The sequence below is a fragment of the Oceanobacillus neutriphilus genome (assembly GCF_014645515.1).
In the GTDB taxonomy this organism is placed as follows: Bacteria; Bacillota; Bacilli; order Bacillales; family Amphibacillaceae; genus Oceanobacillus; species Oceanobacillus neutriphilus.
The window spans coordinates 57,672-99,232 of the sequence record NZ_BMLW01000018.1; the positions used below are offsets into that span (position 1 = coordinate 57,672).

53 protein-coding genes, 4 tRNA genes and 2 pseudogenes (1 of these 59 only partly in view) are annotated in these 41,561 nt (G+C 39.6%); 5 read left to right on the forward strand and 54 right to left on the reverse strand.

Going from position 1 to position 41,561, the window contains the following annotated elements:
• The 3 genes from cdaA to sigW all read right to left on the reverse strand — a co-directional run.
• Nucleotides 1–197: the beginning of a diadenylate cyclase CdaA gene (cdaA, locus tag IEX29_RS23340; RefSeq protein ID WP_077605003.1), read on the reverse strand. It extends 625 nt beyond the left edge of the window; 197 of the gene's 822 nt are visible here — the first part of the coding sequence; the start codon lies at nucleotides 195–197; its stop codon lies beyond the left edge, outside the window.
• A gap of 271 nt (nucleotides 198–468) precedes the next feature.
• On the reverse strand, nucleotides 469–1,110 hold the full coding sequence (gene rsiW, locus IEX29_RS23345) for an anti-sigma-W factor RsiW (RefSeq protein ID WP_188737754.1): 642 nt from the start codon (nucleotides 1,108–1,110) through the stop codon (nucleotides 469–471).
• Between the two features lie 15 nt (nucleotides 1,111–1,125).
• The gene (sigW, locus tag IEX29_RS23350) at nucleotides 1,126–1,689 is read right to left on the reverse strand and encodes an RNA polymerase sigma factor SigW (protein ID WP_188737756.1); all 564 of its coding nucleotides are present in this window, start codon (nucleotides 1,687–1,689) and stop codon (nucleotides 1,126–1,128) included.
• Nucleotides 1,690–1,825: 136 nt separating this feature from the next.
• On the opposite strand from sigW, the gene IEX29_RS23355 reads away from it, so the two are divergent.
• A complete protein-coding gene (locus IEX29_RS23355) occupies nucleotides 1,826–1,978 on the forward strand; it encodes an aspartyl-phosphate phosphatase Spo0E family protein (protein WP_188737758.1) in 153 nt (50 codons plus the stop codon).
• 277 nt (nucleotides 1,979–2,255) lie between these two features.
• On the opposite strand, the gene IEX29_RS23360 is transcribed toward IEX29_RS23355, so the two are convergent.
• The 8 genes from IEX29_RS23360 to IEX29_RS23395 all read right to left on the reverse strand — a co-directional run bounded on the left by IEX29_RS23360 (nucleotide 2,256) and on the right by IEX29_RS23395 (nucleotide 7,594).
• Nucleotides 2,256–3,371 carry a phosphomevalonate kinase gene (locus IEX29_RS23360; RefSeq protein WP_188737760.1) on the reverse strand — a complete coding sequence of 372 codons (1,116 nt, stop codon included), beginning with the start codon at nucleotides 3,369–3,371 and terminating at the stop codon, nucleotides 2,256–2,258.
• A gap of 9 nt (nucleotides 3,372–3,380) precedes the next feature.
• On the reverse strand, nucleotides 3,381–4,355 hold the full coding sequence (mvaD, locus tag IEX29_RS23365) for a diphosphomevalonate decarboxylase (RefSeq protein WP_188737762.1): 975 nt from the start codon (nucleotides 4,353–4,355) through the stop codon (nucleotides 3,381–3,383).
• Between the two features lie 82 nt (nucleotides 4,356–4,437).
• Complete coding sequence (mvk, locus tag IEX29_RS23370) at nucleotides 4,438–5,394, reverse strand: mevalonate kinase (RefSeq protein ID WP_188737764.1); 957 nt, start codon at nucleotides 5,392–5,394, stop codon at nucleotides 4,438–4,440.
• A complete protein-coding gene (locus IEX29_RS23375) occupies nucleotides 5,391–6,680 on the reverse strand; it encodes a hydroxymethylglutaryl-CoA reductase, degradative (RefSeq protein ID WP_188737766.1) in 1,290 nt (429 codons plus the stop codon). The genes mvk and IEX29_RS23375 overlap by 4 nt, the downstream gene beginning before the upstream one ends.
• Nucleotides 6,681–7,106: 426 nt before the next feature.
• Nucleotides 7,107–7,179, reverse strand: a tRNA-Lys gene (locus IEX29_RS23380).
• A gap of 131 nt (nucleotides 7,180–7,310) precedes the next feature.
• Nucleotides 7,311–7,382: transfer RNA gene (locus tag IEX29_RS23385), tRNA-Gln, on the reverse strand.
• 10 nt (nucleotides 7,383–7,392) lie between these two features.
• A tRNA-Tyr gene (locus IEX29_RS23390) sits at nucleotides 7,393–7,477 on the reverse strand.
• 41 nt (nucleotides 7,478–7,518) lie between these two features.
• Nucleotides 7,519–7,594: transfer RNA gene (locus IEX29_RS23395), tRNA-Thr, on the reverse strand.
• Between the two features lie 1,575 nt (nucleotides 7,595–9,169).
• Here IEX29_RS23395 and fabI point away from each other — a divergent pair.
• Nucleotides 9,170–9,946 (forward strand): enoyl-ACP reductase FabI, encoded by a 777-nt coding sequence (gene fabI / locus IEX29_RS23400; RefSeq protein ID WP_188737768.1) that lies wholly within the window; start codon nucleotides 9,170–9,172, stop codon nucleotides 9,944–9,946.
• Nucleotides 9,947–10,135: 189 nt separating this feature from the next.
• Nucleotides 10,136–10,807, forward strand: a pseudogene (locus IEX29_RS23405) (aldehyde dehydrogenase family protein); the annotation flags it as partial.
• A gap of 73 nt (nucleotides 10,808–10,880) precedes the next feature.
• On the opposite strand, the pseudogene IEX29_RS23410 reads toward IEX29_RS23405, so the two are convergent.
• Nucleotides 10,881–11,153, reverse strand: a pseudogene (locus IEX29_RS23410) (YolD-like family protein); the annotation flags it as partial.
• 85 nt (nucleotides 11,154–11,238) lie between these two features.
• On the opposite strand from IEX29_RS23410, the gene IEX29_RS23415 reads away from it, so the two are divergent.
• A complete protein-coding gene (locus IEX29_RS23415) occupies nucleotides 11,239–11,637 on the forward strand; it encodes a hypothetical protein (RefSeq protein ID WP_188737776.1) in 399 nt (132 codons plus the stop codon).
• A gap of 30 nt (nucleotides 11,638–11,667) precedes the next feature.
• On the opposite strand, the gene IEX29_RS23420 is transcribed toward IEX29_RS23415, so the two are convergent.
• From IEX29_RS23420 to IEX29_RS23440, 5 genes are all read right to left on the reverse strand, one after another.
• Nucleotides 11,668–12,648: an N-acetylmuramoyl-L-alanine amidase gene (locus tag IEX29_RS23420; RefSeq protein WP_188737778.1), complete on the reverse strand. Its 981-nt coding sequence runs from the start codon at nucleotides 12,646–12,648 to the stop codon at nucleotides 11,668–11,670.
• Nucleotides 12,649–12,696: 48 nt separating this feature from the next.
• On the reverse strand, nucleotides 12,697–12,921 hold the full coding sequence (locus tag IEX29_RS23425) for a phage holin (protein WP_229720353.1): 225 nt from the start codon (nucleotides 12,919–12,921) through the stop codon (nucleotides 12,697–12,699).
• Between the two features lie 15 nt (nucleotides 12,922–12,936).
• The gene (locus IEX29_RS23430) at nucleotides 12,937–13,278 is read right to left on the reverse strand and encodes a hypothetical protein (protein WP_188737781.1); all 342 of its coding nucleotides are present in this window, start codon (nucleotides 13,276–13,278) and stop codon (nucleotides 12,937–12,939) included.
• Nucleotides 13,279–13,336: 58 nt separating this feature from the next.
• The gene (locus tag IEX29_RS23435; RefSeq protein WP_188737784.1) at nucleotides 13,337–13,570 is read right to left on the reverse strand and encodes a hypothetical protein; all 234 of its coding nucleotides are present in this window, start codon (nucleotides 13,568–13,570) and stop codon (nucleotides 13,337–13,339) included.
• A gap of 87 nt (nucleotides 13,571–13,657) precedes the next feature.
• Complete coding sequence (locus tag IEX29_RS23440; RefSeq protein WP_188737786.1) at nucleotides 13,658–13,960, reverse strand: hypothetical protein; 303 nt, start codon at nucleotides 13,958–13,960, stop codon at nucleotides 13,658–13,660.
• A gap of 132 nt (nucleotides 13,961–14,092) precedes the next feature.
• Between IEX29_RS23440 and IEX29_RS23445 the strand changes: the two genes are divergently transcribed.
• The gene (locus IEX29_RS23445) at nucleotides 14,093–14,296 is read left to right on the forward strand and encodes a hypothetical protein (protein ID WP_188737788.1); all 204 of its coding nucleotides are present in this window, start codon (nucleotides 14,093–14,095) and stop codon (nucleotides 14,294–14,296) included.
• Here the strand turns inward: IEX29_RS23445 and IEX29_RS23450 are convergent.
• From IEX29_RS23450 to IEX29_RS23630, 37 genes are all read right to left on the reverse strand, one after another.
• Nucleotides 14,283–14,636 carry a hypothetical protein gene (locus IEX29_RS23450; RefSeq protein ID WP_188737790.1) on the reverse strand — a complete coding sequence of 118 codons (354 nt, stop codon included), beginning with the start codon at nucleotides 14,634–14,636 and terminating at the stop codon, nucleotides 14,283–14,285. The two genes, IEX29_RS23445 and IEX29_RS23450, sit on opposite strands and share 14 nt — an antisense overlap.
• A gap of 101 nt (nucleotides 14,637–14,737) precedes the next feature.
• Nucleotides 14,738–17,458 (reverse strand): phage tail protein, encoded by a 2,721-nt coding sequence (locus IEX29_RS23455; protein ID WP_188737792.1) that lies wholly within the window; start codon nucleotides 17,456–17,458, stop codon nucleotides 14,738–14,740.
• A 38-nt stretch (nucleotides 17,459–17,496) separates the two neighbouring features.
• Complete coding sequence (locus IEX29_RS23460; protein WP_188737794.1) at nucleotides 17,497–18,246, reverse strand: hypothetical protein; 750 nt, start codon at nucleotides 18,244–18,246, stop codon at nucleotides 17,497–17,499.
• Entirely contained in the window at nucleotides 18,246–19,382 is a 1,137-nt protein-coding gene (locus tag IEX29_RS23465; RefSeq protein WP_188737796.1) for a glycerophosphodiester phosphodiesterase, read from the reverse strand. The genes IEX29_RS23460 and IEX29_RS23465 overlap by 1 nt, the downstream gene beginning before the upstream one ends.
• An 11-nt stretch (nucleotides 19,383–19,393) precedes the next feature.
• Complete coding sequence (locus tag IEX29_RS23470) at nucleotides 19,394–20,236, reverse strand: phage tail family protein (RefSeq protein WP_188737798.1); 843 nt, start codon at nucleotides 20,234–20,236, stop codon at nucleotides 19,394–19,396.
• A gap of 11 nt (nucleotides 20,237–20,247) precedes the next feature.
• On the reverse strand, nucleotides 20,248–24,486 hold the full coding sequence (locus IEX29_RS23475) for a tape measure protein (RefSeq protein WP_188737800.1): 4,239 nt from the start codon (nucleotides 24,484–24,486) through the stop codon (nucleotides 20,248–20,250).
• Entirely contained in the window at nucleotides 24,487–25,071 is a 585-nt protein-coding gene (locus tag IEX29_RS23480) for a Gp15 family bacteriophage protein (RefSeq protein ID WP_188737803.1), read from the reverse strand.
• 8 nt (nucleotides 25,072–25,079) lie between these two features.
• Entirely contained in the window at nucleotides 25,080–25,544 is a 465-nt protein-coding gene (locus IEX29_RS23485) for a hypothetical protein (RefSeq protein WP_188737804.1), read from the reverse strand.
• Between the two features lie 105 nt (nucleotides 25,545–25,649).
• Nucleotides 25,650–26,129: a phage tail tube protein gene (locus IEX29_RS23490; protein ID WP_188737806.1), complete on the reverse strand. Its 480-nt coding sequence runs from the start codon at nucleotides 26,127–26,129 to the stop codon at nucleotides 25,650–25,652.
• The gene (locus IEX29_RS23495) at nucleotides 26,122–26,532 is read right to left on the reverse strand and encodes a phage tail terminator protein (RefSeq protein WP_188737808.1); all 411 of its coding nucleotides are present in this window, start codon (nucleotides 26,530–26,532) and stop codon (nucleotides 26,122–26,124) included. The genes IEX29_RS23490 and IEX29_RS23495 overlap by 8 nt, the downstream gene beginning before the upstream one ends.
• Nucleotides 26,532–26,855: a minor capsid protein gene (locus IEX29_RS23500; RefSeq protein WP_204799067.1), complete on the reverse strand. Its 324-nt coding sequence runs from the start codon at nucleotides 26,853–26,855 to the stop codon at nucleotides 26,532–26,534. The genes IEX29_RS23495 and IEX29_RS23500 overlap by 1 nt, the downstream gene beginning before the upstream one ends.
• Nucleotides 26,855–27,190, reverse strand: a complete 336-nt coding sequence (locus IEX29_RS23505) for a putative minor capsid protein (RefSeq protein ID WP_229720354.1) — start codon at nucleotides 27,188–27,190, stop codon at nucleotides 26,855–26,857. Before IEX29_RS23505 ends, IEX29_RS23500 begins: the two co-directional genes overlap by 1 nt.
• Entirely contained in the window at nucleotides 27,190–27,579 is a 390-nt protein-coding gene (locus IEX29_RS23510) for a head-tail connector protein (protein ID WP_444544101.1), read from the reverse strand. Before IEX29_RS23510 ends, IEX29_RS23505 begins: the two co-directional genes overlap by 1 nt.
• A gap of 11 nt (nucleotides 27,580–27,590) precedes the next feature.
• Nucleotides 27,591–28,088, reverse strand: coding sequence for a phage tail protein (locus IEX29_RS23515; protein ID WP_204799068.1), 498 nt, complete (start codon nucleotides 28,086–28,088; stop codon nucleotides 27,591–27,593).
• A 78-nt stretch (nucleotides 28,089–28,166) separates the two neighbouring features.
• Nucleotides 28,167–29,003, reverse strand: a complete 837-nt coding sequence (locus IEX29_RS23520) for a N4-gp56 family major capsid protein (protein WP_188737814.1) — start codon at nucleotides 29,001–29,003, stop codon at nucleotides 28,167–28,169.
• A gap of 16 nt (nucleotides 29,004–29,019) precedes the next feature.
• Nucleotides 29,020–29,640 (reverse strand): phage scaffolding protein, encoded by a 621-nt coding sequence (locus IEX29_RS23525; RefSeq protein ID WP_188737816.1) that lies wholly within the window; start codon nucleotides 29,638–29,640, stop codon nucleotides 29,020–29,022.
• Nucleotides 29,641–30,531: 891 nt separating this feature from the next.
• Nucleotides 30,532–30,684, reverse strand: coding sequence for a hypothetical protein (locus IEX29_RS23530; RefSeq protein WP_188737818.1), 153 nt, complete (start codon nucleotides 30,682–30,684; stop codon nucleotides 30,532–30,534).
• 54 nt (nucleotides 30,685–30,738) lie between these two features.
• Nucleotides 30,739–31,083, reverse strand: coding sequence for an ImmA/IrrE family metallo-endopeptidase (locus IEX29_RS23535; protein WP_188737819.1), 345 nt, complete (start codon nucleotides 31,081–31,083; stop codon nucleotides 30,739–30,741).
• Between the two features lie 13 nt (nucleotides 31,084–31,096).
• Complete coding sequence (locus IEX29_RS23540) at nucleotides 31,097–31,441, reverse strand: phage minor capsid protein (protein ID WP_188737821.1); 345 nt, start codon at nucleotides 31,439–31,441, stop codon at nucleotides 31,097–31,099.
• Nucleotides 31,442–31,574: 133 nt separating this feature from the next.
• The gene (locus IEX29_RS23545) at nucleotides 31,575–32,255 is read right to left on the reverse strand and encodes a GIY-YIG nuclease family protein (RefSeq protein ID WP_188737823.1); all 681 of its coding nucleotides are present in this window, start codon (nucleotides 32,253–32,255) and stop codon (nucleotides 31,575–31,577) included.
• An 87-nt stretch (nucleotides 32,256–32,342) separates the two neighbouring features.
• Entirely contained in the window at nucleotides 32,343–33,248 is a 906-nt protein-coding gene (locus tag IEX29_RS23550; protein WP_188737825.1) for a phage minor capsid protein, read from the reverse strand.
• 4 nt (nucleotides 33,249–33,252) lie between these two features.
• The gene (locus IEX29_RS23555) at nucleotides 33,253–33,519 is read right to left on the reverse strand and encodes a hypothetical protein (protein ID WP_188737826.1); all 267 of its coding nucleotides are present in this window, start codon (nucleotides 33,517–33,519) and stop codon (nucleotides 33,253–33,255) included.
• A 4-nt stretch (nucleotides 33,520–33,523) separates the two neighbouring features.
• A complete protein-coding gene (locus tag IEX29_RS23560; RefSeq protein ID WP_188737829.1) occupies nucleotides 33,524–35,065 on the reverse strand; it encodes a phage portal protein in 1,542 nt (513 codons plus the stop codon).
• Between the two features lie 39 nt (nucleotides 35,066–35,104).
• Nucleotides 35,105–35,314: a hypothetical protein gene (locus IEX29_RS23565; protein WP_188737831.1), complete on the reverse strand. Its 210-nt coding sequence runs from the start codon at nucleotides 35,312–35,314 to the stop codon at nucleotides 35,105–35,107.
• A gap of 28 nt (nucleotides 35,315–35,342) precedes the next feature.
• Nucleotides 35,343–36,692: a PBSX family phage terminase large subunit gene (locus IEX29_RS23570; protein ID WP_188737833.1), complete on the reverse strand. Its 1,350-nt coding sequence runs from the start codon at nucleotides 36,690–36,692 to the stop codon at nucleotides 35,343–35,345.
• Nucleotides 36,685–37,428, reverse strand: coding sequence for a phage terminase small subunit (gene terS, locus IEX29_RS23575; protein WP_188737835.1), 744 nt, complete (start codon nucleotides 37,426–37,428; stop codon nucleotides 36,685–36,687). Before terS ends, IEX29_RS23570 begins: the two co-directional genes overlap by 8 nt.
• 86 nt (nucleotides 37,429–37,514) lie before the next feature.
• Nucleotides 37,515–38,075, reverse strand: coding sequence for a sigma-70 family RNA polymerase sigma factor (locus IEX29_RS23580; protein WP_229720356.1), 561 nt, complete (start codon nucleotides 38,073–38,075; stop codon nucleotides 37,515–37,517).
• A 96-nt stretch (nucleotides 38,076–38,171) separates the two neighbouring features.
• Nucleotides 38,172–38,369, reverse strand: coding sequence for a hypothetical protein (locus IEX29_RS23585; protein ID WP_188737837.1), 198 nt, complete (start codon nucleotides 38,367–38,369; stop codon nucleotides 38,172–38,174).
• A gap of 8 nt (nucleotides 38,370–38,377) precedes the next feature.
• Nucleotides 38,378–38,545 carry a DUF3954 domain-containing protein gene (locus tag IEX29_RS23590; RefSeq protein ID WP_188737839.1) on the reverse strand — a complete coding sequence of 56 codons (168 nt, stop codon included), beginning with the start codon at nucleotides 38,543–38,545 and terminating at the stop codon, nucleotides 38,378–38,380.
• An 8-nt stretch (nucleotides 38,546–38,553) separates the two neighbouring features.
• The gene (locus IEX29_RS23595) at nucleotides 38,554–38,775 is read right to left on the reverse strand and encodes a hypothetical protein (RefSeq protein WP_188737870.1); all 222 of its coding nucleotides are present in this window, start codon (nucleotides 38,773–38,775) and stop codon (nucleotides 38,554–38,556) included.
• Complete coding sequence (gene recU, locus IEX29_RS23600; RefSeq protein WP_229720357.1) at nucleotides 38,775–39,311, reverse strand: Holliday junction resolvase RecU; 537 nt, start codon at nucleotides 39,309–39,311, stop codon at nucleotides 38,775–38,777. The genes IEX29_RS23595 and recU overlap by 1 nt, the downstream gene beginning before the upstream one ends.
• 189 nt (nucleotides 39,312–39,500) lie before the next feature.
• Nucleotides 39,501–39,671 carry a hypothetical protein gene (locus tag IEX29_RS23605; RefSeq protein WP_188737841.1) on the reverse strand — a complete coding sequence of 57 codons (171 nt, stop codon included), beginning with the start codon at nucleotides 39,669–39,671 and terminating at the stop codon, nucleotides 39,501–39,503.
• A gap of 1 nt (nucleotide 39,672) precedes the next feature.
• Nucleotides 39,673–40,200, reverse strand: a complete 528-nt coding sequence (locus IEX29_RS23610) for a dUTP diphosphatase (RefSeq protein ID WP_188737843.1) — start codon at nucleotides 40,198–40,200, stop codon at nucleotides 39,673–39,675.
• A gap of 21 nt (nucleotides 40,201–40,221) precedes the next feature.
• Nucleotides 40,222–40,362: a hypothetical protein gene (locus IEX29_RS23615; protein ID WP_188737845.1), complete on the reverse strand. Its 141-nt coding sequence runs from the start codon at nucleotides 40,360–40,362 to the stop codon at nucleotides 40,222–40,224.
• A gap of 83 nt (nucleotides 40,363–40,445) precedes the next feature.
• Nucleotides 40,446–40,790: a hypothetical protein gene (locus tag IEX29_RS23620; RefSeq protein ID WP_188737847.1), complete on the reverse strand. Its 345-nt coding sequence runs from the start codon at nucleotides 40,788–40,790 to the stop codon at nucleotides 40,446–40,448.
• Nucleotides 40,783–41,019, reverse strand: a complete 237-nt coding sequence (locus tag IEX29_RS23625) for a hypothetical protein (RefSeq protein WP_188737849.1) — start codon at nucleotides 41,017–41,019, stop codon at nucleotides 40,783–40,785. Before IEX29_RS23625 ends, IEX29_RS23620 begins: the two co-directional genes overlap by 8 nt.
• A gap of 122 nt (nucleotides 41,020–41,141) precedes the next feature.
• The gene (locus tag IEX29_RS23630; protein WP_188737851.1) at nucleotides 41,142–41,477 is read right to left on the reverse strand and encodes a hypothetical protein; all 336 of its coding nucleotides are present in this window, start codon (nucleotides 41,475–41,477) and stop codon (nucleotides 41,142–41,144) included.
• Nucleotides 41,478–41,561: the final 84 nt, after the last annotated feature.

Here is a 41,561-nt window from a genome sequence, read left to right on the forward strand (position 1 = left end):
GTAATAAATTGAATGGTTTGTAAGTTTAACAGTACACTTATTCCCCACACAGCCAATACAACGGCTATCCCTTTTAATAACTGAATAGCCTTTGTTCCTCTAATCAGCATGATTAATTTATATAATACATACCAGACGAGAGCGATATCAACGCCTATCCGCAGCAGATTTAAAATGTCAAATCCCCCATCAAGCATGTGCACACATCCTTTACCCAATAGAATTACTCGTTTATTTTTAAAAATTATCTATATTATCATCGACTATATGAAATTGCAGTCGGTAATTATTATATCATAAATTTGTAAAAACAGACCTATCTGTAGTTTCGTTTATTATCATTTTTCTGTTTCAGATTTTTTATGCTTATAATAACAATGTAAGGATGTTCTTTCTGATACACGGGACATATGTCCCTAAAAAAAGAGAGCGATATGTGCTCTCTTTTTCAATATCTATCTATTTTAATTAGAACGAGAATAGCCCTTTAAAGAAGTTCTTTACATGATACCAAATCCATTCAAACGTTTGATCAACGGTCTCTAAATCTCCATTTACTCCTCCGGCAGATGCCATTAGATTACCTCCATCAAGCTGGGAATCACTATCCAGGAGCTCTCCGTTAAATAAGGTTACATTACCATCAACGGTTCCAAGCACTAATAAATCTCCGTTCTTCACGTAGACATCGCCCGGAACCGTTACGCCTGCCGGTACAATAACTGTATCTCCGTCAATAACAAGCTCTTCCTGCGTTGAAACCACAAGCTGATCTGTTCCCTGATTAAAAGTAGACGACAGACTGCCTATCATCAGCAGGAAAAAGATTGCAGCTGCAACAAGGATTGGATGACGTTTAAACCAGCGCTTGTACTTCACAGATTTCTTCTCTGTCGGCAGTTTACGCATAACATTTTCTGTAAAACCCACCGGCGCCTCCATCCGCTCCGCACTTCGAATTAAAGTAATCGTCCGGTTAAGTTCATGAAAATGCTTCTGACAATCTTCACAATCTTCCAGATGCCTTCTTAGCAAGCTTTCGTCTTCTGCAGAAATATCCCCGTCTAAATAGTCATGCATTCTTTTTATATATTTTTCATTACAACTCACATCAAGCACGCTCCTTTACACATGTCGAAGCCTCTTTCTTAGGGCCTCTCTCCCCCGATGAATCCGCGTCTTTACCGTGCCAAGAGGGACATCAAGAATCTCACTGATTTCTTTTAGAGAAAATTCTTCTAAATATCTGAGCATAATAATACTTCGATATTTAGAAGGCAACTGAGAAATCTCATGATGAATATACCGCTGCAGGTCCCGGCTCTCTACTTCTTCTCCAGGAAGACGTTCTGTGCTGGCAAGCTGGGAATACATATCAAGACCCTCTGTTCCTTTTATTTCTGCATCGAGATGATAGTCCGGCTTGCGCTTGCGCATACGATCAATGGTTAAATTTGTAGCAATCCGGTATAACCATGTAGAAAACTTTCTATTTTCATCGAATGAATCAATATTTACAAAAGCACGTATAAATGCTTCCTGTGCCATATCCTCCGCTTCGTGCCTATTGCCTAGCATGCGGTAGCAATGCTGATATATTTTATCCTGATAAAAGGCTACTACATCTGAAAAAGCAGACTGATCCCCTTTTTTTACTTGTATAATTTTTTTCTTTATAAATTGTTCCATCTAATTACCTCCGCATTATGCGGTACTCTCTATACGAAACAACCGCTTGTAAGGTTTCACTTTTTCAAAAGAATGTTTATTTTTTTTCAGGCAGGGTATACCTAACGATAAGTATACTAAAAAAGGAGTGACATTTGTGGATAAGAAAACATTATTCATCAAAATTGAACAATACAGAGAAGAAATGATGACCTTATCTAAAGAGCATGGGTTAAGCTCCAAAGTCGTCTTAGCCACTAGCGAAAAACTCGATGCTCTAATCTATGCCTATTTAAAAAGGTCCTCTTGAATGCCTGCTCTTCTTTTCAAAGACATGTGTTATGTATGTCTTTTTTTGTGCCTTTTTTCAGTCTGCATATATCCAAATGTATCCTTTGTTAACTAAGTAACATCTCTACGAATAATAATATCTTATTTTTCCCTTCATATCATCACTCTTTTTTTATTTTTATAAAATTCATCAAAGTCAATCTAAAGATAATCATAATTTAAACTCATAAACAAAAGAACCGATTTACAATATATACATTGCAAAACGGCTCTCCTTTTATACTGTTCAGGATTTTTTATATAGAGTCATTCTCTTCAATCATCATTTCTCCACCAACAAAAGGGGATAATGTCAAAGCTTTAATTCCTTCTTTTTCCCAGGAAAGGGCTAGTTTTTTTGCTGTTTCTTCTGAAGGCATAAAAGCAATTCCACAATCTCCACCCCCGGCTCCAGAAGGTTTCCCGGCGCCTCCAAGATCCTCCGCAAGCTTACATAATACTGCAAGGTCAGGTGTTTCAATACTGGTATCAGCTGCTTCTCCTACTTGATTCAAAGCTTTTCGGTTTGCTTTTATTCCCTGAAATAATTGAGTCAGGTCGCTATTCCCCACCCCTGTTAAAAATTGGGAAACGGCATCTTTACTGTCTTGTAAAAATTTATTATAAGCTTCTGCATTATTCACCTTCAATAAACGAACCCGATTCACTAAATCCTTCGTAGAGGCTGCGTTGCCTGTCCAACCCACGCAGAAGTAAACATTTTCAGGTAAGGCGATTGGCTTGGATCTATAGTATTTCCAATCCTTCTTTACCACCTCAGAGATAGAGCCTGCTTCTTTGTATTCCTCGAGAAGCCAATCTGCCTGGAAGGATGAAAATTGCAGCAGTCCACCATATGTGGATGCAGCTACATCTGCACCAGAACCGTTCCCCTGCGTAACTACATGTGATAACGCCGCCAAACGGAAAATGATATCTTTATCTGCCAGTTTTGGAGCTTGGAAATGTAATACTCCCGCTACAATCGAAGTAACAATTGCTGCACTCGAACCCAAACCATATTTTACACCAGAGATATCATCCAATTCACTGCGTGTTGATACATGCATTGGTCGAATAGGTGATCCCTGTTCTTCCAAATAACGATAAGTAACCCGGAGTGCCTCTTTCACAAAGGACAGCCGGGGGTCACCAGATTCAATATGTATGTCAGTTTCTCGCCAGGACCACGGGACTTTATGAAGCGAAAAATCGGATAAAGTCAGCTGGTGACTGTCTGCATCAGAAACGTTAGCATATACAAAACGATTAACAGCCATCACTGCTAAATCCTGATAAGGCTCTAATACGGCAAACTCTCCTGCAATCATTAATTTCCCCGGTACTCTGACTGTAATTGATTTTGCCACCATTTACTCCTCCTATAGATAGCTGATTCCGTTTCCCGGCTTGCTAATAATAATATCATCTACGCCTTCAATGGAATGCAGACGTTTTTTCACTTTATCCTCGTCTTCCGGTAAATATAATACTTTTACATTAGGACCTGCATCAATTGTAAAAAACGCCGGAACCCCTTGTTCTCTTAAGCTTTGCACAGTCTGCATCACCCGCATCGTTGTATCCTGCCAATAAGTAAAGGGCGGGTTAGCGCCTAATGTCGTGGCATGCATCCGCAGACAGTTTGCCTCTGCAATACTCCCCATTTTCTCAAAATCTTTATCAGCAATTGCTTGTTTTATTTCTTGTAAATCCTTGGGTATCTGCTCAAGCCAGCCTGCATAAAAAGGAGAGGTTTCTACCGTGCGGCGCATTCCCTCTCTGCTTGAGACCTTTTTCATTGTTTTCGACAAAACAACAGCGGCAATTCGAATATCCCAATGAGATCTGTCCGCAACCTGTACTGCAAAGGAGTCTGCTCCATCTTCACGTTCTCCCATCTGCCATTCAACAAAACCGCCATAAATAGAACGGCATGCAGAACCGGAGCCTTGGCGGGCTAACTTTGATAATTCTGTATCATCTAAGGAGAGCCCTATTGCTTTCGCACTTGCAGCAGCCAATGCTGCAAGACCGGATGCAGAGGATGCAAATCCGGCAGCAGTAGGCACATGATTTACTGATTGAACCTGTGCATATATTTCATTTCCAGAAAGAGCCCGAACCTTATCTAAAAATACTGCTACCTTTCCCAGATCGTTCCCTTCTACATTCTGTTCATTTAAAAGGAAAATATCTTTCTTTAAGTCCTCTTGAAAATGCACGGTTGTCTCTGTAGAAAAACCATCTAATGTAACGGAAAGATTACTATTGGCAGGGAGAATTAATGATTCATTCCGCTTTCCCCAGTACTTAATTAAAGCGATATTCGTATGTGCTCTTGCTGTTGCCTTCATATTTGAATCCCCTCTTCTACATACCTGTTAAACATTCATTTACTACAGTGAAAAAAACCCTTCCACTGAATGAAGTTTCACTTTATTTCTTTAATACAAATGGCCAGACTGCCGCAGCACCAAATCGGCGTAATTTTTCGGCTAACTGTTTCGAATGCACTTCATTTTGCGCAAGTGCAATAATACAGCCGCCATTTCCGCCGCCTGTCAGTTTTGCTCCCAAAGCACCTTCTTCACGGGCAAAGTGAATTAATTTATTTAAACCGGCATCACTTACACCTAATACTTCCAATTCTTTTTGCGCTTCATTTAACAGCTGCCCAAGAATGTGTTTACTCGCTTTTTCTAACGCTTCTTTCGCATTATGCGTCAGTTCTCCGATCCGTTCTATTTTGGAATGAATACGTTGTGGAGCTGTTTTTAGCAGATTTGCTACAGATTCAACCGATGTACGCGTATCACCAATCCTGCCGGAGTCTGCAACAATAAAATGAAGATCTTCTCCTAATTCGATGTGCTCTACAGGATTTCCCCTTTTATACCAGACTGGCTTATCCGAGGTAATGGTCAATGTATCAAGCCCGCTGGGAGCTCCATGCGCGTAGGTTTCTGCAACATTCGCTAATTGAAGCAACTCCTCTACGGAGCATTCCTTATCACAGTAGTTGAATATAGAACGAATGACAGAAATAGCTACAGATGCACTGGATCCAAGCCCTTTCCCCGGTGGTACAGAAGAATTAATTCGTATTAATAAGTCTTTATAGGGGATCCCAAGATATTCACAGGAACTGGAGACACATTCCACAATTCCTTCCAGCTCTTTCGGAGCATGCTTCAATGGACCGTGATAAAAAGTACTGTCCATTTTCACCGCTCCAGGAACATACTCAATCACTGTCTCTACACCAATTAAAGGAAATGGAATAGCAATTGCCGGCTGTCCGTGTACAACCGCATGCTCTCCAATTAAAATGACCTTACTATGAGCTATGCCAATAGCTGTTTTTTCCGACGCTGTTACTTTTTCTGCACTCATTGTTTATACTGTTCCACCAATTCTTTAGCTTTTCCCACACGGATTTCTTGTTGTTCTACTAATTGTTTTGCTATCACATCAATCATCTCCCCAGTTGCTCCTCCAGCAATCGCAACAGAACGTGAATGAAGTGCCATGTGACCTTTCTGAATACCGTCTGTTGCCAACGCTTTGAGCGCTCCAAGATTTTGAGCGAGACCAACTGCCACAATTACTTGCGCAAGCTCTTCTGCTGATTCAATTTGCATAATGGATAAAGAAAAATCAGCAAGCGGATGTACGCGTGTTGCTCCTCCGACTGTTCCTATAGACATTGGTAATTCAATTTCACCAACAAGATTACCTTCTTCATCCTTGGACCATGTAGTCATAGATCCATAATGGCCATTTCTTGCAGCATAAGCATGTGCTCCAGCTTCTACTGCCCGCCAATCATTTCCTGTCGCTATCACAACAGGATCAATACCGTTCATAATCCCTTTGTTGTGCGTTACAGCACGATACGGGTCAGAAGCAGCAAATTCATAAGCATGAACAACGCCGTCTCTTACCTCTTCCCCAGAGAATGAACCTGTTTTCAGCAAGTTTGGAGGTATAACGCATTTTGCTGATACAAGGCTGCGGTCCGCATAGTTTGATAAAATACGCAAATAGACCTTTCCCTTGGTTATCTCTTCCACGATTGGCGCTATAGATTCTACCATTGTATTAATCATATTAGCACCCATTGCGTCACAGGTATCTACGTAGATATGCATAACCAGCATTTTACTATATGACGAAGAATCCTCTTCATTCAGAATCCGGACATCTAAATCCTTCACACCGCCGCCACGGTTGACAATACTTGGATAAGCATCATCGGCAGCACGCATTAATGTATCTTTTTGTTGCAGGATTTTTTGCTTTGCTTCCTGAAAATCAGGACATCCAACAACTTGAATCTGCCCAATCATCAGTCTTTCCTTTGACTCTGCCTGAAATCCGCCAGTTTCTCTGACTATTTTTGCAATATGGCTTGCAGAAGCAACGACAGAAGCTTCTTCAATAGCCATTGGTACTACATATTCTTTCCCGTTTATCAAAAAATTTAATCCTAATCCAAATGGTAATTGATAGGTACCAATGACATTCTCAATCATATTATCTGCTTTCCCAATAGTAAGCGCGTCTGCGTTAGACAAATTTTGCGTTTCTGCATCCGTTAAAGAAAAGGCTTCACGTAATAATGCGCGCCTGTCTTCTACCGTCATATTATAAAAACCGGGTATTCTTGAAGAGGTCATGCCTAGCTCATCCTTTTTATTTATCATATCTAAATATGTTTTTTATTACTAAGTACTAAATTAAACTATATTTGATTATAACACGAATTCTACCGTTTTTTCATTTAGAAGATACTTATTTCGTTACTGGAATTATGTTAATCATTTTGTCGTAATAAAATAAGAATTTTTAAGTTAAAAAAAGCACAGCACCAGTCTATATACTTACGATGCTTCTCTTATGTTATACTTTCTCCTGATTTATTTCTTATTCGTAATTTCAAAAAGCAAGAGCTTTAATTATTCGTTTCCCACATAATGTATTTTAATCGCCAGTGACCTGAATACATTTGAATAAGGCTAAAACAGTTTACTTATTTATAAAGAAAAAAACGAGATAATATTATCCCGTTTTCCTAAAGCATTTTATACTTGTCACTCTTTTGATGAGCCATGAAGGATTCGAACCTTCGACCCTCTGATTAAAAGTCAGATGCTCTACCGACTGAGCTAATGGCTCCTATGTTAAATGGAGTATTGCTTTATTTAGTGCTTTTCTGCTTGGTGGACCCCTGCATCTGCATGCCTGCGCTTGAAATAAATGCTTCGGGGTTATTCGAAGCTTATTCCAAAAAAGACATAAAAAAAAGGCTGGGCCACTAGGATTCGAACCTAGGGTACACGGGATCAAAACCCGATGCCTTACCGCTTGGCTATGGCCCAACAAAAAACATGGTGGAGGGGGGCAGATTCGAACTGCCGAACCCTGAGGGAGCGGATTTACAGTCCGCCGCGTTTAGCCACTTCGCTACCCCTCCATATTATTGTTAACCATACTATCAAATATATACACAAAAAATGGTGCCGGCCAGAGGACTTGAACCCCCAACCTACTGATTACAAGTCAGTTGCTCTACCAGTTGAGCTAGGCCGGCATAATGGTGGAGGATGCAGGGCTCGAACCTGCGACCCCCTGCTTGTAAGGCAGGTGCTCTCCCAGCTGAGCTAATCCTCNGATGCGTTGTCCGAGAAGCTTTATGTAAGTATCTCTCGCAAACTGACGAATTTTATTATATCGAGTAACCAACCGTTTGTAAAGAGAAAAATGAAAAAAACTTTATTTTATTTTTCAAAAGCTCTTCGATTACCTTCATTTCCTTATTCCAATGCTGTTTTTAGAGACTTTCATTTCATAACACATTTCATTTTTTGAATATTCCCTTCTATATAATATTCAACTTTCGCACTTGAGAATAAACATCTATACCTTACTATTCAAGGATGAATATGTTCTTTATTATCCTGCTTGCATTTTGTTAAATTATCCTTCTATTGAAATAGAGATTGTGTATAGCTCCGCTCCGACCAACCACTACGCTTTCCATGGGGACGGCTTCAGCTAACTTGAAAAGAAAACCGCTTTTCAAGTGGATCTTCAGCTCGCCCTGTCCCCATAGGAGTCTACGTGGTTGGTCTGCGCTCAGTTGGGCTTCTACAGTGAATGAAAGAAGTCATATTCTGATGGAGTTGGATGCAATGCTTTTTGCTTGTTGAAAAGATTATTTTAGTGTTTTAAATGGTTGATTTGGCATTTTAAATGATAACGCAGTATGGATAGTAAATATCGGGAATAGCTTTCATGAATAGAAAGTAATCGTGACCGGACATTTTTATTTATGCCTTGAAAAATATGTTTTTAACTGGTCTAATTTCTATTGGCTCTGTTGTATTAAACAGTATAGAATCCCCTTTCAGCGTAAGCGGACCGTTTTGACTCCTGAAAGAAAAGCGGAAAGCGTCGTTTAAAAAAAGTAACAACTGGACCGAAGCAACTGAGATAAAGGAATCATGCCCCTTTAGGGGTATGCCGACGTTAGGCTTCAGCCTGCTTTTAGTCGGCCTTCCTTTACTTTAACGGATGATGACTTTCACCCGCGGGGCATAAGTGCGGCGGTTTTGATGGGGCGAGTAATCGCAGTCCCAGTCCCAACTTTAGCTCTGTCTGCGCCTGACGGCTTGCCAGCCGCTAAGTCTTCTTTATCGTAGGGCGCTGTCGGGAAGTTGTCTAGTTTTTGACGCTTGTAGCTGGACAGGGATTAGCATCATCTGAAGATCCACTTTTGCCAAGTGCTCTTCTTGGAAAAAGTTAGCTGAAGAGCATGCCCCTCAGGAAAGCAAAACGGTTCGCCGAAGCGGTGGCTTTTACACGTTACCTTCTTTTTAGCTAGAGTTTATGTTTTGTCAAGAAATAGATAGAAGGAATGATTAACTCCTGTCTTTATGATAAGCCAGTTATTTTTTAAGGTGCTTGTAATTCAACTTATACAGTTAAAAAATATACCGATAATCCTCCTGAGAAAGCAAAGTATATTTTCATAACAGTACTGCCCGGGCTGCCTTTTCCGTTTACATATACTATCCTAACTAGAAGAAAAACGGATTATCACTTTATCACCTGGTACTAATCAGTTATAATAGGTGCTAAGTTAAATGTTGAATGGAGGATGAAAATGACAAAACTATTAGAAGGTAAAAATATTGTTGTAATGGGTGTCGCCAATGAAAGAAGTATTGCCTGGGGTATCACAAAATCTCTACATAACGCTGGAGCCAGCCTTATTTTTACGAATAGACAAGAAAGATCCTATAAAAAATTAGTCAAACTTTTAGATAAGCATGAAATTGAACCAAAAGCAGTTGTTTCCTGCGATGTAGCATCAGATGAGAGCGTGCAGGAGGCTTTTAATGAAATAAAGGAAAAAGTCGGTGTGATTCACGGATTGGTTCACTCAGTTGCTTTTGCCAAACGCGAAGAACTGCAAGGCGAGTATGTAAATACTTCCCGTGACGGCTTTTTACTTGCACAAGAAATCAGTGCTTATTCGCTGGTATCTGTTACAAAGGCTGCACAGGAATTAATGACTGAAGGCGGTTCAATTGTCACACAAACTTATATTGGAGCGGAGCAGGTTGTTCCAGGCTACAACGTTATGGGTGTTGCTAAAGCATCTCTGGAAGCAAGCGTCCGCTATTTAGCTGAAGATGTAGGTAAACGCGGGATTCGCGTGAACGCTGTATCAGCCGGCCCAATTCGTACACTTTCTGCAAAGGGAGTGGCTAACTTCAATGAAAAATCACATGTTGTAGAAGAAAGAGCTCCATTGCGCCGTAATATTGATCAGGATGAAGTTGGAGATGCAACTTTATTCTTCCTAAGTGCACTCTCTCGCGGAATTACCGGAGAAGTATTGCATGTCGATGCCGGATTTAACATTATCGGTGGCTGATTTCTTCAAAATATACAAAACTGTCTCTCTCCAAAAAAGAGAAGGCAGTTTTTTTATTGGCAAAAACAAAGTTTTCTTCTACGTTTAATGTTTTTTGTAGCGGGAATTAATATTAATACATGTTCAAATTAGCTGATAAAGTTTTTTGAAACATGCTTTATTGGAATATATATAAAGGGGTGTAATAAAATGTATAACTATATACAGCATTATATTAACGGTCAGTGGGTTGATTCCACTGGAAACGAGAAAATTGATGTGATCAACCCTGCAACGGAAGAAAAAATTGGTGAAATCAGCTCTGGTACGAAAGAGGATCTCGATAAAGCAGTAAAAGCTGCACGAGCTGCATTCCCGGCTTTTTCACAAACAACCAAAGAAGAACGAGCTGCCTTGTTAGACCGCATTGCAGATGAATACGAAAAACGGAAAGATAAGTTTATTGAAATAATTATGGCAGAGCTTGGCTCTCCAATAACTTTCACAACAAATGTGCAATATCAGATGGGATTAAACCATTTCCGCACGGCAGCAAAGCTGGTACGCGATTTTGAGTTTACCGAAAAACGGGAAAACTCCTTTGTCCAAAAAGATGCTATTGGCGTTGCCGGTTTAATTACACCATGGAATTTCCCTACAAACCAGGTTTCTACGAAGCTGGCTTCTGCGTTTGCAGCAGGCAGTACTGTGGTACTAAAACCTTCTGAAGAAACTCCTTTCGCGGCAATGCTGCTTACTGAAGCGATGGAAGCTGCCGGTGTTCCCAAAGGAGTATTCAACCTTGTATCCGGAACAGGCGATACAATTGGTAATGGAATCAGCTCTCATCCGGATATTGATTTCGTATCTTTCACCGGATCCCCTGTAGTTACATAAGCACAAAATATACATATATATAAAGAGGGGTTTCCCCTCTCTTTTTTAGTTCCTTCTATTATACATCCTCAACTTGAATAATCCGGTTAAAAGGAATTTCTATCCTGCCAGACTCATTAGAGCATTTGATAATCATATCCCAGATATTAATCGGTTCATCTATGTTACATACGATTTCTTTAAATTCACCATCATTAAAATATTTTATCCATACTTTTGTACCCTGCTTATGCGCCAGATATATCTCAAATCCGTTATGCTCCAGCTGGTGCTCATCTAATACTGGCTTTTCAATCATGAGTATTCCCTCCCAAAATTGCCGTTTGACGAATGTTTGTTCTGGTTATAATATAAATATATCAAATTAATAAGAACGCGTGTACTGTTATTATTTAGCAATGAAAGGAAGGATAAAAATGGAAGAAGTATCTGTAACCTATGTCACGCCTGAAATGTACGGATATACAGACAGAGGTATACAAAAATGGATGGGATTGATATTAGCTGACCAGACCGATGCGATAAAACAAATAAACAATGAGGTAGACGAAATAGAAGGCAAAGATGAAATGAGCATAGAAGAGATATCACAAGTGCTGCATAGAGCATATGCAATGGATTTTCCGATAGCGATTCAAGCAAATGCCATGCGCAATGGAAGTTATTACAAGGATGTGGAATGTAAGATAGCTGGATATGGAAACGGAAGGATATTTTTGAAGGTGATTGATGGGAGAAAGACTAGTTGCACGATTGACCAAATAAGGAATGTGGAGTATATGAGTCCGCTGGATTGGTACGATAAGAAGAAATAGCCCCCACAAGCGTGAGGGCTTGTTTTATGCCTAAAACGCACCAGCATTTAACCTACGTTGCAATGCCTTGACCATTGCAGATGATGGTCTGCTAATCACTCCATCTTGAGGAGTACCTAAATATTTTTGCAATGCTCGTACAGTACCAGGTCCGAGTTTACCATCTGCACTTGAACCGACTTTACGTTGTAACGCTACAATAACATTACTACCCCCATTACCAAATTGTACTGTATTACCATATAAGGATTGAGTGACAGAGTTTCTAGGTTGTTTGGATATAATTCCGTCCACAGGTGTTTTTAATGCCTGCTGCAATGCTCGTGTCGTGCCATTACCCCATTTACCATCTACAGACAGATTAACTTTTGGGTTTGTCTTTTTAGTGGTGCTGGATCCTGTTTGAGTTTCCTTTTGCTTGGATACTTTTTCAGAGGCACTATTAGTATTCTTTACATTAAGAAACTCCATAATACCATCAGCAATGGCCTCACCCTGCGCTTTAAGTTTTGCATTATCACGCATAGATTTAATATCAATTCTTGAATCCATAAAACCTCCCTCGGTAAGGACGGCAGGCATTTTTGTTTGACGAGTGATAGCGAGGTTAGATTTTTTCATACCTCTATCCTTTAGCCCCATTGCTTTAACGTATTTGGGATGGATACATCTAGCTAATATTTCAGCTTGTGGATGCGATCCGTTTTGAGTAAATGTTTCAATTCCTATTTCGTAATTGAGCCATGATGTACCAAGCGCATTGTGATGGCATGATACATATGCATCTGCACCCCATGCATTTGCTTTATTTGTACGTGCAGTTAACCCGATATCCGTTTTACCAGACGCGTCATCAGTACGCAAGACCTCTACACCATTAGCTTTTAGTTTTGCAATCGCCGCTCTCACTACTGCGTCATTAAAATTCCACTCATATTCGCCAGCTGGCGAACGCTTGCCCGGTGTTGAACCACTTCCGCCATGGCCTGCACACATTGCTACTTTTACCATAATATAAAACCTCCTCTAAAATTTAAAAAGAGCAGCCGCAGCTACTCTTTACTTGGTTAGATAATTTTTCTTTAAAACTTCTTTTTGCTGCTTGCCTTTCCAGGTAATATAATTATTTTTGAACCACGTCCATACACTTACGACAGTGGTTAACCCCAAAGCAATAGCTTCTTCACTAAATACAGGAACGGCATTTAATCCCGCCTGCTCCAGCCATACGTTTACCCAAACAATTACTAATGCTACAGTTCTTATGATTGTTCCTTTATCCATTTTTATCATCCTCCATTAACTATTAATTACATAGTTCAAGACAAATACCGCCAGGCTAATTCCGACGGCTAACCATGTTGGCAAATGAGTCATTAAATTTTCCCGACGCTTTACTTCCCTCTCAACATCATCAATGCTGGCTTTATCTTTCATTTCTGCTTTAATCTCCTGAATGTCTTTTTCTAACTCATTTGCTTTATTTCGAGCACCTTTAGCGATGTCATAAGTCTCATTCATTCGCTCTTTCATATCCAAAAGGTTGTCCAACTTTCCACTTTGCTCTGCAAGCGAGACCTTGACTTCCATCAAGACATTCATAAACTTTTCCATGTCCTCCACATCCTTTTGTGTGTCCATTCTCGACCCCCTTCACTGCGACATAAAAAAGACACCTCTTATGAGATGTCTTTTGAATTTATATATTTTCTCTTAAAAATCTTTCTCCGGCTGCCGTAATACCGATGATTTCTTTATTTCCTTCAGCCACGGTTTTATAGTTAAGCAATCCGTTACGATCAATATCTCTAAATGCATTTAATATCTTGACGTTTTCCTCGTGTTCCATTGCAATTTCAATGGTAGTACGGTTAAGATAACTTCCATTTTTGACATTGCGAAGAATGTGTAATATTAATGCTCTATGATTCATGAAACCCCTCCCTTTATACCTTTATCGACATAATAAGAGGGCCCTTAAAGCGTAATTAAGCACCCGTTAGGATGCTGTGGTCAATGTTTAGTTATTGTTTAAGGTTTGAATTATATGATTATAATTTTCATTTGATACAAATGGCTCAACTATTTTAAGTTCTTTCATCAATTCATCCGCAGCATTTTTATTTATATAAAACAATTGTTGAATTATATATGCTTGGGATTCTTCGTCGTAATTTTCAACGATTGATACATTTCTTTTTGTACCATTAAGTTTAGAAATATAGTTGTTTTCTAAATCCGTGAAAAACCAATCATAAACATTAACTCCTAAATTATTTGTGTGATTTTTCATTTCTATAATATCCTCGACAGTATTAACCATCTGACATCCCTCCTGTCTACGTATTCGACAAAAAGAAGGAAAATCCTTCTAAAAGATGTTTTTATTTTACATTTTATAAAGGAAATTATCCTTCTCTGTCGAATATAGTAATTTGGAAGGAGGTGGATACTTATGAGAGTGGAAACCCATATTAAGATTAAAAACGGTCAAACTGTTATCCTGCCAAATATTCCTAATGAATTTAATGATTCTTTTTTTCGTCAGATTGAACAGCGACGGATAAATAATGACACTGTTTTTCTATATTCACCAAAGGAAGAGATTTCAGTAAAAGCGAGAGATATACATTCAATTGAATTCATCATTCTCGGCTAAATGAAAGATTTCCAACAGCAACACCTATTCGCATTGGTTCAACTACTTTAGCAGAAGAAATGGACATATTCTTGTTTCCTAATTCAAGGATTCTGTCCATTTTCTTTTCAATGCGATCCAGTTGTGTTTCTACAACAGGTCCCTTCACATCTTCATTATTGTTAGAACTAATATATAAATCTCCTTTGTCTGCCCCTATATACATATTTACCCGCACCCCTTCATCATTGATATATTTATCCTGCAAACAATCTTTACATTCAAAATAGGTTGCTAGGCCGCATCGCGCTTTTTCTACAATAGGTTTATCAATTGACTTCCCACATTCTTTACATTTCATATTAACCCTCCTTGTTATTTTTCTTTTGTTTAGACAGCTCTGAATCTTTATCCATTTCTTCAATTTCTTTTTCTTTCAAAGTTTTTTCCAACTCTGTAATCTTAGCTTGCATCTCTGCTGAAACTGTTTCTAATTCTGCGATTCGTAGGGCTTTGTCTGCTACTTGACCTGCCAAAGAGTTGGCGATTGAATTTATGCGATTGTTTTCCATGTTCTATCTCTCCTCTTAATTTATTATTCTCTTCATGCAATTCCTGCACTGATTTTGTTAGATACATAACAAGGTCATTTATTTTGATTTCTTTTCCGCTTGAAGATGAGATATCTGGACTGTTTTCAGCGATAACTCCAATTTGACGGCCAGCCTCTGGAGATTCAATCCAATCAAAATTAACAATATTCAATCCACAAACGACATCTAGTCCATTACCCTCATATGGTTTAATATTAGTCTTTAGCTCTTCACTGGAAGAGGAATTAAATTCTCTTGCGACCATTGGGACCAATGTTCCACTCCTTACTCTGGTAGCTCTAACGTCAACATTACCTTGTATAAAGGTTGAACCATCCTCGTGAACAAGCCTACCTCCGCCGTCTAAAATGACTTCTCTAATTCTGATTGGCCGATAACTGCCTCCATCGCCAAGCAAATTACTTGTCACTCTTAATTCTCCGCTAGATACGCCAATATAAAAGTTTGACCCGGACATATCGGTGTTCAGTTTAATGCTTCTAAATGACCCTTCCGCAGCCTGCAAATCACGATAATTAGGGCTTCCGTTATTATAACCGGCCTTAGAAGTAATTCTTAGTCGGTCATTGACTAAAGCATAAGCATTATCACTTGGAGCTTCTAAGCTACCTATAAATGCGTCAGCTTGAACATTTCCGCTATTTATATCTCCATTACCATTTGTGGCATAAATAATTGGTCTACCGGACGTAGACTTTTTAAAACGGAGACCACTACCATAATTGGCAGATGGAGAACCGTACTGAATCCAGCCATCTGATAAGCCTGCGCTATCATTGTCCTTAACATTAAACCTAAAATGATTTAGACCATCCCTATTGCCATCCCTTGGTTGTAGCGTGACAGTTCCTCGACTGGCAAGTATTTTAACATCCCTGTCAGCATCCAATATAATGTCTCTGTTTGCTGTCTTTATGGCAACGTGTCCTTGGTTAGAAAAGATGGTTAGACCTCTAATATTACCCGTATTCCATTGCGGGCCATTGTATTGATGGGAAAAGAACTCTATTACACCAGATCCGGAATTTTCTTGGTCAGGATTTTCATCTGCATACCCTTGTATGAAAGTAGAGATACCTTTGTCAGAGAAGTACAGACGTTTATTTTCTGCCTCATTATTCACACGGAAATAGCCTCGTCCTAACTGGAACTTAAGATCAGCATAGCTTGTTTCGCCAAACCAAGTACGGTAATACTGTCCCCGAGATTCGATATAATCTCCTTCAATAAATGTATAGGTGGTATCATTACCACCTACTACTCTAACAAGATTTGCATCTAATGTACCCGTGGTTACATAATCAGCTACTATACCCAATTCAGCTGACATTGCAGTACCGTATGTTTTACCGCCATCGCGACTAAACCCAATCGCGTCACCAACATAGCGTGTCATATAGTTTGGGTCGTCTCCATTCCAACCAACAACACCATTTGGCGTGTATTTAAATACACTGTTGTTATTGCCATTAATGATTTCTGATATTTCCTTAACCCGTTGATCTAAGGCAGACAACGGAACTTGTTTTCTTCCGGTGATAATATCGTTTATATTTTTAACAGCTGTTTGCATATTGGATTGGTGACGTTTAACCAGAGACTCTGTTCCAAAAGTCAGTTTGATATCAACTACATTTCCTCTCCAGTCTTTTGTTATAGTCTGATTAACTATTCTTACTTCATCATTTAGTCCAATCCGTTCATCTATAATAAATACCCTATCACCTAATTGAGTTCGGGCGATAGGGTATCCTTGATTACGTAAATCATGTATATCGGCTGTAACGCTTATTTTAAGAGAGTTATCAACTGTTTCTTTTAAAACATTGTATAGTTCGTCACTGTCTGTTCTCCTGCCGTCCTTTAGAGGAGGGGCGTGTTTCTTACCTAAAATCTTCGCTAATGGTGAAGTATATTCTCTTTTTATTTTTGCCGTTTGCCATCCTCCATCTTCGCCATCATCGTAATCCCCATACCCTCGCATATAAGTCCAATATTCTTCGGCATCATTCTCTTGAATAATGTTGGACGCATTTAAACGGTGGCGATACATAACAGACAAATCTCTCCCGGTTTGCCGCTCGAGATAAACGGTGCTGCCGGATATGCGAAACTCTGCACCATATCGGTTGAGGGCGCGTTTAAACGTTTCAAGCTTAGTTTCTCCTTCACCAAAACCCTCCCATTGAACAGCCTGAAAAGCATCAACAAGAGCAAACGTAAAGCCAGTATCTTTAAAGATAAGGGTAAATGCTTGATTAGCAGTCATGTGGGAATCATGTCTTTCATAGATTCGATCATTATCTAAGGTATCAAAAAACAGTGGTATCCCTTTGATATCCACTGTCATTAGTTTTCCTTCTCCTTTTTTCTTGCAATAGACTACCTTGTACTCTACATTGCTATTATCTACTATGGACCACATTTCTGCTATATTTTCAATGAAAGCTTTATTGACCTTTGTAGAAAGTATTTTTACTGATATAGATTGATTTGCATTTAACTCTCCCTCAATAGTGTAAGTCGCTTGCAGCATATACTCATTGCCAGATAAATCTACAACGTGCATATTATCATCACCCCCTAAACTTGATAATCACACATCTCTTAGACCCAAACTGAGAGATAGCAATATGCATTTTGGTTAGTTAAATCAAGAACAGCCCCATTGCTTACATAACATATTTTAAGTGACAGTGTTCCATCCTGGTTAATCGTATGCCCTCCGCAAGTCGGTGCATATTTAAAATCAGTCGAACCTGTTACAAAAGGGATTGGGTTTAATCTAAAATTATCTTGCAATGCTGTATCTATTTTTACAGATATCGTTCTTGGGTCAGACATCTCTGCTGATAAGATTCCAAACGCAGGAGAATTATAATGCACAATAACGTCCCCAGTCGGAATTTTTCGGATAACACCCATAGCAATACATTCTGGTTTATTTGATAAATCCACTCTTTCTGTATTAATACGGATGTTTCTAAATTGAATTTCAGCATTTACTCCTGTATCTAATCCAAGAGATAATCGGCTGTACTGCCCGTTTTTATTTGCGGGAACTTTAAATGTATATGACTTCAATTCCCATTCCGTGCTGGTCAGTAAATCGCTATACGTTTTTCGGTCAGCAAAATTGCTGTTATCCGATATATCTAAACCTATTCTTCCACTTTCTCCTACAGTATTTCTATATTCAAAATCTATTTTCACTTCTTGTTCGGGCTTCAGTGATAAAGGATATCTTAACCAGCTGTACCCAGATGACCCATCATTTTTGATTGTGATGGTATCTCCGTTAACATTATAATCCTTTGCGTCATTAAAACAATCTCTCGTTAAAGTGCCTACTATCATTAATATTGCACCTCCGTAATATCATCTGTCATTAATTTGGTAAATCCTATACGCGCATAACGGGATACTTCTTGCTGGGAATAAATAATAGAGATAGCGTAGTCGATGTTGTTCCGTCTGGCTCTCATTAAATTTGCTTCTGTAGCCGTCCCTTTGTTCGCTGAAAATGCACCTTTACCATCCTTAATTAATAATGGAAATGCCGCATCGACTTTTTCTTGATTCCCACAAGATGCGCCGATAATCATTCTGGAAGATACTTGTCTAATGGTCTTAATGTTTTCTGCAAAATTATCCATTGGATCTAATTGCAAGATGCAGTTATGATCAAATCCGTATTTCATCAACATAGTGACGATGTTTTTTAATTCGTCCGGTGTTTCAATCCCTTTCAAATCAACGTAGACACGCTTTGTACCTTGAATAGCTGACAAATAATCTTCCAAGGTCGGAATCTTAAGACCAGCAAAACGACTTGAAAAAGAGCTGCCGGCATCCAATCCGCGAATTTCGCTATATAATAAATCAGAAACATTCCCTGTACCGTTTGTTGTCCTATCAACTGAAGCATCATGCATAAGGATAGGCACTCTATCTTTTGTTAGCCTCACATCAAATTCAATAGCTGCCCCTGTTTCAGCGCTTTTTACACCAGAGTATATTGTATTTTCCGGGTACAGCCTTCCAAACCCTCGATGCGCAATAATTTCCGGTTCAAAGTTTGCGTTAACAACAGTAGCTTGGGTTTTGTCTACTTGCTCTGTCAAAGTATCAGCGACATTATTAATCGCGGAAGCATCAAAACTTTGTATCGGCTCCCATTTGCTTCCGTTAAAACGCCAAACAGTGCCCCCTTGACGTTTATCATCCGCATTGATTGGATAATCCGCAGAGTCATTCCTCGACATCACAGCATCGCCAGCAATGGGATTGGGGTATGTTGAATCGATGTCCTCGTAAACATCTACAAAATCCAGCCAATTTAGTTTAGCGCTGTCTATAATTTTTTTGATTGTTTCTTCAGTAATTGTTCCCACTACACCGCCTATACCTTTATATAATTCTTCAAACATTCGATTATGTTCATTTCGGTTCTCTCTGTCCCATTTTGTTGATATCGGCTTAAATCCCGCCATATTCATACCTCCTACTTATAATAAAAAGGAAAATCAAACTCTATTTTTGCTGATATAGCCCCAGTTATGTTGAACTTATTCCAACCTGGAGCAAGTTCAATAAATTCCTTGTTTGTGTTTCTTAAAAATTGTACCCAGTTTGATGTTATATTTGGGCCATCTAATACAATAACTTGGCCATTACTTACCGCTTGATTAATCCGAAAAATGTTATTTGTTGTTTCGTTTTTTAATTGAAAATATGATCCTGAACCTTCTACTTCGGATATGGTAATATTTAATTCCTGTTCAAACGGATGTATGGGTACATTTCCAGCGTTAAACACTTTAAAGTTTTGACCGATTGCAACGTTATGCGTGTAAATAAGTGATTCATCGATTGCCTCAATACCCATGCCAAAACCCCATAATTCACTGTCTGCGCTTATACCAGCTTTTTGGATATCTTGAGTGGTTCCGATTGATTCGGCCACCCCTTTCAATCCAATAAATCTGATTTCAAAATTACCAAATACATTGCGTTGCGGAACGCTGTACGCATCCTGCACCTTAACCAGCCATCGTTTACCTGGCTCTCTATGTTCAATCAAATAAAAAGACTCCTCATTTCGGAAGATGTGAAATATCTCATCTCTCAAAAGCGAGAAGTCTTCTATATCGTAAGATGTTGCCCTGAAGTAAACGTTTATATCTCTCGGTCCGATAGAGCTGCCGTAATCAATAACACCTAAGCCACCTTCAGCTTCACCAAATTGATGGTTATAGGTAGGGGCTGAAATGATAAAATCCCTTGTCCTAATACCTGCATCATCTAGGTTGATTATTTCGCCGTTATGGCGTTGGATAATAGTCATATCATCCCTCCTTAAAATACGCTTAATGAAGCATTAATAGCGTTTATTTCATTGACTGCTTTTGTTAACTTTTCACTATCTAAATACAAGTTGGAGTCCTTATTCAACAATTTCCCTAAGATGTTATTCTGTTCTCTCAACAGACCTGCAACACTTCCATCTGGTTTATTTTCTGGGATGCGGATATTTCTCACAGCTTGTGCCATAGAATCAGCCCCGTTATAAGCCATCGCCGATGTACCTAATGCAACCTCAGGCGATACAGGCTTAATCATGCCTGCAGCTAAATCATCCATCGCTCTATATACTAATTTGGCGTTGTCTTCAATACCCACAGCAATACCGGCCGGCACCCATCGTCCAACATCGTCTTCCATTACTCGGGATGGCGAATGTATTTTTAGCGCTCGTTGCATAGTACTTGCAACACGACTTGCTATACTGCTTGCTGTCGCCATAACACGTCCAGCGCCACCGTTAAGGCCAGCATTTAGTCCACTCATGGCATAGCCACCAATTGAGGACATCCGCCCAGAAATACTACTAAACGGTGTTAACATGTTTGCAGATAATCTAGTCATAATAGCTACACTATTTGTCGCTCCAGATGATAGTTTATCCTGCATGGTACGCATGTTGCTGTTTGCTATTACTGATAAACGGGCAAGGCGTCTGTCCATATTACTAACACCTGTTTGAGCTGCGTCGCTCATGTCAGTCATACCTGTTCGAGTTCGGTTAAGCATGGCTGTAGCCATAGATATAATGGTATTGACTACGCTAGATTCTCCGTTAGAAATGCCGATAGCTAGCCCTTGTATGAAAAAGTCACCGTAAGATCTTGTAATGGTTGATGGGCTGTGAATACCTAATTTTGAGCGAACATTGGTTAAAAGAGATTCTGACATAGATGTTCCGGCGGCACTAACATCATCTGATCCTGCTGTTATCCCGGATGCTAAGCCAACTGATACATATCCACCATAGGTTTCAAATGTCGATTGATTTATCTCACTTGATATAGCCTTTTCAGGAGCTTTTCCGACTTCTCCGGATGCCCAAGCAACAGAATCCTTTCCATTGTTTATACTGCCCGATAATCTAGTAGGTACACTATTTCCAGCGCCTTCAATGTCTGAACTAGCAATTTCGGAAGTCATTGGATCAACAGCATCTCTTCCCAAAGTTCTTGATGCTGCTTCCACATACGGAGAACCTGAGTCCATACCAGATTTCATGTCTACCGGAACCTCTTCACCTTTTGCAGAGAAATCATAATTCCCCAAGGCTATGTTTAATCCTGTATATGCCTTTTCGGCCATATTACTAACGGCTGTTTCAACTTCAGGAGTACCATCTTCAACTCCTTGTGCAGCATCCTCTGGTAATACTCCAAACAATTCATAAAAATTGGCCGCTTCAATAGCTTCTTGTGTTGTCATTGCTCCATCTTCAACCATGCTGATAAGGATATCGCCAACTTCGCTAAGACCATCCCCTAAGCTATCTTTCATTGCGGTTGCAGCAGTATTTCCACCTTCATCCATTAAACCAGCGAATTTTTCTAATTGCTCTTCGCTCATATCCGCAACAGTTTGAAGCTCTGCAGCAGAATCAATACCTAATGAATCTAACCATTGCATAAAACCTTCATGACCATCTTTTGATGCCCATTCCATTAATTTTGCGTGGTTTTCTCCCCAAGCAGCAACCATTTCCTGATTGTGTTCAAGATTTTTTATCATTTCTTTGGCAGATACTTCGGACTCATCATTGATTTTTTCAAATGCATCTGTTGCAGCATCTTTCAGATCGGTGTATTTATCTTTCATTCTTTCAAAAGCATCTTGCTGTGCATCTGACAAAACACCATAAGATAAAATCATTGCTGCATTACCATCTTCTATGGCTTTTTTTACAGCATCCTGCGCAGCAGTCATTTTTTCTGTAGTGGCTTGTTTTTCATCACCCAGATCTTCTAATTTTGCTCTTAATAACTCTTCTTGTTCAGTTAAATCTGCAGATGCATCTTTAGCTTCTTTTTTGGTTAAATTGTTATCTCCCTGTACTTCTTTTTGCTTATCCAATACATCATTTAATTGTTCTTCCACTTTATGCTGATCTTGCAAGATTTCCGTATAACGTTCTTGAGCCGCTTGACCAGATTCTAAGTCACTCATTAAATCAATTCGTGCTTGGATTTGTTCTGACGATTCACTGAGACGGTCAGCCTCTTCGTTATACATAAGATTGAGGCCTTCAACAGAGCCATTTAATTGATCGACCGTGCTTTTTAACTTTTGTTTATCTTCTTCCGATTTATTTTCTTTGCTAGACAAATCATCTAAAGTTTTTAATAGGTCATTACTTGCACTTTGGTTAGCGCTTATATCACTTACTTGATCTTTATACGCTTGGGCATTGCTTTCCACAGATTGAGTCAGAGAATCGGTTTCATTGCCCATCTCTTCTATCTCACTTTTAAGCCGCTCTCCTTCTTCGGTTGAACGTTTGAACCATTTAACAATACCAATTGTTGCAGCAACCAAACCTCCAATCACAAGGCTGGCGATACCAATTGGTCCGGATAAGGCAGTCATAACAGTACTAAGACCTTTTGTAACTGCCATCCAAGCAATTTTCGCAGCTTGTGCTAATTTAATTTTTCCGGTTAAAAGACCGATTGCTAATGTGCTTACTTTGACCATACCTAAGTTAGCTGCTTGAGCAACTGTGTTAGCTTTTGTTGCTGTAGTATCCGCAATTTTTGCAGCCATTTGCCCTTTGGTAGCTAAAGTCAATGCTTTTGTAGACAACATCGCTGTTGCCAACGCTGCATTGGATGCATTTATGAATCCTGCAACTTTGTTTAAAATCATCATAGCAGCAAATGCAGAAGCTAAACCCAGAACAGCTGGAGTGAATGGTTTTATTGCTTCAACAGCCGTTCTTACTATTTCACCAAAAAATTTAAATACAGGGATAGATGCTTCAACTGCAGACTTCATTACATTAAATGCAGTATTAACCACTACTTTTAAACCATCGATGTTTTGAGCAATGTCCTTGCCGGTAACAGCGATAGTTAAATTATTGAATGCTTCAATGATTTTAGCTACACCGTTAGCGATAGCGTTTCGTAAGTTACCAAAGGATGTGGCAAGACCAAGACTGTTTTCTCTAGCTAATTCCGCCATGATTCCTGTGCCAGTACCTACTTCAATGAGTTTTTCGTTAAACTCGTCCAGTGTTATACTTCCGTCTTGCAAAGCTTTATACAGATCGTCTTTGGCTGTCTTGCCAGTGTAACCAAAACTTTCGGCAAGTTTAACTAGCCCAACATCCATAGTTTCGGACAAAGTTGTCCAGGTATTTAAGTCAATACTGCCTCTTTGTAGTGCTTTGATATACTGCTCAGTGCCTCGTTTAGCCTGGTCAGCACTTGCTCCGGAACCGAGCAAAGCGTTGTTTAATGCAATAGCTGTGTCTGCTGCCTTGTCCATATCTCCGAAAGACGTGTACATACGTTGAGCATTAGCTGCAATATCATTTAATTTTGTCGGTAATCCGTCGATACCATCGGATAATTTAGCCATAGCCGCCTCAGAGTCCTCAGCTGAAACTCCGAGAGCTTGTAAGACCTTTGGGAAGGCGTTCAAGGTATCAAATCGGCCGATGGCTTGATCAACAGATGACACCATAGCATCAAATGCTTTAGATGCAATTGCCACTAATCCAATAGATGCAGCAAATGTTTTAATAGAGCCAGATGCTTGATTTGTTTTGCCATCTACATCAGCCATTGCATCAGACGCATTACGAACAGACTCACTGGCCTGTGCGCTGCTATCAGCTACTCCATCCAGAGCACCATCAACACCCTGTAGCCCTTTGCTGGCGCTATCCCCACTGGAGCCTAAGCCCTCGATAGTATCACCAGCACCTTTAACAGATGATGCTGCTTGCGCTGAACTGTCAGCCACACCATCAATAGCTCCCTCAGCACCTTTTAAGCCTTGTCCAGCTTTTGAGCCGCTTTCGCCAAGTCCTTCAATAGAGTCACCTGCACCTTTTACACTGGTGCCAGCCTTGGCGCTTTTATCACTTAAACTGTCAAGCCCATCCTCTGCTGCTTTGATACCTTTACCAGATTTATTACCGGATGCCTCTAGGTTATCCAACTGCTTTGCTGCTACATCTACCTGTTTTCCATCAACTTCAATGGATATTTTAATACTTCCATCTGCCAATTAGTCCACCTCCTCCCTATCTATGTCATGTAATGCGTGCTTCGCTTGGAGTTTTTTCATATCCTCAATATGCTTTGGCGTATCGTGTTTAGATGGTTTCCACGCCCTAATTTGGATAATTCCTTGCATAATCGTGTTAGATGGCAGTCCGTTTAGCAGAGCCTTAAATTCATGCCAATGCATGGACCCTTGTTTTTCATAAAGATTGATGTTATAAGCCTGCAAAAAAGACGCATAGATGTACTCCGCGTCTTGTTCTAAATCTATATGTCGTTTGTCGTCCTCTTCGTCTTTAGGTAATGGCATCGGGTTGCCTTTTCTGTCATAGGTAATAGGTTCTTTTTCCTCGAACAAGATGAAATTATCATAGATGTAATTCCATAGATCGATACGTTCTTGCCATGATGCAGGTAATTCCTGGTTATCAAGTAATAATTGCAAACCTATAGAGATTTTTTCATAGACTCTTAAGTTTTCATCGCTCATCTGATCAAAAACATCAAGTATGTTGTCAAAAGACATGTCAAGCTCATATTCAACATCATTAAATGTAAAAGAGGTGACTAAAGGGTCATTTAACCGCATTTAATCACCTACTTCTTTTTAGCTTGCTTCTTTGCTTTGTTTCTTAATACTTCTTCTGTTTTTGCGTCGACTTCTTTTGCTCGTTCTTCTTCTTGCTGTACAATTCTTTCTTGAATCGCTTCATTAATAGCTCTAAGTGCATTCTGCAAAGAAACGTAATCCGGATATTTTTCATAAAGCTTCTTGAAAGTACCTTTGCCAAACATTAAGTCATACTCGATAGCTGTTTGCTTTTTCTGATAATCAATAAACTTCATACCTTCTTGATGAGCTCCTGATAGATCATTTAAATAATCCTCTGGCATTTCAATATTTTTCATTTCTTCGATGCTTTTCTCTGACTCTTTTTGTACCTGTTCGGCCAATTTAAAAAAGTGTACTAGGTTTTCATGAGATGAATCGAACCATAGATCAATTTCGCCAACTTTGACCGGGAATCCAGTCCGTTGGATATCTATTTGAATATCTGACATGTAATCACTCCTTATAATAAAAAAAGAGGAGCATAAGCCCCTCTTACTCTAAATCTACTGTCGCCCCGCTTGTCGTTGGGTTGACTGATACAACCTCGGGGCTAGTTACTCCCCCGACCCACCGTCGCCATTACCATCATCCAATTTATTGACTTTAGGTAGTTGATCAAAACGGATGGTGCAGCTAAACGCTTCATAATCAGATGCAGCACCGGAACCAGCGACGATTGCTGAAACAGTTGCACGTCCAACAAATTCCTCTTTGCCATCAGCAGACACAACTCGATGCCATACTTTACGGCCTTGACCTAGCTTGAATCTTAAACCAGCGATGTGAGCTTGTGCAGCATCTTCAGAATCATATGTTCCTTCAAAGGAATACCCCATAGCCACAGACGTTACTTCTGTTTCCGGCGTGCCATCACCACTGTAGTATGCAATATCTTCCGTTTCCTCATTTGTATCATCACTAATGTCCGTAATCCATTCAGCGAGTTCTAACCATTCATCCGTACTAGGTTCTTTTTGACCCACCTCATACGGTTGGATAAAATGCCCTCGCAAGGCGTTTTTAAATTTAGCCATTCTTTACACTCTCCTTATTAAATGTTGTAATTTTTGCTTGTATATCCAATAAAAAAACAAACCATCCTTGGCTATCCGCCTGGTTAATAAATGGTTTGTTGGTAATAATTAATTCATCAAATTCAAAACTTCCATCGTTACTAGTGATACTATCAATTTGCTCAAGGGCATTCTGGACAACCCATAAAGTGCTATGGATATTTCCTGGCACCCTTGATTTCATTGCAAATTCATAGTTTAGTTGCTGGTCTTTCACACCGCTGAAATACTCATTTACAACCCTGGAACCAGGTATAGGATAAACAACAAATGATTCAGCCTCACCCAAATATCCCGGCTCACATTTAATAGGGAGCCTATCAATGCTATTCACTTCATCTACTAATCTATCTAAAAAATCCATTACCAATTAGCCCCCTTTATAAATGCGTTTAGCCAGTCTTTCATGTGGATTCCACTTGCTTTGTTATCCCAACGTGGTCCAGTTCCGGGTGTCGTGTAGTTATGCATATACATATAAAACATTTTCCGCGCGTATGGCGTGTTCCAGGTGATCTCCTTACCATCTGCGTCAACTGCACCCGTGCCAGACAATGCACCATCTTTAAATGGTATAAACGGATTCATGTCTGCTAAGCCTTGATTAGCCAAAGCATACTGTCCCCGATTTACGCTCTGTTGGCTCATTTTTCGCTTTGCTCCATCTAAATTGATATCAATGCGCATCAGACCACTTCCAGCTCGTATGAGAAAATAACATTGTCATAAGCCTCATAGATTGGTATAACATCAGTTAATTTGTGGTCAATGCCATCAAAATGAATGTTAGATTCTGGTTTAAATGCTGGTAATGGTGTGGTTATGCCCTCATAGCAAAAAATAACCGCATTAAACAGCAATTGTTTACCGGACGTCGATTGACTGTATTGCGCACCTCTATCAATCCGACAATGTTCAATTTTTATAGGTTCTTTATAAACGGGACCTGTATTCCAATTCTCTTCAACAAATTCCTCATATACGAAGGAATCAATACAAAAGTCTTTAGGCGGCTTAGGCATTACCATACCATCACCGCCCTGTTGAGTAATCCAGTTCCCTCAAGATAAATATACACATCTTCTGCTGCTAGTGGCTTTGTTTCGTTTTGCCCCGTTGAGCTATATCGGCTAGGATTAGTAACACTCGTACGGCCAGCAGTAAATGATTGAGGGCTGTTGTTGATTTCCTCGTAAGACGTAGCACCCAACACATGAAAATATTCAATCTGAGCTACAAGAGCATCTTTAAACTTGTTTACTCGCCATTTGTTGTCTTTTTCAATGTCAACATGCACATAAAAGTGATTGGTGATATTGTCCAAGATAGCCGATGCTTTAGGTAAAAGGGCGTTGAATGCCTCATCACCTATATCTTTGCTAGTCAGACCTTTGAACTCTTCAAACGTCAAATAAGGCATTATTATTCACCTTCTTCTCCATCACCGTCTCCCGGTTCTTCTGGTTCAGGTTCCGGTTCTGTCAAAGTCAGTACATGAGAGTCTGTATAATCACCATCAGCTGTGGTTACAGTGGTTGTATATATGCCTGCTGGCGTGCTTTCAGTCCATGTAATGTTACCAGCACCACTTACAGCTAAACCATCAGCATCCGGGCTAATTGCATATGATACAGCCTTATTTGTTGCATTGCTTGGTGATACAGTGGCGTTCAATTGACGATTTCCGGCTGCACCAGCCTCTGCGTTGGATGTCTTTGGAGATAACGAAACCCCTGTTACATCAATAGGCAACGTCTTAAATGCAGGGATATCTACTCTTTCAGATTCTCTGTCGTCTTCTACTCTAACTGCCTGATATTCACCTGCAGCAATATCTGTGTTTGGTGATAATCCTGTGATTTCAAGAGGGCTTTCACCCTCTGTTACTACCTCGTCACCTTTGTAAATTTTAAAAGGCATGAAAATCCTCCTTTACTTAAGTTAAATTAATGACTGCCCCGTCAGTCGTTGGCGTGACATTGTCAATTTCCGGGGTTGTTACTCCCCCGAATCACCATCAGCAGGCTCAATGCGCACGATTTTAGATTCGTCAACCAAAGCCACCGCATAGTGCTGGTCAGCGTTGAATTTAGTCAACTTATGGTCCATATCTCGACCGGATTCAGCCAAAAGACCGCGTTTAGTATAAGTGCGTAACGCACCTGCTTTAACAGCGAATCCATGACCTTCCTCAATTTTCATGGATCGTACAATTTCCCATCCTAACAATTCGCCAAATGCACCAGTAATTAGGATTCTATCACCTAAATCAGAAGAGCGAGTCCAGTTCTGCGCTGCTTCCTTCCGTAGTTTAGCTGCATCTTTGTAAGACAAGAATAAAACGCCTTGCGTATCGACATCCTCAAAGTTATCAGGAGCGTCCACAAAGGCGTTTTCTAGTGTGTCAATCAAATCTAAATCAATATCGTGGTTAACTGCTAACGGTGCTGTTAGTGCTGTCTCTACGATGTCATTATCGATTTTGGATGCAATAGCCATGCGAATCTGACGTTGCGCTTCACCTACAGGGTCACCATAACCGGATAGTACGGATTCATCTGTTAATTTCACACCCCGACCAGCTTTTTTAATCGTGTACTGATCAGTGTCTGTTTCGAGTTGTTCGTACTGAATTGCTTCGCCTTCTGCAACGTCCTCGGCATCGCCGATATATTTATATTTAGGCACTGTAATAGTTGAACCCGGTTGTCCTTCCAAAACGTTATCTACCGGAGCAATACCGCTAAATTTGATAGCTTTAGGCAGCTGCGCAGAAATCATTGCAGCCATTACCTCTGGATCAATTAAATTTTGTAATCTTGTTAAATCTGGCATGTTTCATCATCCTTTACTAATTTTTAGTTAATTGTTCGAACTGAGCAGGGTTATTCGTTTTTAAGTCTGCCAGTTCTTGATAAGTCATATCAGCAATGCTTTTCGGTGTATTGCTACCACCTCCGTTAGGGTTGCCTGGATTGACAAATTGAGGTGGAGGCGTTTTTTGTCCATCAGCCTCAAATAGATAATCTTGATTTTCTTTTACCGTCTTCAATTGCTCATCCAATCCGATGATCTTTTCTCCATCTAATTTCAGATTTTCGATATCGAGAAAGGGTTTTACAGCCTTCGCACTCTTTGCTTTAGCACCAGATAATGCTTTATCTAATGCGAAATCAAATGCTTGTTGCGATAACTTGTTTTCATACTCTGTTTGAGTATCTTTGTTTTCTTGCTTCAATCGATCAATCTCCGCTGTTAATTCATCGTTACCTTTCGCTTTATCACCCAAGTCTTTCAATTGCTTGTCGCGGTCTTTGATTTGGTCTTGCAAATCTTTTACCTCTTGATTCTTGTTGTCAAATTTCTCTTTCGGGAACCAATTTCCATCAGATACAACCGCAATCTTATTGTCACCAGCTTTATCCATGACTTGTTGATACAGCTCTTCACCTAATAATTCTTTTAAATTCATCTATATTAGCTCCTTATTAATGTTTTTTAGCATGTCACACCTCATGCAGTAAGGTATCGCTTAGTTTTACCCCAAGCCTTTAAAAAGGGCATAATAAATAAGCCTTTTAATGACTTGCTTAGGTCAATTATGGGTAAGGATTTGCACCTTACATGCAAACTTTGTGTTTTGGGGTACACATCACGTTATAAAACGTGCTCCCCTGCTCCCTTTGTTTGCGTAACGGGCTTATCTGCGTCTACCTATTCCGCCACCATAATAAAAAAGCCTTTTAACGTCTATGCTCAGGACGTCGATCGAGTTAGCCTCGATCCCAAAAGTCAAAAACAGGTAATCTCCTTAAGAAAACCCGATTCCTTTTCTACACGTGGTAGATAGTATAACAATGGCAACCAACCATTGTATAGTGCATCCCAATTGCTCGCTCTGCTGCTTTTATAGGAGCTTAACGCTCATATGCAACAGAAACGGCTCATTTCCAAAAGTCAAAGTCTATGCACATTCCCTAATCTGACATTTATATTTATCGTCCTAGTCAGGGTTAGGACGGCGTGTCGCATCATATTCCCCTCATGCGGAGAGTGGCCATTGATATGGTGTTCAGCAACACCCTTGTGACCTAAAGGAATATGCACGCTTGCAAGTCTACTCCCTCACATTCAACTTGCCCCGACCCCTACAAGCCTACCGCCGGTGCCCTTAATAAAAATGCTTAGCAATGCACAAAACTTACATGAAGAGCATGCCCCTCACTTGCAGGAATACATTGCAAGATCCTTTTCCTTGCATAATAAGCGCTGTTTCCAATGGGTACAGCGTAAACCTTTGTTGTCCTCCTACTTTGAGTAAAAGGCATAATAAATGCACCTAACGTTGTCTGCTAGGTGCTGATTAATTCATATTTAATATCTCTTTGATTTTTGTTTCCAAAATCATATGGTCATGGTCGATTTCTTCTTGGCTCAATTCAGGGTCTTGTTTTTGTAAATCATATAAAGTATCTAAAATGATACCGAATAATTCATATATTTTTTGTTTATCCAAAGAACCACCCTCTCAAATATACAAAGGCTACTACCTGTAGCTAGGAGATAGGGATCACTTCCTTTCGTTTACTGATACACCATCATAAAAAGAAACCTCTTCAACTTCTTCTATCTCGCCAAAATGCAAGTTATTATCTTTAAACACTTGGTATAGCACAATACCTAAACGATTGACCATATCTTCATCTTGTTCGTTATAACCAGCTTCATTAAAGATTGAGTGTAGTATTTCATGGACAAGAACTTGCTCTTTTTTATCTTTACACATGCTGGAATCAATTTTTATAATCCCTTTTTCATAAAGTATCTGACCGCCAAGGTTGTGTTCTTCTGCCAGTCCGTCTACTTCTTTTATTTCATAATTTATTCCTGCGACTACAACTCTACTTGGCAACAAAGTGCAATCCCTCCTAATTTCTATAAGAAAAGTCCTTTAACAATGTATCTAAAGGCGTATAAACCTTCTCACGTTTATAATTCCGGCTTAAATAGTTGTTGTTAACATCGTTAGCCGATAAATGGTCACGCATAGCCTTTTGACGTCTCGACACCATCTTGCGCCAATGACTAGCTTTATCACTGCCTAATTCCTCAGCAACCATGAGGTTCTTCTTGTATTTCACTATTTCACGCTCAATTCGACGTTGAGTGTCTTTTGCCTTTGCGACCTGTTCGTTAAGCTCTTGGTCATATTCGGGCTGATTATTCGTATTCACACCCGGAATAAATGGCACATGCAAATGATTGCAATTCACCTATATTCTGTTAATCTCCTATCACTAGGAGTGTCGGACTATATCTTCACGTAATAAAACGTGCGATGCGCTTCGAGTGGTAACTCAACATCCACCCTACTCTACTCACTAAAAAAGCACCCTTAACGGATGCCTAATCGCTTTCGATAGTCTCTACACTTTTCTCTTGGGAATATTTCCAAACAAATCCACCTGCTGATTTTCGCTTCGGCTTCCCTAGTGCCACTGCGCTTATTTGAGCACTACCTATCCCCGTTGCTCTTTCAGCTTCTCTAACACCATCGTAAACAGCGATGAGGTTTCCTTGTTTGTCATATTGCTCGATAGGTTTCTTAATGGAATCTGTATATTTTTTCAACTGCTTAGACTTCTCAGCTAAATATTCGGGGTCTTTCAATCTTTCTTTCTGCACCAACGAAGAATGTTTAGAGCGTTTTTTTCGATACTCCTCATTCTTCCATTGCTTTTTATTCCATTCAGTGAAGAACGACCCATGCACTTCTTTTGTGTACTCTCTATCGTGCGTATTATGAGAAGTACTTACAACGTTATAGCCTTCTTCAACTGTGTTGTATTTATTGATGTAATGCTCTTCTCTTTCGTCCAACTGTTCAGCAGTGGTTTTTTCGATTATTTCAAAGACAAAGTTTTCTCTGCCGTATTTATCCATAGCGTGATAAATCGGCAATCTATCTTTGTAAGCCTTTATTCTAGATGGTTTGAAGTGTTCTGTTTTCCTCTTCATCAACCTAGTGCTTGCCCCGATATACATTTTTCCATTTATTTCATTCGTAATTTTATAAACACCTATCATTTTTAATACCCCCTCAAGACTTAGCACGGGATTGCCTTCTAGAGGTTTCCCCGTTAGCTTAATTATACCAAACAATTGTTCTCGTGTCTACAATTTATACCGTATAATTAAACACCCTTGAGTAATAAGGTTCACATCGTTACGTGGCATGAATTGTTTACCACGATGACCGCCTGCTGTTCCATAGTCAGCACCCCAATATGGGTCATATATTGATTTATATTCGCTGTCAGCAGGTATTTCACCGGGCAATCTTAAATCCACTACATTCCCCTGGATAATAGAGCATTTCTTCCTTGCACCAGCATGACTTGTAACAACCACCGTATGCACATCATACTCTGCCATTCGGTCTTTTCGTAACTTGTCATAGGTATTACCAAGCGTTGACTTTAAAACGGTGCGTGTATAGCCCTCTAATGACCATCTATGCCCTCCACGGTCAATCATGCCTGAACCGATACCTTTTTGCGCTAATTCGGTGACGGCTCGTTCTAGTGAATCTTCAAAGCTATATAAGCCAGAATTGAACATAGCAGATGTACGGTTAAGCGTATCGGTAAATGCCCGTTGTGCTTGCCCTACACCATATGAAGTGGTAATAAGCGTTTGATTAACATAATTATCAATCTCACTCCATGACTGGTTGTAATAAGCTCTCATGGTGTTGTCAAGGTTATTCGGCATTGGTTTGGTTTCGTAAGGCATCGCTTTGTCTATGTCTTGAACGATATCCTTGCCCGCATTCTCAAACATGGCCTTAATTTGCGTTTCAGCAACACCTGTGACCTTTGATAACTGCTTTGTGACCTCGCTGTTAAATAAACGTAACTCCTGTAGCTTCTGCGCTTGCCACATGGTAATATCATCAGAGCCACGTTTAAGCCGTCTAATAATGATTCGTATTATCTCGCCTTCAAGGCTGTTGTAGAGATGTGACATGTTGCTAGACCACAAATCAAGCTGAAAGGGAGTAATTTTAGGTTTGACCATTCAATCACATCTTTTCATAGGTACTTTCGAATATATCGGGCTTACAAGGGTAAAATTCTCCCTTAACACCTTTGATAATGTAATCACTATTAGATACTTTCATGAGTCCTTCAAGTGTTCTGATGAAGAACTCGCCATTTTGATTCAATTTAACCGAACCATCAAGAGGGTTACTCCAGTCCCCTTTAATAAAATCTATACATTCGGATTTATTATCCTCGTTATACTGAATAGCTTCAATTACAACAGGTTTCTTCCGATATTTAACCATTTAATCACTCCTCATTACCGAATATTTCCCTCGATGCTCTATCAGATATATTGTGTGGCTCCATCTCCAGCAGTTCATTTTGAATTTGCTCATACCACTTTTCCGCGATATCCTCCGGTAGCTCAAATACTTTTTCTATAGCCTTTACGGAGGGTATAAGACCAAGTGCCTTGGCTTTACCAATATAGTTAAGTTGTTGTGTCTTGTCTTGGAAGATACCATCATCAAAATCAACTCCTATGTTGTCGAATGTAGGTATTTCACCGTCAAATAGTCCAATTGTTTTGGCTAGTTCCAACGTAGAGACTATTAGCCCTTTAACAAACTTCTCAACTTCATTGACATGGTTATTTCGTGTGCGATAAGTCAAACTGTTCTCGCTCACAATTTCAGTTGCTGTCTTTACTGATTTACCATCAAATGAAAACGTTCCAACGGATAGCTGCAGTTGCATTTCAAGTGTTTTAAGCGATTGGTTGATAGCATCAGTGTACTGTTCGGTTCGAATGTCATTAGTAACATCCTTAATAAGGTCAGTTTCACCATCCATTTGCAAAGATTTATAAACATTGGTATTCGTATCGAATATTTGCACTGGAGGCTTCCCGTCTTCTGTCTCCCTTGTACTAAGCATATAATCGCTAACAAACACAGTCCGCTGCCCCATCTGCACTTCCCAGTTAAATTGATCCCATGTATCGTTTATTTGCTTAAGAGTAGGCTTACAATTATCTGTGAGTCCTAACCCCAACGGACTGTGAGGGTTGATATTGTTAAACCCAGCAGGCTTCAAATAATTAAAGAGTGGACGTGTCAGACCTGCGATTTTCGTCTCTTCTTGCAAATCCGGGTATAAATCAGAAAGAGGGATGCGTTTGCCAACCTCACCTTTATTATCAGACTTGTATAATTCATTGGTAATGACATATATATCTTTATCCCACTCATGAAACTCTAATAGAGTGTAAAACACTTCCTTACCGCCTTTTATTTCAGTGGTTACCGACTTCATCACACCTTCTGCAATCCCATTTGAGCTGGTTCGCAACGGATAAAAAGCGTTCGCTAGTGCCCATGAGTACTCAATTTCACCTGTCTCAGCATTTGCGTATGGCCTTACTGTCAGCCCGCCAGTAGCAAACATAGGGTCAAGGTATCTCATGAAGTTCTTTTTGAAATCATTATGTTCAAAAGCATGTTTAATAAAATCATCAGCCGATTTGAATGTATTGGTCTTGTTATCTTCTGATTCATCGGATATGGATATATCACACTGTTCATTGAATACAAGCCCAGATAGCAATTCAGACGTCAATTTGACCATATTCAATGTCATGTAATCACGTTTCTGTTTTTGCCCATATGAGTTATAATACTCGACTTTCGGATAACTGCCTTTATATTCTCTGAAATCACGTTCAATACGCTCTAATTCAGCTGGGTCAATGTTTATTTTCTCATGATCGTTTATCGTCTGTAATGTCTGTCCACTCAATGCATAACCTCCTCTCTTGAACAAGTTTTTAATACGGTCAATAACATTCAAGCTATCACCCCCTAATCTATCTCAGAAATTCACTTCGGATCATTTGATGTATTCACAAAAATCCGCCTTGGTCATTCCGGTAATCTCTTTGTACGCCTCATCCATTGTTACAGTATCTGAATGGAGTCTGACACCATTAAATACACCGTATGCCAACTCACCTTTATCTTTGTGTTCCAACAACTGATTTACAGCACTTTCTATCGTATCTCCTGGTGTAAAATCAACCTTCGAATAAACTTTAGCCATGTAATATTCACTCCTCCACCTTTTTCAATTACACTTTCAATCGCAAGTCTCTTGCGTTCGACACGCACATATATTGGAATTCGTCGACAGTATGGTCATCCTCTTTAACTACCTGAGGATTATCACTGTTCTGTGTGCCCTCAATCCACATGTACTTTTTGTGCTCTTCAATGAATATATCGTTGCTATCACAATGTTTTAATCCAGTAGGCAATGGATTTTCAAGATAATAAAAACGACCTTGTGCAAGAAGGTCGTGTACGTAATCCACCATATCTACTTTTTTAAGCTTATTAACAGGTTTCCAGTGCTGTCCGTGGTCTTTATAGTATTGATTCCTTAAAGCCCCCTCAGCGCTATCAATAGTACGTTTCTTAATTCTTGCACCTTTATACGGCGCTTGAGTTGCTGTAGCCTTAATAAATTCATATATATCCTTGGATAAATCACTAGGAGCCTTTTTATTAGCTTGACCAGCTGGACTATAGTAATAACCATTCAACCGAATCACTTTACCCTTAGCAGTCAGTCCATAGCACCCACAGGACGTAGCAGAAACGCTGTGTCCTGTGTCCATTGAGTAAAATAGATATATAACTCTATCATCACTAGGAAGCTCGCTCATAGACTTAAATAAGCTCATATTGTATACGTTGGTACCTAAGCCAACCGGTTCACCAAGATAGAGGTAACGATAATAGTCATAGTCGTTATTTTTGATACGCTCTATATCTTGCAGCATCTGTGCAGTAACGAATCCCAATTCATCATTCTTATAGCTGGAATCGTGAACTAACCAACCTTTTTCACCAGTCATGCTGTTTGACCATTCGTTAATCCAACTGTATGGATTTCTTGGAGGGTTGTAACTCCAAAAGAACCGAACCATGTCAGCATCATCATGTTTTTGCCTCATGAACGTTGTATTGGTTTGGTCAAATTCTTCATTGCTACCAAACTCTGCAGCTTCCTCGTACCATACAGCTATTAAATCACCAATATCGTTTGATTTGAGCTTCTGGAAGTCATCAGAACCATAAAAGTAAAAGGTTGATCCAGTCGCTTTATGAACCAATTTAAATGGAGCTACAGTCGACTTAAACTCGCCTAGTATTCCAAACTTTTCAAGTGCCCATTGAATCTTCAGAAAGACTGAATCACGTATTGTACTGGCAACTTTACGAATGACTACTACATTTGCCTTTTTGCCCATCGTAATATAAAGCAGCATCATAAATACGAGTTTTAGAGCAATGACAGAAGACTTAAACGAGTTACGGCCACCTCTTAAGATGTTATACGGCTTATCTGTTGTCCAAACAGGCTTAAAGTGAGGATTGATCTCTTTTTGTATGTTGACTGTTACTTGTTTAGCCATCACCATTCCCCCACGCATCAATGATATTAATTACTGGTGGGTCGTTGCCTTCATCTTCTTTCGCTATTTTCTTTGTTTCGGCTTTATTCCTATCAATATTGGATTGCATTGCATCTAGTCTTAATCGACGTTCGTCAAACTCATCTGTGATATCCAGGAATTGCTTAACTAAATTACGATATTCAGCCATCGCTCTTGATTGTGCATTTATATATGATTCAAAGCGTTCATGAGCATATATAACTTTATAGGTTGTACTATCACCCTGGAAGCTTTTTTTACTCTCTCCTGATATCTCTCTCAAATGGTCATGTTCATCTTCAACCCTCATTATTTTCTGTAATCGAATAATAGCCGAAAACTTAATTTCAATCTGCATCCATATCTGATCAGCAATTGTCATGTCCTGCATACTATCGATAATTTCCTGCTGTTCAGGGTGAATGTACTTAGCGAACAAACCATGAGTAACTGCACTTGTGTTGCGTTTTGCAAACTTAGGTATTGGATTAGGGTTCCCTCTATTTCCTACTGCATTTTTATTACCTTTAGGTGCACCTTTTTTGGGTTGCATCCTTTTTGCTTCGGTTGCATCCTTTTTAGTTGCACCTCTCGACCACTTTTCCCTACTCTTTCTGCTTTTCAAAGTACCCAATTTCACATTATGCTTTGCAGCCAAATCCTTTAATGTGATTTTGCTATTCTCATATTCTTTTCTAATTTCATCCCAATTCATTACATACTCACCAACTCCCACTACATAATATTTATAGTGCTTAATCTTAATAGACCTTACGGTCTTTATATATAATTACAAATCTTTTAAAGTGCTCTATCTACAAAATAACCTCTCTCATCCTCAATATGGTTTTGCATGACACTTGCATGACAAAGAGCGTTTTCCACTTTTTTCTTAGCCCTCTCAACGTACTTTTGAACACTGCTTCGACTGACATTCAATTCCCGGTGAATCTCCGCATACGACATCCCTTGTGCTTGGTGTAACAAGAAACACTGCCTTTCCCGATGAGATAATAGCATTAAAATGTCCATAATTTTCTTGCGTTCATCCTGCGATAAAACTTTTTCTTCAGTCCCAATATCTAAAGATGGAAATAAATCCACATCTACCAATGCTCGACGCTGATAAGCCGAACGTTTATCAATTCCACGCATGTTTCCAGGACGACGGCCGGTTTTCATCCAATCGATAGAAAATGACATATCATTGATCATGCTATTGATTTGTTTTTTATCCTGCTTATCTTTTAAATCCTCCATATTCAATTCATCGCCCATTTTACGTAATTCAGCACGCCCATCCTCATACTGCATAAGCAATTCATCCGCCCAATTCTCAATCTGTTCGCTTGTCATATTCATTTCACCGACTCCCCTCAAATAAAAAAGGATAACGCAAAGAGTCCCTCAACTCTCTACGCCATCCTCGATTGTTTCGATAGATTGCTTGTTATTTAATTAAAAATCATATTTAGCCCAATAATTAAACAAATCCTTATGATTCATCACAACGTTTCCATCAGGATCTATTAACTCATACATTGCTAATTCACCCATTTCAGATTGGTATACTCCAAAACTCAAAGCATCTTCTTTTGAATCAGCTTCATATTCTTCACGGATGGAGTAGCGATAATATACTAACTTCCACACCATATAACCTCCTATTTCACCGTATAACGGATTTCCTCGTTACAAATCTTTCCGTCATTCCAGTTAATAATCTGTTTCCCGAACCCACTGTCCGGCTTAGGATATTCTTTTAATTTACCGCCTTTAACCACTAACACTTTGTCCTCAGATAAATTGATTTCTATTTTGCTTGTTTCCATGTAATCCCTCACTTACTTCTTAATTTCTTGATGTATTTACGCCTCTTTTTTTCTTCTAAATACATCACCAGTAATGCAATCAAAAATACTATTGCTGACAGTGAAAAACCTATCCAAACAGGTGACAGCACCCACCACCATGACCAATCAATTCTGCTTGTTAATTTTAATCCAATAAATAATATGGTTAACAAACTAACAAAACTGATTCCTCCGCCTGATTTTTCCATCACTTAACACCTCCCAATGCTCTATTCATCTCTTTATCAATCGTCCCCAAGTAATCCAACGGAACGCCTCTCTCAGTCTTAATCACATCCACATTCAATACAAACCACTCATATGGGATGCTTTTCCTACCTCCTTGAGATTGACCCTCCCACCACTCAATAAACTTGTCTATCGGCATCAAATATGCCTCTTGGTGCTTCTCAAAATAGACAATGAAGAATGATATGCCGCCTTGGTCTTGATGTCGGGTTAAATAATCTACCTGATGTTGCTCGACATTCGATAAAGGAAATCGTGTACGCTCTTTTGTGTTCTTGGCATCAAATGCGATTGGCCGGCCGTGACTCACTCCGACAAAATCAACGGTACCTTTCTTTTGCGGGAATGCTTTGGTTACCCTGCCATTTTTCTTGTTGTAGCTAACACTCCATGGCGTGGGAACTTTATCAATAAGAGCAATGCCTTTGTTCTTGTACACCTTATTGGAATACTCAATCATATTTTCTAATGCCATTCCACGCTTACCTTGGCTCAATTTACCTTCTCCTTTACATATACGGCTTCGTAGTAAGTTTCTTCAATCGTCCTAAGATATCTGCCTCGCTTGTTATAAATCTTCTCAATCACCCTTACTGGCTTGATTGGCTTCACACATTCGAACCCGGACTTTTCCTTGTCGATGCACAATACCAGGCATTTGTATTTATCGGTATGCCTAACCCTGCTAATAGCCCGCATTTCTCACTACCCCGTTTAAGGCTTCGATATAAGTCCATTCGAGTGTATATAGTCTTACTTCGTCTATGTTTCTACCATCGCTAGTTTGATAGATTTCCATGCGATGTAGCTCTTTGATAAGCTGGCTCTTTCGCTTTTGCACTTCATCTTCACACATGCTATACCTCCTCTGTATACTTAACCCCTGTTGACCCATATCCATTACTGCCACGATCTGATTCAGACAACTTGTCCACCTCTTTAAACTCCGCTCTAACTACTGGAGCAAGTATTCCTTGCGCTATCCTGTCACCTTTACGTATGATATAACTTGTGACATTGTAATTGCCCAGCACTTCATCTGTATCACCCTTGATTGTATTTACACGGCACATATCACCTTGTTCCTCTACAACAATGCCGGCGTCTTCATATATGTTATCCACAATCACTCCAATCTCCCCACGATAATTAGAATCAATTGTGCCAAGTTGTACTCTCAATTTTGTTTTTAATGTAATGCCAGAGCGTGGTCTTACCTGTATTTCAAAGCCTTCTGGAATATCAAATGCTAATCCTGTCTTAACTAATTTTGTCTCTCCCGGTTCGATTACCACATCTTCAACAGCAACTAAATCAAATCCGGAATCACCTTTCTTTGCGTATTTTGGCAATACTGCATCTGGATGCATCTTTTTGACTTTCATTTTCAATCAATCCTCCACGTATCAATAATCTTCATCATTCGCAATCCATCCTGCTAACTTCGAAAGTTCATCCAACCTTATCACTTTGCCTTCTTGTTCATATTGCTCCATTTTTTCTTGGATTTTATCTTGAATATCGCTCACAAGTAATTCGTTAGACATTCCCATCCCCCTATCTAAAAATCACATAATCATAATCCCTTACCTTGCTGTGATACGTTTTAACTACCTGTATCCTGTCTCCATCATGGTTTATCTTGGTGGTTTCTTTGACATAGATTTTCTTCATTTCGAGACCTCCTCAATTGGCTTAATCTCCTGGTAACAGCCTTTCCTGTCCGATTGACTTCTTTTCCAATTTCAGCATGTGTCATACCTCTTGAGACGCCCTCCGTTAAAAAATCATCCTCATCACTTGTCCAGCGTCTTTTGTAGTTGAAAGGTCTTTCTATCCAAATTTCACGAACGCCTTCCACATGGATAGAATCGGCGCAATTTGGGCAACTTGGACGCCTTACTTCTCTGGCGACAATGAAATCTAATTCGCAATCCTTGCACCAGTGAAATGTGTAAGGTTTCTTTTTAGGCATCCTGTTCCCACCTTCCGACATTCACAGAAATAATCGGATCACCGAATTTTGCTTTTTCCATACGCTTTATATGACTTTCAGTTGCGTACCATTGTACGGTTTCCGGTTTGACACCTAACTTTGCAGCACATTCCTCTGCTGTTCCTGTGAATTGGAATTCGTCACCGATATAAATGGCGTATTCTGTTACTTTCTGCAGCTTGTACCCCTTAGGTCTTCCTCTAGCCATCAGAACCAACTCGCCTGTGGTTGTTCAACAACTTTTCTTTCAAGAGCCTTATCAAAGCGCTTATCACACAAATTACTGCGATTATTTCGGACTTCGTTTACCTTGCAGTCGATACATTTTTTTCATGTGGATTCTCCTCTCAATGCTTGACGTGCTTTTTCTCCGCTATCTTCTTCCGCAATCGACCTACCTAAATACATAGTGTCTCCGTCTATGATCAATTTTCTATGATTATTTTCATCCGCATAAAACTCCAAAGCCTCTTTATAGCGCTGGTTTTGTTGTTGGATATCGAATAAATCAGATTGCGCTGTGCGAAGCATAATAGATAATTTGGCATTTTCTTTTTGAATTCGATAGTTTTGTTCAGCTTGTTCGATTAACCAGTCAATTTGAAATTGATGCATCTCTCCGTCATTTTCATGCCATTCTTTTATCTCTTCCAACCGTTCATCCATCACGATTCCCCTTCCTGTGCGTATTCCAGCAAATCTATAGCTCTATCTAGCCCTTGTAGATACCCACCGATATACTCGTTTTTA

What these genes read in the sequence shown, in the direction of transcription:
- IEX29_RS23580 (WP_229720356.1), bottom strand. Translation starts at nt 38,075, where the DNA reads ATGAATATGACAAGCGAACAGATTGAGAATTGGGCGGATGAATTGCTT.
- IEX29_RS23590 (WP_188737839.1), bottom strand. Translation starts at nt 38,545, where the DNA reads ATGGAAACAAGCAAAATAGAAATCAATTTATCTGAGGACAAAGTGTTA.
- IEX29_RS23570 (WP_188737833.1), bottom strand. Translation starts at nt 36,692, where the DNA reads ATGGCTAAACAAGTAACAGTCAACATACAAAAAGAGATCAATCCTCAC.
- IEX29_RS23460 (WP_188737794.1), bottom strand. Translation starts at nt 18,246, where the DNA reads ATGATAGTAGGCACTTTAACGAGAGATTGTTTTAATGACGCAAAGGAT.
- IEX29_RS23495 (WP_188737808.1), bottom strand. Translation starts at nt 26,532, where the DNA reads ATGGATTTTTTAGATAGATTAGTAGATGAAGTGAATAGCATTGATAGG.
- IEX29_RS23555 (WP_188737826.1), bottom strand. Translation starts at nt 33,519, where the DNA reads ATGGTTAAATATCGGAAGAAACCTGTTGTAATTGAAGCTATTCAGTAT.
- IEX29_RS23620 (WP_188737847.1), bottom strand. Translation starts at nt 40,790, where the DNA reads ATGCCTAAAAAGAAACCTTACACATTTCACTGGTGCAAGGATTGCGAA.
- terS (WP_188737835.1), bottom strand. Translation starts at nt 37,428, where the DNA reads ATGAATTGGGATGAAATTAGAAAAGAATATGAGAATAGCAAAATCACA.
- IEX29_RS23420 (WP_188737778.1), bottom strand. Translation starts at nt 12,648, where the DNA reads ATGGTAAAAGTAGCAATGTGTGCAGGCCATGGCGGAAGTGGTTCAACA.
- IEX29_RS23450 (WP_188737790.1), bottom strand. Translation starts at nt 14,636, where the DNA reads ATGAAATGTAAAGAATGTGGGAAGTCAATTGATAAACCTATTGTAGAA.
- IEX29_RS23595 (WP_188737870.1), bottom strand. Translation starts at nt 38,775, where the DNA reads ATGGAAAAATCAGGCGGAGGAATCAGTTTTGTTAGTTTGTTAACCATA.
- sigW (WP_188737756.1), bottom strand. Translation starts at nt 1,689, where the DNA reads ATGGAACAATTTATAAAGAAAAAAATTATACAAGTAAAAAAAGGGGAT.
- IEX29_RS23515 (WP_204799068.1), bottom strand. Translation starts at nt 28,088, where the DNA reads ATGCCTTTTAAAATTTACAAAGGTGACGAGGTAGTAACAGAGGGTGAA.
- IEX29_RS23490 (WP_188737806.1), bottom strand. Translation starts at nt 26,129, where the DNA reads ATGGCTAAATTTAAAAACGCCTTGCGAGGGCATTTTATCCAACCGTAT.
- IEX29_RS23610 (WP_188737843.1), bottom strand. Translation starts at nt 40,200, where the DNA reads ATGAAAGTCAAAAAGATGCATCCAGATGCAGTATTGCCAAAATACGCA.
- IEX29_RS23440 (WP_188737786.1), bottom strand. Translation starts at nt 13,960, where the DNA reads ATGGTTAATACTGTCGAGGATATTATAGAAATGAAAAATCACACAAAT.
- IEX29_RS23630 (WP_188737851.1), bottom strand. Translation starts at nt 41,477, where the DNA reads ATGGATGAACGGTTGGAAGAGATAAAAGAATGGCATGAAAATGACGGA.
- IEX29_RS23615 (WP_188737845.1), bottom strand. Translation starts at nt 40,362, where the DNA reads ATGTCTAACGAATTACTTGTGAGCGATATTCAAGATAAAATCCAAGAA.
- IEX29_RS23455 (WP_188737792.1), bottom strand. Translation starts at nt 17,458, where the DNA reads ATGCACGTTGTAGATTTATCTGGCAATGAGTATATGCTGCAAGCGACT.
- IEX29_RS23430 (WP_188737781.1), bottom strand. Translation starts at nt 13,278, where the DNA reads ATGGACACACAAAAGGATGTGGAGGACATGGAAAAGTTTATGAATGTC.
- IEX29_RS23445 (WP_188737788.1), top strand. Translation starts at nt 14,093, where the DNA reads ATGAGAGTGGAAACCCATATTAAGATTAAAAACGGTCAAACTGTTATC.
- IEX29_RS23525 (WP_188737816.1), bottom strand. Translation starts at nt 29,640, where the DNA reads ATGAATTTAAAAGAATTATTAGGTGAAGAGCTGTATCAACAAGTCATG.
- IEX29_RS23425 (WP_229720353.1), bottom strand. Translation starts at nt 12,921, where the DNA reads ATGGATAAAGGAACAATCATAAGAACTGTAGCATTAGTAATTGTTTGG.
- IEX29_RS23480 (WP_188737803.1), bottom strand. Translation starts at nt 25,071, where the DNA reads ATGCGGTTAAATGACCCTTTAGTCACCTCTTTTACATTTAATGATGTT.
- IEX29_RS23500 (WP_204799067.1), bottom strand. Translation starts at nt 26,855, where the DNA reads ATGCGCATTGATATCAATTTAGATGGAGCAAAGCGAAAAATGAGCCAA.
- IEX29_RS23565 (WP_188737831.1), bottom strand. Translation starts at nt 35,314, where the DNA reads ATGGCTAAAGTTTATTCGAAGGTTGATTTTACACCAGGAGATACGATA.
- IEX29_RS23465 (WP_188737796.1), bottom strand. Translation starts at nt 19,382, where the DNA reads ATGGCGGGATTTAAGCCGATATCAACAAAATGGGACAGAGAGAACCGA.
- IEX29_RS23435 (WP_188737784.1), bottom strand. Translation starts at nt 13,570, where the DNA reads ATGAATCATAGAGCATTAATATTACACATTCTTCGCAATGTCAAAAAT.
- IEX29_RS23625 (WP_188737849.1), bottom strand. Translation starts at nt 41,019, where the DNA reads ATGGCTAGAGGAAGACCTAAGGGGTACAAGCTGCAGAAAGTAACAGAA.
- IEX29_RS23470 (WP_188737798.1), bottom strand. Translation starts at nt 20,236, where the DNA reads ATGACTATTATCCAACGCCATAACGGCGAAATAATCAACCTAGATGAT.
- IEX29_RS23360 (WP_188737760.1), bottom strand. Translation starts at nt 3,371, where the DNA reads ATGGTGGCAAAATCAATTACAGTCAGAGTACCGGGGAAATTAATGATT.
- IEX29_RS23585 (WP_188737837.1), bottom strand. Translation starts at nt 38,369, where the DNA reads ATGGTGTGGAAGTTAGTATATTATCGCTACTCCATCCGTGAAGAATAT.
- IEX29_RS23415 (WP_188737776.1), top strand. Translation starts at nt 11,239, where the DNA reads ATGGAAGAAGTATCTGTAACCTATGTCACGCCTGAAATGTACGGATAT.
- fabI (WP_188737768.1), top strand. Translation starts at nt 9,170, where the DNA reads ATGACAAAACTATTAGAAGGTAAAAATATTGTTGTAATGGGTGTCGCC.
- IEX29_RS23520 (WP_188737814.1), bottom strand. Translation starts at nt 29,003, where the DNA reads ATGCCAGATTTAACAAGATTACAAAATTTAATTGATCCAGAGGTAATG.
- IEX29_RS23605 (WP_188737841.1), bottom strand. Translation starts at nt 39,671, where the DNA reads ATGTGTGAAGATGAAGTGCAAAAGCGAAAGAGCCAGCTTATCAAAGAG.
- IEX29_RS23485 (WP_188737804.1), bottom strand. Translation starts at nt 25,544, where the DNA reads ATGTCAGATATTCAAATAGATATCCAACGGACTGGATTCCCGGTCAAA.
- IEX29_RS23505 (WP_229720354.1), bottom strand. Translation starts at nt 27,190, where the DNA reads ATGCCTAAGCCGCCTAAAGACTTTTGTATTGATTCCTTCGTATATGAG.
- IEX29_RS23545 (WP_188737823.1), bottom strand. Translation starts at nt 32,255, where the DNA reads ATGATAGGTGTTTATAAAATTACGAATGAAATAAATGGAAAAATGTAT.
- mvk (WP_188737764.1), bottom strand. Translation starts at nt 5,394, where the DNA reads ATGAGTGCAGAAAAAGTAACAGCGTCGGAAAAAACAGCTATTGGCATA.
- IEX29_RS23375 (WP_188737766.1), bottom strand. Translation starts at nt 6,680, where the DNA reads ATGACCTCTTCAAGAATACCCGGTTTTTATAATATGACGGTAGAAGAC.
- mvaD (WP_188737762.1), bottom strand. Translation starts at nt 4,355, where the DNA reads ATGAAGGCAACAGCAAGAGCACATACGAATATCGCTTTAATTAAGTAC.
- IEX29_RS23550 (WP_188737825.1), bottom strand. Translation starts at nt 33,248, where the DNA reads ATGGTCAAACCTAAAATTACTCCCTTTCAGCTTGATTTGTGGTCTAGC.